The sequence below is a fragment of the Ramlibacter sp. JJN2-2R genome, from assembly GCF_057747835.1.
The window spans coordinates 2938706-2992707 of sequence record NZ_CM173226.1; the positions used below are offsets into that span (position 1 = coordinate 2938706).

Annotated in this window: 55 protein-coding genes and 1 pseudogene (2 of these 56 running past the window's edge); 17 read left to right on the forward strand and 39 right to left on the reverse strand. The window is 70.2% G+C overall.

Annotated features, from left to right (window positions below; translation table 11 throughout):
• The 7 genes from AC3ANR_RS14250 to AC3ANR_RS14280 form a co-directional block, all read right to left on the reverse strand.
• A protein-coding gene (locus AC3ANR_RS14250; RefSeq protein WP_488288759.1) for a malonate--CoA ligase crosses the window boundary here: on the reverse strand, window positions 1-370 show its start. 1163 nt of this gene lie to the left of the window's left edge; only the first 370 of its 1533 coding nucleotides appear in the window; its start codon is at window positions 368-370; the stop codon falls past the left edge of the window.
• The gene (locus AC3ANR_RS14255; protein WP_488288760.1) at window positions 367-1155 is read right to left on the reverse strand and encodes an enoyl-CoA hydratase/isomerase family protein; all 789 of its coding nucleotides are present in this window, start codon (window positions 1153-1155) and stop codon (window positions 367-369) included. The genes AC3ANR_RS14250 and AC3ANR_RS14255 overlap by 4 nt, the downstream gene beginning before the upstream one ends.
• A gap of 90 nt (window positions 1156-1245) precedes the next feature.
• The gene (locus AC3ANR_RS14260; protein WP_488288761.1) at window positions 1246-2235 is read right to left on the reverse strand and encodes a Bug family tripartite tricarboxylate transporter substrate binding protein; all 990 of its coding nucleotides are present in this window, start codon (window positions 2233-2235) and stop codon (window positions 1246-1248) included.
• Between the two features lie 26 nt (window positions 2236-2261).
• A complete protein-coding gene (locus tag AC3ANR_RS14265; protein WP_488288762.1) occupies window positions 2262-3626 on the reverse strand; it encodes a malonyl-CoA decarboxylase in 1365 nt (454 codons plus the stop codon).
• Window positions 3623-4291 carry a GntR family transcriptional regulator gene (locus AC3ANR_RS14270; RefSeq protein WP_488288763.1) on the reverse strand — a complete coding sequence of 223 codons (669 nt, stop codon included), beginning with the start codon at window positions 4289-4291 and terminating at the stop codon, window positions 3623-3625. Before AC3ANR_RS14270 ends, AC3ANR_RS14265 begins: the two co-directional genes overlap by 4 nt.
• 246 nt (window positions 4292-4537) lie before the next feature.
• Window positions 4538-5377: a prolipoprotein diacylglyceryl transferase gene (gene lgt / locus AC3ANR_RS14275; RefSeq protein ID WP_488288764.1), complete on the reverse strand. Its 840-nt coding sequence runs from the start codon at window positions 5375-5377 to the stop codon at window positions 4538-4540.
• Between the two features lie 21 nt (window positions 5378-5398).
• The gene (locus AC3ANR_RS14280) at window positions 5399-6316 is read right to left on the reverse strand and encodes a LysR family transcriptional regulator (RefSeq protein ID WP_488288765.1); all 918 of its coding nucleotides are present in this window, start codon (window positions 6314-6316) and stop codon (window positions 5399-5401) included.
• A gap of 168 nt (window positions 6317-6484) precedes the next feature.
• Between AC3ANR_RS14280 and ilvD the strand changes: the two genes are divergently transcribed.
• On the forward strand, window positions 6485-8179 hold the full coding sequence (gene ilvD / locus AC3ANR_RS14285) for a dihydroxy-acid dehydratase (RefSeq protein WP_488288766.1): 1695 nt from the start codon (window positions 6485-6487) through the stop codon (window positions 8177-8179).
• A gap of 85 nt (window positions 8180-8264) precedes the next feature.
• Here ilvD and AC3ANR_RS14290 read toward each other — a convergent pair whose 3' ends face one another.
• Window positions 8265-8510 carry a TIGR04438 family Trp-rich protein gene (locus AC3ANR_RS14290; RefSeq protein ID WP_488288767.1) on the reverse strand — a complete coding sequence of 82 codons (246 nt, stop codon included), beginning with the start codon at window positions 8508-8510 and terminating at the stop codon, window positions 8265-8267.
• A gap of 110 nt (window positions 8511-8620) precedes the next feature.
• Between AC3ANR_RS14290 and AC3ANR_RS14295 the strand changes: the two genes are divergently transcribed.
• On the forward strand, window positions 8621-8926 hold the full coding sequence (locus AC3ANR_RS14295; protein ID WP_488288768.1) for a c-type cytochrome: 306 nt from the start codon (window positions 8621-8623) through the stop codon (window positions 8924-8926).
• Window positions 8927-9155: 229 nt separating this feature from the next.
• On the opposite strand, the gene AC3ANR_RS14300 is transcribed toward AC3ANR_RS14295, so the two are convergent.
• A complete protein-coding gene (locus AC3ANR_RS14300) occupies window positions 9156-9668 on the reverse strand; it encodes an aspartate carbamoyltransferase (protein ID WP_488288769.1) in 513 nt (170 codons plus the stop codon).
• Entirely contained in the window at window positions 9668-11653 is a 1986-nt protein-coding gene (gene acs / locus AC3ANR_RS14305) for an acetate--CoA ligase (RefSeq protein WP_488288770.1), read from the reverse strand. The genes AC3ANR_RS14300 and acs overlap by 1 nt, the downstream gene beginning before the upstream one ends.
• Before the next feature lie 161 nt (window positions 11654-11814).
• Between acs and AC3ANR_RS14310 the strand changes: the two genes are divergently transcribed.
• From AC3ANR_RS14310 to AC3ANR_RS14325, 4 genes are all read left to right on the forward strand, one after another.
• The gene (locus tag AC3ANR_RS14310) at window positions 11815-12420 is read left to right on the forward strand and encodes a YqhA family protein (RefSeq protein WP_488288771.1); all 606 of its coding nucleotides are present in this window, start codon (window positions 11815-11817) and stop codon (window positions 12418-12420) included.
• 185 nt (window positions 12421-12605) lie between these two features.
• Complete coding sequence (locus AC3ANR_RS14315; protein WP_488288772.1) at window positions 12606-14267, forward strand: FAD-dependent oxidoreductase; 1662 nt, start codon at window positions 12606-12608, stop codon at window positions 14265-14267.
• 12 nt (window positions 14268-14279) lie between these two features.
• Complete coding sequence (locus tag AC3ANR_RS14320) at window positions 14280-14504, forward strand: DUF2783 domain-containing protein (protein WP_488288773.1); 225 nt, start codon at window positions 14280-14282, stop codon at window positions 14502-14504.
• A gap of 24 nt (window positions 14505-14528) precedes the next feature.
• A complete protein-coding gene (locus AC3ANR_RS14325) occupies window positions 14529-15068 on the forward strand; it encodes a VOC family protein (RefSeq protein WP_488288774.1) in 540 nt (179 codons plus the stop codon).
• Window positions 15069-15081: 13 nt separating this feature from the next.
• Here the strand turns inward: AC3ANR_RS14325 and AC3ANR_RS14330 are convergent, their stop codons facing one another.
• The 12 genes from AC3ANR_RS14330 to AC3ANR_RS14385 form a co-directional block, all read right to left on the reverse strand.
• Window positions 15082-16089 carry an aldo/keto reductase gene (locus AC3ANR_RS14330; RefSeq protein WP_488288775.1) on the reverse strand — a complete coding sequence of 336 codons (1008 nt, stop codon included), beginning with the start codon at window positions 16087-16089 and terminating at the stop codon, window positions 15082-15084.
• Window positions 16090-16098: 9 nt separating this feature from the next.
• A complete protein-coding gene (locus tag AC3ANR_RS14335) occupies window positions 16099-16572 on the reverse strand; it encodes a hypothetical protein (RefSeq protein WP_488288776.1) in 474 nt (157 codons plus the stop codon).
• Window positions 16569-16988 carry a hypothetical protein gene (locus AC3ANR_RS14340; protein WP_488288777.1) on the reverse strand — a complete coding sequence of 140 codons (420 nt, stop codon included), beginning with the start codon at window positions 16986-16988 and terminating at the stop codon, window positions 16569-16571. Before AC3ANR_RS14340 ends, AC3ANR_RS14335 begins: the two co-directional genes overlap by 4 nt.
• Window positions 16985-17353, reverse strand: coding sequence for a GIY-YIG nuclease family protein (locus tag AC3ANR_RS14345; protein ID WP_488288778.1), 369 nt, complete (start codon window positions 17351-17353; stop codon window positions 16985-16987). Before AC3ANR_RS14345 ends, AC3ANR_RS14340 begins: the two co-directional genes overlap by 4 nt.
• A gap of 287 nt (window positions 17354-17640) precedes the next feature.
• Window positions 17641-18597: a Gfo/Idh/MocA family oxidoreductase gene (locus tag AC3ANR_RS14350; protein ID WP_488288779.1), complete on the reverse strand. Its 957-nt coding sequence runs from the start codon at window positions 18595-18597 to the stop codon at window positions 17641-17643.
• Window positions 18598-18679: 82 nt separating this feature from the next.
• Window positions 18680-19537 (reverse strand): class III extradiol dioxygenase subunit beta, encoded by an 858-nt coding sequence (locus AC3ANR_RS14355; protein ID WP_488288780.1) that lies wholly within the window; start codon window positions 19535-19537, stop codon window positions 18680-18682.
• Complete coding sequence (gene ligA, locus AC3ANR_RS14360) at window positions 19537-19926, reverse strand: protocatechuate 4,5-dioxygenase subunit alpha (protein ID WP_488288781.1); 390 nt, start codon at window positions 19924-19926, stop codon at window positions 19537-19539. The genes AC3ANR_RS14355 and ligA overlap by 1 nt, the downstream gene beginning before the upstream one ends.
• A 10-nt stretch (window positions 19927-19936) precedes the next feature.
• Window positions 19937-20869: an amidohydrolase family protein gene (locus AC3ANR_RS14365; protein WP_488288782.1), complete on the reverse strand. Its 933-nt coding sequence runs from the start codon at window positions 20867-20869 to the stop codon at window positions 19937-19939.
• A gap of 4 nt (window positions 20870-20873) precedes the next feature.
• The gene (locus tag AC3ANR_RS14370) at window positions 20874-21860 is read right to left on the reverse strand and encodes a tripartite tricarboxylate transporter substrate binding protein (RefSeq protein WP_488288783.1); all 987 of its coding nucleotides are present in this window, start codon (window positions 21858-21860) and stop codon (window positions 20874-20876) included.
• Window positions 21861-21870: 10 nt separating this feature from the next.
• Entirely contained in the window at window positions 21871-22554 is a 684-nt protein-coding gene (gene ligK / locus AC3ANR_RS14375; protein ID WP_488288784.1) for a 4-carboxy-4-hydroxy-2-oxoadipate aldolase/oxaloacetate decarboxylase, read from the reverse strand.
• 33 nt (window positions 22555-22587) lie between these two features.
• Window positions 22588-23616, reverse strand: a complete 1029-nt coding sequence (locus AC3ANR_RS14380) for an amidohydrolase family protein (RefSeq protein WP_488288785.1) — start codon at window positions 23614-23616, stop codon at window positions 22588-22590.
• 22 nt (window positions 23617-23638) lie between these two features.
• Window positions 23639-24325 carry a substrate-binding domain-containing protein gene (locus AC3ANR_RS14385; protein ID WP_488288786.1) on the reverse strand — a complete coding sequence of 229 codons (687 nt, stop codon included), beginning with the start codon at window positions 24323-24325 and terminating at the stop codon, window positions 23639-23641.
• A 101-nt stretch (window positions 24326-24426) separates the two neighbouring features.
• Between AC3ANR_RS14385 and AC3ANR_RS14390 the strand changes: the two genes are divergently transcribed.
• Together AC3ANR_RS14390 and AC3ANR_RS14395 are read left to right on the forward strand one after the other, a co-directional pair.
• The gene (locus AC3ANR_RS14390; protein WP_488288787.1) at window positions 24427-25338 is read left to right on the forward strand and encodes a LysR substrate-binding domain-containing protein; all 912 of its coding nucleotides are present in this window, start codon (window positions 24427-24429) and stop codon (window positions 25336-25338) included.
• 90 nt (window positions 25339-25428) lie between these two features.
• Window positions 25429-25863, forward strand: a complete 435-nt coding sequence (locus tag AC3ANR_RS14395) for an OsmC family protein (RefSeq protein ID WP_488288788.1) — start codon at window positions 25429-25431, stop codon at window positions 25861-25863.
• A gap of 34 nt (window positions 25864-25897) precedes the next feature.
• Here the strand turns inward: AC3ANR_RS14395 and AC3ANR_RS14400 are convergent, their stop codons facing one another.
• The 9 genes from AC3ANR_RS14400 to AC3ANR_RS14440 form a co-directional block, all read right to left on the reverse strand.
• Window positions 25898-26854 (reverse strand): AEC family transporter, encoded by a 957-nt coding sequence (locus tag AC3ANR_RS14400; protein WP_488288789.1) that lies wholly within the window; start codon window positions 26852-26854, stop codon window positions 25898-25900.
• Between the two features lie 8 nt (window positions 26855-26862).
• Window positions 26863-27765 carry a DUF1932 domain-containing protein gene (locus AC3ANR_RS14405; protein ID WP_488288790.1) on the reverse strand — a complete coding sequence of 301 codons (903 nt, stop codon included), beginning with the start codon at window positions 27763-27765 and terminating at the stop codon, window positions 26863-26865.
• A gap of 12 nt (window positions 27766-27777) precedes the next feature.
• Window positions 27778-28755 carry a tripartite tricarboxylate transporter substrate binding protein gene (locus AC3ANR_RS14410; protein WP_488288791.1) on the reverse strand — a complete coding sequence of 326 codons (978 nt, stop codon included), beginning with the start codon at window positions 28753-28755 and terminating at the stop codon, window positions 27778-27780.
• A gap of 31 nt (window positions 28756-28786) precedes the next feature.
• Window positions 28787-29491, reverse strand: coding sequence for an ABC transporter ATP-binding protein (locus AC3ANR_RS14415; RefSeq protein ID WP_488288792.1), 705 nt, complete (start codon window positions 29489-29491; stop codon window positions 28787-28789).
• Window positions 29484-30263 carry an ABC transporter ATP-binding protein gene (locus AC3ANR_RS14420; protein ID WP_488288793.1) on the reverse strand — a complete coding sequence of 260 codons (780 nt, stop codon included), beginning with the start codon at window positions 30261-30263 and terminating at the stop codon, window positions 29484-29486. The genes AC3ANR_RS14415 and AC3ANR_RS14420 overlap by 8 nt, the downstream gene beginning before the upstream one ends.
• Window positions 30263-31246 (reverse strand): branched-chain amino acid ABC transporter permease, encoded by a 984-nt coding sequence (locus AC3ANR_RS14425; RefSeq protein ID WP_488288794.1) that lies wholly within the window; start codon window positions 31244-31246, stop codon window positions 30263-30265. The genes AC3ANR_RS14420 and AC3ANR_RS14425 overlap by 1 nt, the downstream gene beginning before the upstream one ends.
• Window positions 31243-32118, reverse strand: coding sequence for a branched-chain amino acid ABC transporter permease (locus AC3ANR_RS14430; protein WP_488288795.1), 876 nt, complete (start codon window positions 32116-32118; stop codon window positions 31243-31245). The genes AC3ANR_RS14425 and AC3ANR_RS14430 overlap by 4 nt, the downstream gene beginning before the upstream one ends.
• 145 nt (window positions 32119-32263) lie before the next feature.
• Window positions 32264-33436, reverse strand: a complete 1173-nt coding sequence (locus tag AC3ANR_RS14435) for an ABC transporter substrate-binding protein (RefSeq protein ID WP_488288796.1) — start codon at window positions 33434-33436, stop codon at window positions 32264-32266.
• A gap of 168 nt (window positions 33437-33604) precedes the next feature.
• Window positions 33605-34369 (reverse strand): GntR family transcriptional regulator, encoded by a 765-nt coding sequence (locus AC3ANR_RS14440; protein ID WP_488288797.1) that lies wholly within the window; start codon window positions 34367-34369, stop codon window positions 33605-33607.
• 154 nt (window positions 34370-34523) lie between these two features.
• On the opposite strand from AC3ANR_RS14440, the gene AC3ANR_RS14445 reads away from it, so the two are divergent.
• The 4 genes from AC3ANR_RS14445 (at window position 34524) to AC3ANR_RS14460 (ending at window position 38931) form a co-directional block, all read left to right on the forward strand.
• A complete protein-coding gene (locus AC3ANR_RS14445; RefSeq protein WP_488288798.1) occupies window positions 34524-35567 on the forward strand; it encodes an aromatic ring-hydroxylating dioxygenase subunit alpha in 1044 nt (347 codons plus the stop codon).
• Between the two features lie 209 nt (window positions 35568-35776).
• Entirely contained in the window at window positions 35777-36733 is a 957-nt protein-coding gene (locus AC3ANR_RS14450; protein WP_488288799.1) for a PDR/VanB family oxidoreductase, read from the forward strand.
• 66 nt (window positions 36734-36799) lie between these two features.
• On the forward strand, window positions 36800-37912 hold the full coding sequence (locus tag AC3ANR_RS14455) for a 5-methyltetrahydropteroyltriglutamate--homocysteine S-methyltransferase (RefSeq protein WP_488288800.1): 1113 nt from the start codon (window positions 36800-36802) through the stop codon (window positions 37910-37912).
• A gap of 35 nt (window positions 37913-37947) precedes the next feature.
• Window positions 37948-38931: a Vgb family protein gene (locus tag AC3ANR_RS14460; RefSeq protein ID WP_488288801.1), complete on the forward strand. Its 984-nt coding sequence runs from the start codon at window positions 37948-37950 to the stop codon at window positions 38929-38931.
• A 4-nt stretch (window positions 38932-38935) separates the two neighbouring features.
• Here AC3ANR_RS14460 and AC3ANR_RS14465 read toward each other — a convergent pair whose 3' ends face one another.
• From AC3ANR_RS14465 to AC3ANR_RS14475, 3 genes are read right to left on the reverse strand one after another with little or no spacing between them, the layout of a single operon-like run.
• Window positions 38936-39922, reverse strand: a complete 987-nt coding sequence (locus tag AC3ANR_RS14465) for a Bug family tripartite tricarboxylate transporter substrate binding protein (RefSeq protein WP_488288802.1) — start codon at window positions 39920-39922, stop codon at window positions 38936-38938.
• A gap of 47 nt (window positions 39923-39969) precedes the next feature.
• Window positions 39970-41172, reverse strand: a complete 1203-nt coding sequence (locus AC3ANR_RS14470) for a CaiB/BaiF CoA transferase family protein (RefSeq protein ID WP_488288803.1) — start codon at window positions 41170-41172, stop codon at window positions 39970-39972.
• Complete coding sequence (locus tag AC3ANR_RS14475; protein ID WP_488288804.1) at window positions 41169-42119, reverse strand: hydroxymethylglutaryl-CoA lyase; 951 nt, start codon at window positions 42117-42119, stop codon at window positions 41169-41171. The genes AC3ANR_RS14470 and AC3ANR_RS14475 overlap by 4 nt, the downstream gene beginning before the upstream one ends.
• Before the next feature lie 83 nt (window positions 42120-42202).
• Between AC3ANR_RS14475 and AC3ANR_RS14480 the strand changes: the two genes are divergently transcribed.
• The 3 genes and pseudogenes from AC3ANR_RS14480 to AC3ANR_RS14490 all read left to right on the forward strand — a co-directional run bounded on the left by AC3ANR_RS14480 (window position 42203) and on the right by AC3ANR_RS14490 (window position 45508).
• Window positions 42203-43108: a LysR family transcriptional regulator gene (locus tag AC3ANR_RS14480; RefSeq protein ID WP_488288805.1), complete on the forward strand. Its 906-nt coding sequence runs from the start codon at window positions 42203-42205 to the stop codon at window positions 43106-43108.
• Window positions 43105-45098 (forward strand): annotated as a pseudogene (locus AC3ANR_RS14485) (aconitase family protein). The gene AC3ANR_RS14480 and the pseudogene AC3ANR_RS14485 overlap by 4 nt, the downstream one beginning before the upstream one ends.
• Before the next feature lie 116 nt (window positions 45099-45214).
• The gene (locus tag AC3ANR_RS14490; protein WP_488288806.1) at window positions 45215-45508 is read left to right on the forward strand and encodes a GYD domain-containing protein; all 294 of its coding nucleotides are present in this window, start codon (window positions 45215-45217) and stop codon (window positions 45506-45508) included.
• Between the two features lie 10 nt (window positions 45509-45518).
• On the opposite strand, the gene AC3ANR_RS14495 is transcribed toward AC3ANR_RS14490, so the two are convergent.
• The 5 genes from AC3ANR_RS14495 to AC3ANR_RS14515 form a co-directional block, all read right to left on the reverse strand.
• Window positions 45519-47060, reverse strand: a complete 1542-nt coding sequence (locus AC3ANR_RS14495; RefSeq protein ID WP_488288807.1) for a SpoVR family protein — start codon at window positions 47058-47060, stop codon at window positions 45519-45521.
• Window positions 47057-48370, reverse strand: coding sequence for a YeaH/YhbH family protein (locus AC3ANR_RS14500; RefSeq protein WP_488288808.1), 1314 nt, complete (start codon window positions 48368-48370; stop codon window positions 47057-47059). Before AC3ANR_RS14500 ends, AC3ANR_RS14495 begins: the two co-directional genes overlap by 4 nt.
• Before the next feature lie 29 nt (window positions 48371-48399).
• Entirely contained in the window at window positions 48400-50322 is a 1923-nt protein-coding gene (locus AC3ANR_RS14505) for a PrkA family serine protein kinase (protein WP_488288809.1), read from the reverse strand.
• A 271-nt stretch (window positions 50323-50593) separates the two neighbouring features.
• A complete protein-coding gene (locus AC3ANR_RS14510; RefSeq protein ID WP_488288810.1) occupies window positions 50594-52123 on the reverse strand; it encodes a sensor histidine kinase in 1530 nt (509 codons plus the stop codon).
• Between the two features lie 98 nt (window positions 52124-52221).
• A complete protein-coding gene (locus AC3ANR_RS14515; protein ID WP_488288811.1) occupies window positions 52222-53085 on the reverse strand; it encodes an amidohydrolase family protein in 864 nt (287 codons plus the stop codon).
• Between the two features lie 90 nt (window positions 53086-53175).
• On the opposite strand from AC3ANR_RS14515, the gene AC3ANR_RS14520 reads away from it, so the two are divergent.
• A complete protein-coding gene (locus tag AC3ANR_RS14520) occupies window positions 53176-53949 on the forward strand; it encodes a crotonase/enoyl-CoA hydratase family protein (RefSeq protein ID WP_488288812.1) in 774 nt (257 codons plus the stop codon).
• 19 nt (window positions 53950-53968) lie between these two features.
• On the forward strand, window positions 53969-54002 hold the start of the coding sequence (locus tag AC3ANR_RS14525) for a feruloyl-CoA synthase (RefSeq protein WP_488288813.1). 1850 nt of this gene lie beyond the right edge of the window; only the first 34 of its 1884 coding nucleotides appear in the window; it begins with the start codon at window positions 53969-53971; its stop codon lies beyond the right edge, outside the window.

The window sequence follows — 54002 nt, forward strand, 5'->3', positions numbered from 1 at the left end:
GGAAGGCGATCTTGCTCACCCAGCCGAAGTTCTTCGGGCTGCACACCACCACGGCCGGCTCGGCGTTGCCGATGAAGTACTCGATCTCCGCGCTCTGGTAGGCGGTGTTGAGCGGCAGGAACACGTAGCCGGCGCGCAGCGTCGCCAGGTACAGCAGCATGGCCTCGACCGACTTCTCGACCTGCACCGCGATGCGCGAGCCCTCGGGCAGCTGCAGCGACACGAGCAGGTTGGCGATCATGGCCGTGGCGCGCTCGATGTCGCGCCAGCTGTAGGCCAGTTCGTCGTCGGTCTCGACGGCGATGGCGTCGAGGTCCTGGGGGAACGCCGCGCGCAGGGCGGCAAAGAGGTTGTGGTTCGGTTGCTTCATCGGAAGTCGGGCTTGCGCTTGGCCAGGAAGGCCGCGATGCCCTCGCGGTGTTCGCGGCCGGGAGCATAGCGGTAGGCGCCGGCCAGCTGCGCGAGGGCGGCGGCGCGGCGGTCGGGATCGTGCTGCTCGCGCAGGGCGCGCAGCGTGCGCTTGTTGGCGCGCGCGGCCTGCGGCGCGAGCGACGCGATGCGCGCGGCGAGCGACTGCACCCGGGCGTCGAAGTCGCCGCCGTCGGCCAGGTGCTGCACGAACCCGCGCGCCTTCATCTCGGCGGCGTCGAGCACCGCGGCCTCCAGCAGCAGCTGGCGCGCCGTGGCTTCGCCGAGCACCGCGGCCACCACCTGCGCCTCGCGCGGGGCCATGGGAAAGCCCAGCCGGGCGATCGGCGCGCCGAACGTCGCCTCGGGCGACGCGACGCGGATGTCGCAGCAGCTGGCGATCTCGACCCCGGCGCCCATGCAGGCGCCGCGGATGGCGGCCAGCACCGGCACGTCGCAGTCGAGGATGGCCCGCAGGCCGCCCCAGACATCGTCCTCGTGGAAGTCGCGCAGCGAGGCTTCCTCGAACCGGAAGCCTTCGTATTCGGAGATGTCGCCGCCGGCGCAGAAGGCGTCGCCCTCGCCCTGCAGCACGATGCACCGGCAGCCGGCGTCCGCCTGCAGATGCACGAAGACGGCGCGCAGCTCGCGCCACATCGCGCGCGACATGGCGTTGAGCTTGCCGGGATGGGACAGGACGACGCGGGCGATGCCGCCGTCGAATGCGAACCGGACCTGCCCTGCCATCTCAGCCGCCACAGGGCTGCCCCGGGGCGGCCGCAGCCCCCACGACCGGCAGCGCAGCACAGGCGGCGGCAGGCGTGGGGGCCATGGTCCTCAGTCCAGCTTGGCGCCGGACGCCTTCACGACGTTGGCCCAGCGCTTGATCTCGCCGGAGACGAAGGCGCCGTACTGCTGCTGCGCGAGGTTGGGCACTTCGGCGCCCTGCTGCGCCCAGATGGCCTTGAGCTCGTCGGTCTGCAGCGCCTTGCGCACCTCGTCGATGATGCGCGTCTGCACGTCGGCGGGGGTGCCCTTGGGCGCCCACAGGCCGTACCAGGTGCTCACCGTGTAGTCGGGCAGGCCGACCTCGGCGGCGGCGGGCACGTCCGGGAAGGCGGCATTGCGCTTGGCGCCGGAGACCATCAGCGCCTTGATGCGGCCGCCCTTGATGTGCGCGGCGGAGGAGCCGAGGCCGTCGAACATCATGTCCACGTTGCCCGAGATCAGGTCCTGCAGCGCGGGGCCCGCGCCGCGGTACGGGATGTGGGTGATGAAGGTGCGCGTCTGCAGCTTGAACAGTTCGCCGGCCAGGTGGTGCGAGGTGCCGCTGCCGGCCGAGCCGTAGTTGAACTTGCCCGGGCTGCGGCGCAGCAGGTCGATGAAGCTCTTGATGTCGGGGGACGTCACGCGCCGGGGGTTGACCACCACCACCTGGGGCACCGAGGCGACCATCATCAGCGGGACGAAGTCCTTCTCGAGGTCGTAGTCCAGCTTCGGGTACATCGACGGCGCGATGGTGTGGTGCACCGCGCCCATGAAGAGGTTGTAGCCGTCCGGGGCCGCGCGCGAGGCCAGGCTGGCGCCCACCGTGCCGCCGGCGCCGCCGCGGTTGTCGATGATCAGCTGCTTGCCGGTCTGCTTGGCGAACTGGGCCGCCAGCGGCCGGGCGAAGGCGTCCGTGCCACCGCCGGCGGGGAACGGCACGATCATCATCACCGGCTTGGCCGGCCAGTGGGGAGCCGTCTGTGCGAACGCCATCGGGCTGATCGCGACGGCAGCGGCGGCGCGCAGGATGTCGCGCCGTTGGAACCAGGATGTCTGCATGCTTGTCTCCTTGTGCTTGGCAGGACTCAACCGTACAGGTCTTCGATCGCACCTGAAATCGGGATTTGCCCCTCCGACAGCATCCGGCGATGCTTGTCGAGCCTCTTGATGTCGTACAGGTAATTCACCATCAGCCCATAGGACTGCTTGAGTCCCTTGGGCGACGGATCCGCGCCCCAGTTCAGGCGCTCCACGCGCGCGCCGTTGCCCAGGTGGAAGCGCGCCACCGGATCCAGCGGCTTGCCGCCATCGAGCTCGCGCCCGAGGTAGCGCGCCGCCCACGCCAGCAGCTGGGCGCGGCGCGGGGACTTGGGGCCGAGCGTGAGCGGCTGCTCCAGCTCCGCCAGCAGGTCGGCCGGCGCGTTCTTCTGCATCCAGGCCCGCAGGCCCGGGATCGGCGACAGCGTGGCGAAGGTCTTCAGGCGCGGGAATTCGGCCTTGAGCGTCTCCACCACGTGCTTGATGAGCGAGTCGCCGAAACTCACGCCGCGCAGGCCCGCCTGCGTGTTGCTGATGGAATAGAAGATCGCGGTGGTGGCCCGCGCCAGGTCGGCGGGCTCGGCGGTCTCGTCCAGCAGCGGTTCGATGCTGGCGCTGATCTCGGTGGTGAGCGCCACCTCGACGAAGATGAGGGGCTCGCCCTCCAGGCGCGCGTGGAAGAACGCGTAGCAGCGCCGGTCGCTGTCCAGGCGGTTCTTGGCGTCGGCCCAGCTGCGGATCTCGTGCACCGCCTCGTACTTGATCAGCTTCTCCACCAGCGACGCCGGCGAGTCCCAGCTGATCGGGCGCAGCTCGAGGAAGGCGACGTCGAACCAGGTCGAGAACAGGTGCTCCAGCTCGGCATCCAGCGGCAGCAGCCGGCGGTCGGTCTTGAGCTGCGGCAGCAGTTCGGCGCGCAGGTCGACCAGGAAGCGCATGCCCTGCGGGTAGCCGGCGAACCGCTGCAGCAGGCGGGTGCGCGGCGACTGGATCGCGCGGCGCAGGCGCATCTCGGCGGCCGCCTCCTCGGGCGTGCCGAGGGCGGCCTCGTACTGCACGCGCGCGGCCTTGACCAGCGAGGAATCGGGCGCGAACTGCTCGCTCATGAGCAGCCAGCAGTCGCGCCGCTCCTCGACCGAGGCCTTCTCGTACCACTGCGCGAACTCGCAGGCGCGGCGCGCGGCCTCCACCTCGCTGATGCGCGGATCGACGATCGCCTGCAGCTCGACCAGGGTGCGCCGCAGCACGCGCGGCGACAGTGCCTCCTGGTTGCGCCGCAGCGTGGCCTTGAGCCGCTCGCGCGTCGTGCGCGGCGCCGCCGATTCGACGGCGGCGGCCGCCGCCACCGCCTTCGGCTCGAGCCCGGGTCGCAGGATCGACACCCCGCGCGTGATCCACTTGCCTGCGCTCATGAAGCGGTCCTCGTTCGTTGGTTGCGCGCCAGGTCGCGCAAGGCGCCGCGCTGCCGCGTGAGGTGAGTGCGCATCGCCGCCTCGGCGCCCTCGGCGTCGCGGGCGCGCAGCGCGGCGAACACGGCCATGTGCTCCGACAGGCTCTGCTCGAGGCGGCCCGGCGCGTGCAGCTGCTGCAGGCGCGCCAGCTTGACGATCTTGCGCAGGTCGGTGATCACCTGGGCCAGCCAGCGGTTGCCCGCCAGCGCGATGATGGATTCGTGGATGGCGAAGTTGGTCGCGTAGTAGTCGTTGATCCGCTTGCCCCTGGCGCACCGCTGCAGCCGCTCGTGCAGCGCCTCGAGCTCCGCCAGGTCGGCATCGGTCGCCCGGCAGGCCGCCTCGTAGGCGCAGCGGCCCTCCAGCAGCGCGATCACGGGGAAGATCTCGTCCAGGTCCTTCTCGGTCACCTCGGCGACGAAGCAGCCGCGGCGCGGCTCGTGGCGCACCAGGCCCTCCGCGGTCAGCACCTTGAGCGCCTCGCGCAGCGGCGTGCGCGAGATGCTCATGGCCTCGGCCAGCCGCACCTCGTCCAGGAAAGTGCCCGGCGGCAGCTCGCCGTCGAAGATGCGCTCGCGCAGGCGATCGGCGGCTTCTTCGTGCAGCGAGCTGTGGACGAGGCGCATGGTGGCGGGGCCCTGTAATTACGCATAATTATGGCGTGGGCCAGCGGTGCCGGGGCAGGTTCTCGTGGAAAACACCGAGAGGTCGGGGACGGTTGCGTTGGTTTCGCGCCGCATCTCGCCGCGAGGCCGCCTCCGTGACCGGATCGTCGGCGCACGGAGCAAGGTCGGCGAACGTGTCGCCGCCGCCGCCGGCCCGCGGGCTGCGTCAGCTCAGGGCGCGCCCGCCGGCTGACGCGTCACGCCGGCTCAGGGCGCGGTGCGCGTGGCGGGCACGCGGGGCGCGCGCTTGCCGGCCCAGATCCACAACGCGACGCCGGCCAGCATCATCGGCACGCACAGCCACTGGCCCATGCTCAGGCCGGTCTGCTGCTGCAGCCACAGGAGGTGCGCGTCCGGCTCGCGGAAGAACTCCGCCACGAAGCGGAAGAAGCCGTAGCCGGCCAGGAACACCGCCGACACCTGCGCCTCGCGGCGCTCGCGCCGCGCGTACGTCCACAGCAGGATGAACAGCAGCACGCCCTCCATCAGGAACTGGTAGGCCTGCGACGGGTGGCGCGGCAGCGGGCCGGCCTGGGGGAACACCATCGCCCAGGGCAGCGACGGATCGGCCGGACGGCCCCACAGCTCGCCGTTGATGAAGTTGCCCACGCGGCCGGCGGCCAGGCCGAGCGGCACGCAGGGCGCGATGAAATCCATCACCTGCCAGAACGGCTTGCCGCGCGAGCGGGCGTACCACCACTGCGAGACGATCACGCCCAGCATCCCGCCGTGGAAGCTCATGCCGCCCTTCCAGACGGCAAAGATCTCCAGCGGGTTGGCGGCGTAGTAGGCCGGCTTGTAGAACAGGCAATAGCCCAGCCGTCCGCCCAGGATCACGCCGACGACGCCCAGGAACAGCATGTCGTCGATGTCGCGGCGGCTCCAGGCGCCCGGCCGCTGGATCGACGCGAAGGGCTCGTGCTTGAGCCGCCGGGTGGCCAGCAGCATGAACAGCGCGAACGCGGCCAGGTACGTGAGGCCGTACCAGTGCACGGCGAGCGGTCCGATCTGGAACGCGATCGGGTCGATCTTCGGGAACTGCAGCATGGCCGCGATTGTGCCCGCCCGTCAGCCGGCGGCGGCGCCCTGCCCGCGCGCGAACTCGACAAAGCGCGCCAGCGGCCCGCCGGCCGCGGCCCGCCACACCAGGCTGGTCTCGCACTGCGGCACGTGCGTGCGCCCACCCGGCGGGGCCCGGTAGACCACGCCCTGGCGCTGGAACTCGCGCACGCTCTGCGGCACCCAGGCGATGCCCAGGCCCGCGGACACCAGGTTGACGATGGTCTGCATCTGGATCGCCTCCTGCGCCACCTGCGGTTCGCGGCCCGCCGCGTGGTACAGGCCGAACACCGCGTCGTGCAGCGACGGCAGGATGCGGCGCGGGAACATCACCAGCGGCTCGGCCATCAGCCGCGGCAGCGCCAGCGTGCGCGCGGTGGCCAGCGGATGCTGCTCGGGCAGGGCCAGCACCAGCGGCTCGCGCCCGACGCGCAGGTGCTCCATGCTGGTCGGCGCGAAACCGGGCGAGTGCAGCAGGAAGCCGGCGTCCAGGTCGCCGCGCTCCAGCGCCGGCAACTGCACGTCGGCCGTGGCCTCCAGCAGGTCGAGCTGCACGCCCGGGTGGCGGGCGCGGAAGGCGCGCACCCAGCGCGGCAGGAAGCTGTAGCCCACGGTGGACACGAAGGCCAGGCGCAGCCGGCCGGCCTCGCCCGCGGCCGCGGCGCGCGCGGCGGCCGGCAGCGCCTGCGCGCGCGCCAGCAGTTCGCGCGCCTGCGGCAGCAGCGCGGCGCCCGCGTCGGTCAGCTGCACGCTGCGCTTGGTGCGGTCGAACAGGCGCACACCCAGCAGCTGCTCGAGCTGCGCGATCGCCTGCGTCAGCGGCGGCTGCGTCATGTGCAGGCGGACGGCGGCGCGGCCGAAATGCAGCGTTTCGGCCACCGCCACGAACTGGCGCCACAGGCGCAGCTCGACGAGGGGTTTGCTCATATCTGGCGCATATTAATGGGCGCTGGAAAACGGATTGGATCGAATCAGTCGGGCGACTTAGACTGGCTGCCCCCACAACCAGCAGCCCGTTCGGGCTGAGCTCGTCGAAAGCGCGCCGTCCCGGCGCGGCCCTTCGACCGGGCTCAGGGCGAACGGATCGAGACGCCCATGGCCGAACAGAAGATCCACCTCCACCTGCGCAGCAGCAACATCACCGAGGGCAAGGCCCGCGCCCCCAACCGGTCCATGTACTACGGCATGGGCTACAAGGAGACCGACTTCGGCAAGCCGATGGTCGGCATCGCCAACGGCCACAGCACCATCACGCCGTGCAACAGCGGCCTGCAGAAGCTGGCCGACGCGGCGGTGCGCGGCGTCGAGGAAGCCGGCGGCAATCCGCAGATCTTCGGCGTGCCCACCATCAGCGACGGCATGGCGATGGGCACCGAAGGCATGAAGTACTCGCTGGTGAGCCGCGAGGTCATCGCCGACTGCATCGAGACCTGCGTGCAGGGCCAGTGGATGGACGGCGTGGTGGTGGTGGGCGGCTGCGACAAGAACATGCCCGGCGGCATGATGGGCATGCTGCGCGCCAACGTGCCGGCTATCTATGTGTACGGCGGCACCATCCTGCCGGGCAAGTGGAAGGGCCAGGACCTGAACATCGTCAGCGTGTTCGAGGCCGTGGGCCAGAACGCCGCCGGCAAGATGAGCGACCAGGAGCTCAAGGACATCGAGCAGCACGCCATCCCCGGCACGGGCTCCTGCGGCGGCATGTACACCGCCAACACCATGAGCTCGGCGTTCGAGGCGATGGGCATGTCCCTGCCCTACTCGTCCACCATGGCCAACCCGCACGACGAGAAGATGAACTCGGCCAGGGAGTCGGCCAAGGTGCTGATGGAGGCCATCCGCAAGGACTTGAAGCCGCGCGACATCGTGACCAAAAAGTCGCTCGAGAACGCCGTCGCCGTGATCATGGCCACCGGCGGCTCGACCAACGCCGTGCTGCACTTCCTGGCGATCGCGCATGCCGCCGGGGTCGAGTGGACCATCGACGACTTCGAGCGCATCCGCAGGAAGACGCCGGTGCTGTGCGACCTGAAGCCCTCCGGCAAGTACCTCGCCGTGGACCTGCACGAGGCGGGCGGCATCCCGCAGGTGATGAAGGTCCTGCTGAACGCCGGCCTGCTGCACGGCGACTGCATCACGATCACCGGCAAGACGATCGCCGAGACGCTGGCCGACATCCCGGACGAGCCGCGCAAGGACCAGGACGTGATCCGCCCGATCAGCGACCCGATGTACAAGGAAGGCCACCTGGCGATCCTGAAGGGCAACCTGTCGCCCGAGGGGGCGGTGGCCAAGATCACGGGCCTGAAGAACCCGGTGATCACCGGCCCGGCGCGCGTGTTCGACGACGAGCAGTCGGCGCTCAAGGCCATCCTGGACGGCAAGATCGTGGCCGGCGACGTGATGGTGCTGCGCTACCTGGGCCCCAAGGGCGGGCCCGGCATGCCCGAGATGCTGGCGCCCACCGGCGCCCTGATCGGCGCCGGCCTGGGCGAGAGCGTGGGCCTGATCACCGACGGGCGCTTTTCCGGCGGCACCTGGGGCATGGTCGTGGGCCACGTGGCGCCGGAAGCGGCGGCCGGCGGCACCATCGCTTTCGTGAACGAGGGCGACTCCATCACGATCGACGCCCACCAGCTGAAGCTGGAGCTGAACGTGCAGGCGGCGGAGATCGAGAAGCGCCGGGCCGCCTGGACGGCGCCCAAGCCGCGCTACACGCGCGGCGTGCAGGCGAAGTTCGCGTTCAATGCGGCCAGCGCCAGCAAGGGCGCCGTGCTGGACGACTTCTAGGAGGGATGGGCGCTCCGCGGCGCCGCACCGGCCATCCCCGCGCCTGCGGGAACGCGCTTAAGCGCCGAGGGGGCGGCGCAGTGGCTCAGCGCTTCCGGGCCTTGGGGCCCAGGCCGAGCTGCTCGCGGCTCTTGTCGATGCGGGCCTTGCGGCGCGCGTTCTCGCGCTCCACGGCCTTCTTCTTGGTGTAGCCGGACCAGTCGGCCCAGCTCCACCAGGCCACGGCGAGCGCGAAGGGCGACAGCACGACCCACCACGACCACTCGGCCACGACGCCGAACTCGAGGTACTTCAGGGCCAGGAACAGGATCCCCACGCCGAGGAACAACATGCCGATTTCTCCGCTGCCCGACGAGGGCTTGACGGGCGTGACAAATGACCGTCAACCGCCCTCACTACAATGACGTTGAGGAATGTAACCCAACCACAGAGGATTCCACGATGAAACGTGTCCTGCTCATCCTGGCGACCGCCGCTGCCGTGGCCGGTCCCGCTCTCGCCGACCAGGCACTGGCCACGGCCAAGAACTGCATGGCCTGCCACGCCGTCGACAAGAAGCTGGTCGGTCCCGCCTACAAGGAAGTGGCGGCCAAGTACGCCGGCCAGAAGGACGCCGTCGACAAGCTCGCCGCCAAGATCCAGAAGGGCGGCGCGGGCGTCTGGGGTCCGGTGCCCATGCCGGCGAACACGCAGGTCAGCGATGCCGAAGCCAAGAAGCTCGCCGCCTGGGTGCTGAGCCTCAAGTGAGCTGAGCACAACCAGCCAGAAAGAAGGCCCGCAACTGCGGGCCTTTTTCATGGTGGTCGCCGCTCGGCCCCGTCGGGCCTCCGGATGGCATGGGCAGGCCGATGCCGCCTTCTGCCTGCGCCCTTCGCCGGCTGTCGTCCCGGCGAAGCCGGGATCCAGTCCCCCTACCCTGTCTTGCGACCTGTCGGCCCACGCGGCGGGCCCCAACAGGTTGCCGGCACCAGCGCCGCTACCTGGCGTGGCTCTGGTGGTGCATGCCGTGCCCTTGGGCGGCATCGGGCCCGTGGTCCGACACCTGGGCATCGAACCAGCGGTGCAGCGCGGCCACCAGCTTCGGGTCGGCGGACCGGTAGGCCAGTTCGCCGCCGCCGGGCACGTCGCGGTAGCGCACGGTCACCGCGCCCGGCGCCGCGGCGCGCAACTCGGCCAGGCCGGGCATGTCCTCGCCGTGCAGGTGCGCGGGCCCCGAGAAGTCGCGCCGCTCGAACTGCCCGCGGATCTCCATCAGGTGGGCGCGCACCAGCTTCACCTGCTCCGTGTCGCCCTGGCGCCGCACCACCACGCGCTGCGTGCCGCCGTGCGCGGTCCTGGTGAAGACGTGCCGGGTGGCCTGCAGGCTGAACGGCATCACGTCCGGGCCGCGCCGGGCCACCTCGGCCTGGCGCGCCGCGTCGGCGGCGAAGCTGGACGTCAGGGCCAGCGCGAGCAGCGAGGCCAGCGCGGCGCGGACGCAGACTCGCATCACAGCCTCTCGGCCAGCTGCTCCAGGATCGCCGGGTTCTCCAGCGTGCTGGTGTCCTGGGTGATCGCCTCGCCCTTGGCGATGCTGCGCAGCAGGCGGCGCATGATCTTGCCGCTGCGCGTCTTGGGCAGGTTCTCGCCGAAGCGGATGTCCTTGGGCTTGGCGATCGGGCCGATCTCCTTGGCCACCCAGTTGCGCAGCTCGTTGGCGATCTGCCTGGCCTCGTCGCCGGTGGGGCGCGGGCGCTTGAGCACGACGAAGGCGCAGACGGCCTCGCCGGTCAAATCGTCGGGCCGGCCGACCACGGCGGCTTCGGCCACCAGGTCGGTCTTGGCCACCAGCGCCGATTCGATCTCCATCGTGCCCAGGCGGTGGCCCGAGACGTTCAGCACGTCGTCGATGCGGCCGGTGATGCGGAAGTAGCCGGTCTTGGCGTCGCGCACCGCGCCGTCGCCGGCCAGGTACAGCCTGCCGCCCATCTCCTCCGGGAAGTAGCTCTTCTTGAACCGCTCCGGGTCGCCCCAGATGGTGCGGATCATCGACGGCCACGGACGCTTGACCACCAGCATGCCGCCCGAGCCGTTCGGGATGTCCTTGCCCGTCTCGTCGACGATGGCGGCCATGATGCCGGGCAGCGGCAGCGTGCACGAGCCCGGCACCAGCGGCGTGGCGCCCGGCAGCGGCGTGATCATGTGGCCGCCGGTCTCGGTCTGCCAGAACGTGTCCACGATCGGGCAGCGCTCGCCGCCCACGTTCCGGTGGTACCACATCCAGGCCTCGGGGTTGATCGGCTCGCCCACGCTGCCCAGGATGCGCAGCGACGACAGGTCCCAGTTCTTCGGGTGCACCTTCGCGTCGGTCTCGGACGCCTTGATCAGCGAGCGGATGGCCGTCGGCGCGGTGTAGAAGATGGTGACCTTGTGCTTCTCGATCATCTGCCAGAAGCGGCCCGCGTTCGGGTACGTGGGGATGCCCTCGAAGATGACCTGGGTGGCGCCGGCGGCCAGCGGGCCGTAGGCGACGTAGGTGTGGCCGGTGATCCAGCCGATGTCGGCCGTGCACCAGAAGACGTCCTCGGTGCGCAGGTCGAACGTCCAGTCCATCGTGAGCTTGGCCCACAGCAGGTAGCCGCCGGTGGCGTGCTGCACGCCCTTGGGCTTGCCGGTGGAGCCGGAGGTGTACAGGATGAACAGCGGATGCTCGGCGTTGACCGGCACCGGCGCGCACTGGTCGGACTGGCCCTGCAGCACGTCGTCGAAGGTCCTGTCGCGCCCGGCCACCATGTTGCACGCCGTGGGCGTGCGCATGTAGACCAGCACGCTCCTGAGCGTCGTGCAGCCGCCCATGTCGATCGCCTCGTCGACGATGGCCTTGAGCGGCAGCTCCTTGCCGCCGCGCATCTGGTAGTTGGCCGTGATCACGGCCACCGCGCCGGCGTCGATGATGCGCTCGTTGAGCGCCTTGGCCGAGAAGCCGCCGAACACCACGCTGTGCGTGGCGCCGATGCGCGCGCAGGCCTGCATGGCGACCACGCCGTCGATCGTCATCGGCATGTAGATGATCACGCGGTCGCCCTTGGCGATGCCCTGCGCCTTCAGCGCGTTGGCGAAGCGGCTCACGCGCGCCAGCAGCTCCTTGTAGGTGACCCGGGTCACCGCGCCGTCGTCGGCCTCGAAGACGATGGCCGTCTTGTTCTCCACCGGCGTGCCCACGTGCCGGTCCAGGCAGTTGGCCGACGCATTGAGCTCGCCGTCGTCGAACCAGCGGTAGAACGGCGCCTTCGATTCGTCCAGCGTCTTCGTGAACGGCCTGGTCCACTGCACGTTCTCGCGCGCCAGCCGGGCCCAGAAGCCCTCGAAGTCCCGCTCGGCCTCCTGGCACAGCGCCTCGTACGCGGCCATGCCCGCGATGCGGGCGCCGCGCACCGCCGACTCGGGCGGAGGGAAGACGCGGTTTTCAACCAGGACGGACTCGATGGCGCTCATGGTGTGTCTCCGGATGGGGGAATCGCGGCGTACTGTCGACGGACGCACTTACAAACCACTGACTTTCCCGCAGCTGACATTGTCCCTCCCGCGGCCAAGGGCTGCCGCACCGCCAAACCTACAATGCCTCGGCTCATCCATCCTCGCCCTGCCCAAGCCCCATGCAAGACCCGAACCCCACGCCGAGCGGCCGGTTGCCGCTGCGCCCCCTGCCCGGCCTGATCTTCGCCAGCCGCTGGCTGCAGCTGCCGCTGTACCTCGGGCTGATCGCGGCGCAGGCGGTCTACGTGGTGCACTTCGTGATCGAGCTGTGGCACCTGATCGAGGCCGCCGCCGGCAGCCAGGCGGCACTGCAGCAGCTGGTCACGAGCATCGGCTACAAGGCCACCACCCCGCCCTCGACGCTGAACGAGACGGTGATCATGCTGGTGGTGCTGGCGCTGATCGACGTGGTGATGATCTCCAACCTGCTGATCATGGTGATCGTGGGCGGCTACGAGACCTTCGTGAGCCGCATGAACCTCGAGGGCCACCCCGACCAGCCCGAGTGGCTGAGCCACGTGAACGCGTCGGTGCTCAAGGTCAAGCTGGCCACCGCCATCATCGGCATCAGCTCGATCCACCTGCTCAAGACGTTCATCAACGCCGACAACTACTCCGACCGCGTGCTGGTCGCCCAGACGGCGATCCACATCGCCTTCCTGCTCTCGGCGATGGCGATCGCCTTCACCGACCGGCTGATGACGCGCGCCGGCGAGCCGCACTGACGCGCGGCGGCTCCCGGCCGCCCACTTCCCCTGCAGCCCCGCGGACCGGCCCCGCCGGCCCGCGCACGCGCGTTTCCTGATCCAGATCAAGTGCGTGGCGAATTACGTTTAGTGAAACGCATTTCGCATCGGTAAATTCTCCTGCACGCCGGCGACCCGCGCCGGACGACCCGAGGAGACACCCGATGGGGACCTACGCCTATCCGCGCTTTGCCGCCGCGAGCACGGCCGACCTGCGCGGCGAGCCGCCGCAGCGGCGCCCGCTCGTCGTGGTGGGCGCCGGCCCCGTGGGCCTGGCCGCGGCCATCGACGCGCGGCTGCAGGGGCTGCCGGTGCTGGTGTTCGACGAGGACGACACCGTCTCGGTCGGCTCGCGCGCCGTGTGCTACGCCAAGCGCGCGCTGGAGATCCTGGACCGGCTGGGCGTGGGCGACGCGGTCTGCGACCGCGGCGTCGGCTGGAACGTGGGGCGCACGTTCTTTCGCGACGAGGAGGTCTACCGGTTCGACCTGGTGCCCGAGCCGGGCCACAAGCGCCCGGGCATGATCAACCTGCAGCAGTACCACCTGGAGGAGATGCTGGTGGCCCGCGCGCGCGAGCTCGGTGTGGACCTGCGCTGGAAGTGCAAGGTGGTGTCGGTGCAGGCCGAGGCCGACCACGTGCGGCTGCAGGTCGAGGCGCCGGACGGCGTGTTCGCGATCGAGGCCGACTGGCTGGTGGCCGCCGACGGCGCACGCAGCCCGATCCGGCGCATGCTGGGGCTGGAGGTCGACGGCCGCATCTTCATGGACCGCTTCCTCATCGCCGACGTGGTGATGCAGGCGGATTACCCGGCCGAGCGCTGGCTCTGGTTCGACCCGCCCTTCCATCCCAACCAGACCGTGCTGCTGCACAAGCAGAGCGACAACGTCTGGCGCATCGACTTCCAGCTCGGCTGGGACGCCGACCCGGAGGAGGAGAAGAAGCCGCAGAAGGTGATCCCGCGCATCCGCGCCATGCTGGGCGACGCGCGCCCGTTCGAGCTGGAGTGGGTGAGCGTCTACACCTTCCAGTGCCGGCGCATGAAGGACTTCCGCGCCGGCCGCGTGCTGTTCGTGGGCGACGCCGCGCACCAGGTCTCCCCGTTCGGCGCGCGCGGTGCGAACTCGGGCTTCCAGGACACCGACGACCTGCTGTGGAAGCTGCGCCTCGTGATCGAGGGCCGCGCGCCCGCCACGCTGCTGGACACCTACAGCGAGGACCGCACGTTCGCCGCCGACGAGAACCTGCTGAACTCGACCCGCTCGACCGACTTCATCACGCCCAAGAGCCGCGCGAGCCGCACCTTCCGCAACGCGGTGCTGCACCTGGCGCGCGAGCACGCGTTCGCCCGCAAGCTGGTGAACTCGGGCCGGCTCTCGGTGCCCAGCTACCTGGTGCACTCGCGCCTGAACACGCCCGACGGCGAGGCGTTCGCCGGCGACATGGTGCCCGGCGCGCCGATGGCCGACGCGCCGGTCGAGGTGGACGGCCGTCCGGCCTGGCTGCTCGACCAGGTGGGCAACGCCTTCGTGCTGCTGCTGTTCCTGGGCGACGCGGGCAAGGTGACGCCGCAGTGGCGCGACCGGCTCGATGCGCTGGCCTCGGGCGCGATCCCCGTGCGCACCGTGGTGGTCACGCCCGCGGGCGGCGAGCTGCGCGGCCTGCGCGTGCTGGCCGACAGCCAGGGGCTGGTGGCGGCGCGCTACGACGCCACGCCGGGCACGGCCTACCTGCTGCGCCCGGACCAGCACGTCGTCGCCCGCTGGCGCACGTTCGAACCCGCCAGGGTCGCCGCCGCCCTGGCGCGCGCCACCGGCAACGCCTGAAGGAGCCCCGCCATGCCGCTGCAACTGGCCCCGAACTTCGCCGAACCCGGCAAGCGCTATTTCCGTGACTTCAGCCCCGGCGACGACTTCTACCAGGCGCTCATCGACGCCCACCGGGACCTGGGCGACGAGCAGAGCGAGCAGCTCAATGCCCGCCTGGTGCTGCTGCTGTCCAACCACATCGGCGACATCGCCGTGATCCGGGAAGCGCTGGCACTCGCCCGGCGCGACCTCTGAAACCCCAAGAGAGGAGATCCATCCATGTCCATCCGCAAGATCCACCACGTGGCCTACCGCTGCCGCGACGCCAAGGAAACCGTCGAGTGGTACGGCAAGCACCTCGGCATGAAGTTCGTGCTGGCCATCGCCGAGGACCAGGTGCCCTCGACGCACGAGCCCGACCCCTACATGCACGTGTTCCTGGACGCCGGCAGCGGCAACGTGCTGGCCTTCTTCGAGATCCCGAACTCCCCGCCGATGGGCCGCGACCCGAACACGCCGCCGTGGGTGCAGCACATCGCGTTCGAGGTGCCCAGCGTCGAGGAGATGATGGCGGCCAAGGAGCGGCTCGAGGCGGCCGGCATCCCCGTGGTCGGCCCCACCGAGCACACGCTGTTCCGCTCGATCTACTTCTACGACCCCAACGGCCACCGCGTCGAGCTGGCGGCCAACACCGCCACGCCCGAGATGCTCGAGCGCATGGACGCGGTGAAGTGGGAGATGCTGGAGGAGTGGAGCCGCACGCGCCGCGCGCCCAAGCACGCGGCGTGGATGCACGAGAAGGAACTGGCGGGCGCCTGACACGCCCTCCGGACTATTCCGGGAATTCCTCGGTGTCGACTTCGGCGCGCGCCTGCGCGCCGTAGCGGTTGCCGCTGACCGTCTGCTGGTTGACGTGGGCCTCCAGCCGCTGCACCAGGCCCGCATCGAGCCGCACGTCCGCCGCCGCGAGGTCCTCGCGCAGGTGCCCGACGCTGGTCGTGCCGGGGATCGGGATGATGTCGCCGCGCTTGTGCAGCAGCCACGCGAGCGCCAGCTGCGCCGGCGTGCAGCCGGCTTCCTGCGCCAGCGCCTTGTAGCCGGGCAGCAGTTGCAGGTTGCGCGCGTAATGCTCCGGCGCGAACCGGGGCATGGTGCGGCGGATGTCCTTGGCGTCCAGCGCGGCCGCGTCCGGCAGCGCGTCGCACAGGAAGCCGCGCGCCACCGGGCTGAAGGCCACGAACGCGATGCCCAGGTCGCGGCAGGTGTCCAGCACCGCGATCTCGGGATTGCGCGTCCACAGCGAGTACTCGGTCTGCACGGCGGCGATCGGGTGCACGGCATGCGCGCGGCGGATCGTCGCCGCCGACACCTCCGACAGGCCCAGCGTGCGGACCTTGCCCTGCTCCACCAGCCGGCTCATCGCGCCGACGCTGTCCTCGATCGGCACCTTCTTGTCCCAGCGGTGCAGGTAGTACAGGTCGATGACGTCGGTCTGCAGCCGGCGCAGGCTGTCCTCGCAGTTCCTGCGGATCGCCTCGGGCCGCCCGTCGATCACGCGCCGCACCGCGCCGTCGTCGCCGGTGACGCCCGCCATGCCGCCCTTGCTGGCCAGCGTGATGCCGCCGCGGTGCGGCTTGAGCACGCGCCCCACCAGCGTCTCGTTGGCGCCGAAGCCGTACAGCGCCGCGGTGTCGAACAGCGTCACGCCGGCGTCCAGCGCCGCGAGCAGCACGCGCTCGCCCTGCTCGGCCGAAGGCGGCGTGCCGTAGGCATGGCTGAGGTTCATGCAGCCCAGGCCGATGCCCGAGACGGTGAAGGGACCAATCGTTCGGTGTTGCATGCGGCGAGCTTAGCCGCCCTCGAAGCTCGACCGCGGCGCGCGCACCCGCTGGTCCGCCAGGGCGGCCCAGGCCGGCGAGCCGTACGCCGCGACCAGGTCGCGGCCCGCCGCCTCCCACGCCGGGTCGCCCGGGTCCAGCGCCAGTTCGCGGATGAAGTCCTGCTGCACCAGCACGACCTGGCGCCTGTACGGCAGCAGGAAGCCCGTGCGCGAGCGCGCATGCGCCTCGCGCGCTGCCTGCGCGTCGGCGAACCACTCGTTGAGCAGCGCGCTGGTCCGCGGCGAATGCCAGAAGGTGCCCAGGTCCTCGCCCCTGAGGGCCTCGCCCGACAGCACGCGGCGGGCGTGCTCCCAATGTGCGAATCCCACCTCACGCGCGGCCTCGTGCAGCAGATCCCGCAGCTTGCCCTGCGCGCCTGCCTTGCGCAGCGCGTTGAGCCGCACCCGCGCGCGGACCTTCAGTTCCTCGACGGCGGCGCTCATCGCACGCGCAGCGCCTCGCTGCCCGACAGCCGTCCGAGCACGGCCGCGGCGGCCGGCAGGTCGCGCTCCGCGCCCAGCGCCCCGTCGCAGATGCCGGCGGCCGTCTCGCGCGCTTCGGCGAGCAGACGGCGTCCGCCGGGCAGCAACCCGATGCGCAGCCCGTCCTCGCCGCGCCGGCGTGCAACGAGCCCGGTCTTCTCCAGCGGCGGCAGGCCGCGCAACGCCGCGGACGGCACCAGCCCGAGGCAGGCGGCCAGTTGCTCGAGGCGCACCCCCGCGGGCGCTGCGTCGAGCAGCGACAGCAAGGCGAACTCGTCCCATCCAACGCCGTGGAAGAAGCCGAGCTCCTCATCCAGCTTGCGCTGCAAGGCAGCGTTGGCGCGGTGCAGGTCCAGGCAGCAGCGCAACGCATTCATGGCGCGTCTCCCTTCTGCGCCAGTTCGTCGCGCCACAGCGCCAGCAGATCGGCGAGTTCGGCGTCGGGGTCGAACGCCGGGTCGCTTCGCTCCTTCACCATCGCGAGCACGTCGACGCGCAGCGCCGTGTCGCCGAGGCGGTTCCAGGCGTCCTGCAGCGCGCGGTCGCGGTGCCCGCGCTGCTGCAGCTCGAAGCGCAGCCGGTTGAGGGCGCCCGGCACGTTGCGGCTGGCCGCGACCTTCACATCGCCGGTGGCCAGGTTGTGGATCGCGTAGACGCCCATGGGCGCAAAGGCATCGCGCGCCTCGCGCGCGAGGTCGCGCCGGCGGGCGCGGTCGGAGGGGGATGCGGCGGGAAATGCCATGACAGGTCCTTGTTCGCTGGTGGCCCGTTCCCGCGCAGGGGGCCGACGAAACAGGGAAGGCTGTCCGGTCGTGAAAGCGTGTGACGAGGGTGAGAGCCTCTTGTGCGGGAAGGCGCCCCTCAGCGCCTCGGCCGCGATTCTACAGACGTTGTCATCCCGGCGTAGCCCGGGATCCAGGCGCGGCCCGCAGGGCCGCTGCTCTCCTGGATTGCGGATCGAGCCCGCAAGGACAGGACACACCCCGTCATTCCGGCGCAAGCCGGAATCCAGGGGGAGCGGCCGCGGGATCAGCCCAGCTGCTTCTCCAGCCGGTCCAGCACCTCGTAGCAAGGCAGCACCTTGGCCACGCTGGCATTCGGCTCGCGGCCCTCGCGGATGGCCGCGACGAACTCGCGGTCCTGCAGTTCGATGCCGTTCATCGAGACGTCGACCTTCGAGACGTCGATCTTCTCGTCCTTGCCGTTGAACAGGTCGTCGTAGCGGGCGATGTAGGTCGCCGTGTCGCCGATGTAGCGGAAGAACGTGCCCAGCGGACCGTCGTTGTTGAACGACAGCGACAGCGTGCAGATGGCGCCGTTCTCGGCCTGCAGCTGGATGCTCATGTCCATGGCGATGCCCAGCGTGGGGTGGATCGGGCCCTGGATCGCGTTGGCCTTCACCACGCGGCTGCCGGTCTGGTACTGGAACAGGTCCACCGTGTGGGCGGCGTGGTGCCACAGCAGGTGGTCGGTCCAGCTGCGCGGCTGGCCGAGGGCGTTCATGTTGGTGCGGCGGAAGAAGTAGGTCTGCACGTCCATCTGCTGGATGTGGAACTCGCCCGCCTCGATCTTCTTGTGCACGTACTGGTGGCTGGGATTGAAGCGCCGCGTGTGGCCGCACATCGCGACCAGGCCGGTCTTCTTCTGCAGGTCCACCACCGCCCGGCCGTCGGCCAGGTTGTCGCACAGCGGGATCTCCACCTGCACGTGCTTGCCGGCGCGCAGGCACGCGAGCGCCTGCCCGGCGTGCATCTGCGTGGGCGTGCACAGGATGACGGCGTCGACGTCGGGGCGCGCCAGGCTCTCGGCCAGGTCGGTGGCCACGTGGCCGATGCCGTACCTGGCCGCGACCTCCTTGGTCTTGTCCAGCTCGCGGCCGACCACCGAGGTGACCTGCACGCCGTCGATCAGCTTCAGGGCGTCCAGGTGCTTCTGGCCGAAGGCGCCGGCACCGGCGAGCGCGACGCGCAGGGGCTTGGTCGTCATGCCAGCCTCCGACGAGCCGCCTCTAGGAGGCTGGGGCCCCCCAGGGGGGCAGCGACGACACGAAGTGCGGAGCGTGGGGGGGTCATGTGGCGTTCTCCAGGATCAGGTGCCCCACCGCCGTGTTCGAGGCGGGCACATGGTAGAAGCGGTGCTTCACGGTGGGCTTGGGGCCGCCGGCGACGTCGGCCATCGCGCCGCGCGCGATCAGCCACATCACCAGCTCGATCCCCTCGCTGCCGGCCTCGCGCACGTACTCGATGTGCGGCACGGCGGCCAGGCCCTCGGGATCGTCGATCAGGCGGTCCAGGAACTTGTTGTCCCATTCCTTGTTGATCAGGCCGGCGCGCGGACCCTGCAGCTGGTGGCTCATGCCGCCGGTGCCCCAGATCTGCACGTTCAGGTCCTCGTCGAACGACTCGACCGCCTTGCGGATCGCCTGGCCCAGGCGGAAGCAGCGCATGCCGCTGGGCACCGGGTACTGCACCACGTTGACGGCGAAGGGAATCACCTTGAACGGCCACTGCCTGGCGTCGCCGCACATCAGCGACAGCGGCACCGTGAGGCCATGGTCGACGTCCATCTTGTTGACGATGGTGAGGTCGAAGTCCTGCTGGATCACCGACTGCGCGATGTGAGCGGCCAGCTCCGGGGCGCCTTCGACGTCCGGCACCGGGCGCGGGCCCCAGCCCTCGTCGGCGACCTTGTAGTGGTCGGCGGTGCCGATCGCGAAGGTGGGGATCATCTCCAGGCTGAACGCCGTGGCGTGGTCGTTGAAGACCAGGAACACGACGTCCGGCTTGTTGTCCTTCATCCACTGGCGCGAATACTCGTAGCCGGCAAAGACCTTCTGCCAGTACGGCTCCTGTGTCTTGCCCAGGTCCATCGCGGCGCCGATGGCCGGCACGTGCGAGGTGTAGACGGATGCGGTGATCTTGGCCATTACTTCTTCTCGTGCGTGTAGCGGTTGCCCTCGACCGGCCGGCCGCCGCCGATCATCATGTCGCGGTACTGCTCCTCGGTCAGGCCGGTCATCGAGCCGGCCATCTGCTGGAAGCTCTTGCCGTCGGTGGCGCCGATCTTGGCCAGGAAGTAGATGTTGCCGCCCAGCTGGATGCAGCGGTTCAGGTCGCGCGCCAGCACGGCCTGCTTCTGCTCCGGCGTCATCGGCCACTCGTCCAGGTAGGCGCGCTCGTCGGCCTTGAAGCGCTCGCGGTTGGCGGCCTTCATCAGCGACATGCAGAACTGGTTGAGCCAGTAGCCCTTGCGGCTCTGCTCGGCGTCGAAGATGGTCGTGCCGGGGACGTCGGTGTAGGGTTTGTCGAGGGGCATGGAGCCCTCCTCAGGTCAGTTCGGGCCAGTACAGGCGCGTGGGGTTGTCCACCAGCAGCTTGCGCTGCAGCTCGGGCGTGGTGGCGATGTGCGGGATGAAGTCCACCAGCAGGCCGTCGTCGGGCATGTGGCCCTTCAGGTTCGGGTGCGGCCAGTCGGTGCCCCACAGCACGCGGTCGGGGAAGGCCTCGACCACCTTGCGCGCGAACGGCACGACGTCGCGATACGCATTCTGCTCGCCGTGCAGCGCCGGCGGGCCGGACAGCGACAGCCGCTCGGGACAGCTCACCTTGCTCCACACGTTGGCGTGCTCGCGCATGAACTTCAGGAACAGGCCGAACTCCGGTCCCTCGACCGGCTTGGACACGTCGGGCCGGCCCATGTGGTCCACCACCACCGTCGTCGGCAGGGCGGTGAAGAAGTCCCACAGCTCGGGCAGGTCCACCGCCTCGAAGTAGATCACCACGTGCCAGCCCAGCGGGGCGATGCGGCCGGCGATCTCCATCAGCTCGTCCTTGGGCGTGAAGTCCACCAGCCGCTTGACGAAGTTGAAGCGCACGCCGCGCACGCCGGCCGCGTGCATGTCGCGCAGCTCCTCGTCGGTGACGCCGCGCCGCACGGTGGCCACGCCGCGCGCCCGGCCGTCCGAGTGCCGCAATGCATCGACCAGCGCGCGATTGTCCGCGCCGTGGCAGGTGGCCTGCACGATCACGTTGCGCTCGAAGCCCAGGTGGTCGCGCAGCGCGAACAGCTGCTCCTTGCCCGCGTCGCACGGCGTGTACTTGCGCTCGGGGGCGTAGGGAAACTGCGCGCCCGGGCCGAACACGTGGCAGTGCGCGTCGACGCTGCCGGGCGGGACCTGGAAGCGCGGTTTGCTCGGTCCGGCGTACCAGTCCAGCCAGCCCGGCGTCTTCTCGAACCCGCCGCTCGTGGGTTTGCTCATGGGATCAATCCGGTTTGATGTTGGCCTCGCGCACCAGCTTCTCGTAGCGCTGGCGCTCCGAATGCAGCAGCGAGGCCATCATCTCGCGGCTGCCCGGGATCACTTCGCCGCCGACGGCGGTCATGCGCTCGCGCACCTGCGGCGAGGCCAGCGCCTTCTGCACCTCGGCGTGCAGCTTGTCCAGCACCGCCACCGGCGTCTTCGCGGGCGCCACCAGCGCGTACCAGACGGAGGCCTCGAAGCCCTTGAAGCCGGACTCGGCGATCGTCGGCACGTCGGGGAAGATCGAGGAGCGCTGCGGCGACAGCACGGCCAGCACCTTGAGCTTGCCGCTGGCGACCTGCGGCTTGACCTCCAGCGCGTTCATCGCCAGCAGCGGCACCTGGCCGCCGATCACGTCGGTGATGGCCTGCGCGCCGCCGCGGTACGGCACGTGCTGCAGCGAGATGCCCGCGGCGCGCTCGAACAGCTCGGCCGCCATGTGCGGGGTGGAGCCGTTGCCGGGCGATGCGTAGGCGAGGGACTCGGGCTTGGCCTTGGCCGCGGCGACCAGTTCCTGGATGGTGTTGAAGGGCGCCTTGGGGTTGGCGGCGATCACCACCGGCACGCGGCCGACCAGCGCGACCGGCACCAGGTCCTTCTCGGCGTCGAAGGGCTGCGGCTTGTACAGCGCCATGTTGGCCGCCAGCGCGTTCGCGGCCATCAGCAGCGTGTGGCCGTCGGGCTTGGCGTCGATGACGGACTTGACGGCGATGTTGGTGCCGGCGCCGGGCTTGTTCTCGATCACGAACGGCTGGCCCATCGAGGACGACAGTGCCTGGCCGAGCGTGCGCGCGACCGCGTCGACCGCGCCGCCGGCCGAATAGCCGACGACGATGGTGACGGGCCGCTCCGGGAAGCCGGCCTGCGCCAGCGCGCCGAGCGGCGCGGCGGCCGCGCCGGCCAGGACCGCCAGCGTCCGGCGGCGGGTGAAGGGGGTGTGGTTCTTCATGTCCGGGCCTTCAGTCGATGTAGCGCAGGCCGGCCTTGGCCAGCGGCTCGCGCATCTTGTACATGTCGAGCCCGAGCACGCCGGATGCGAGCTTGGCGCGCTTGTCGCCTTCGTTCGCTTCGCGCGCCGCCGCCGCCTCGAGCGTCTTTTGCGCCATGGCGGCGGGCACGCAGACGACGCCGTCGTCGTCGGCCACGATCACGTCGCCCGGATGCACCAGCGCGCCCGCGCACACCACCGGGATGTTCACCGAGCCGAGCGTGGCCTTGATCGTGCCCTTGGCGCTGATCGCCTTGCTCCAGACCGGAAAGCCCATCTCGGTGAGCGTCTTCACGTCGCGGCAGCCGGCGTCGATGACCAGCGCGCGCGCGCCGCGCGCCTTGAACGAGGTCGCCAGCAGGTCGCCGAAGAAGCCGTCGGTGTTCTCGGAGGTGCAGGCGGCCACGACGATGTCGCCGGGCTGGATCTGCTCGGCCACCACGTGCAGCATCCAGTTGTCGCCCGGATGCACGAGCACGGTGACGGCGGTGCCGGACACCTGTGCGCCGGCATAGATCGGCCGCATGGAGGGCTTCATCAGGCCCACGCGGCCCATCGCCTCGTGCACCGTGGCCGATCCGTACTGGGCCAGCCCGTCGGCGACGGCCTTGTCGGCGCGCTGGATGTTGCGGTAGACGACGCCTAGTTCATACATCTGTGGTCTCCTTGGTCTTGTCCGGAGCAATGCTCAATGCCCGCGCGACTTCAGCAGCTTGTCCAGCCGCGGAAAAACACGGCGCGTGTTGCCTTCGAAGATCGCCTGCTTCTCCTCGGCGCTCAGGATCTTGCTGGCGTCGATGTAGCGCTTGGTGTCGTCGTAGTAGTGGCCCGTGGTCGGGTCGATGCCGCGCACCGCGCCGATCATCTCGCTGGCGAACAGCACGTTCTTCACCGGGATCACGGTGTTGAGCAGGTCGATGCCCGGCTGGTGGTACACGCAGGTGTCGAAGAAGATGTTGTTCAGCACGTGCTCGGTGAGCAGCGGCTTCTTCATCTCCTGCGCCAGGCCGCGGAAGCGCCCCCAGTGGTACGGCACGGCGCCGCCGCCGTGCGGGATCAGGAACCGCAGCGTCGGGAAGTCCTTGAACAGGTCGCCCTGCACGCACTGCATGAAGGCGGTGGTGTCGGCGTTCAGGTAGTGCGCGCCGGTGGTGTGGAAGCACGGGTTGCAACTCGTGCTCACATGGATCATCGCCGGGATGTCGTACTCGACCATCTTCTCGTAGATCGGGTACCACCACTTGTCCGTCAGCGGCGGCTCCTTCCAGTGGCCGCCCGAAGGGTCGGGGTTCAGGTTGATGCCCACGCAGCCGTACTGCTCGACGCACTTGACCAGCTCGGGGATGCACGTGCGCGGGTCCACGCCCGGCGACTGCGGCAGCATCGCCACCGGCACGAAGTGCTTGGGGAACAGCTGCGCCACGCGAAAGCACAGCTCGTTGCAGATGGCGGCCCAGGTGCTGGACACCTCGAAGTCGCCGATGTGGTGGGCCATGAAGCTGGCGCGCGGCGAGAACAGCGTCAGGTCGTTGCCGCGCTCCTTCATCAGGCGCAGCTGGTTGTTGACGATGGATTCGCGGATGTCGTCGTCGGCGATCTTCAGCTCGGACACCCGGGGCATCTGCGCCGGGTCCTGGATGCCGGCGATCTGCCGGTTGCGCCACGCTTCCAGCGCCTTGGGCGCCGTGGTGTAGTGGCCGTGGCAATCGATGATCATGGGGTGTCGTCTCCTCGGGGTGTCAGGCCGGCTCCATGCCGTGCTGCCGCTTGGCCGCCGCCGTCGCGGGCGACGACAGGAAGGCGAGCAGGTCGCGCGCGGCCTCGGGCTGCGTGCTGGTGGCGCACAAGGCGCCGGCGAAGATGGTGGTGATGCCGATCGGCTCGGGCAGCGCGCCGAGCACCTCGATGCCTGGCAGGTCCTTCAGCTCGCTGAACTGCTGGAAGCCGAGCGCGACCTCGCCGCTGGCCACGAGCGAGCCCACGGGCACGCCCGGTGGCGCCTGCACGGTGCGCTGGCGCACCTGTTCGGCGATGCCCCAGCGCTCGAACAGCGCGAGCAGCGCGGTGCCGCTGGGGCCGGTCGAATAGCCGATCGTGGGGGCCGCGAGCACGGCGTCGCGCACCGCGGCCTCGGAGCCGATGCCGGGCCGCGGCGCGCCCGCGCGAACGGCCACCGCGACGCCCGAGCGCACGATGTCCACGCGCGGGCCGCGGGCGTGGCCCGAGGCGAGCAGCTTGTCGATGGCATCGGCGGCGAGCAGCACGACGTCGAAGGTCTCGCCGGCCTGCACGCGCCGGGCGGCATCGACGCCGCCCACCGATTCGATGCGCACCGGGCAGCTGGTCTGCCTTTCGTAGGCGGTCGCGAGTTCGCCCAACACCACTCGGGTGGCCATGGACGAGATTCCGCGCAGGGTCGTGGGCATGACGGCATTCTGGAGGTCCGGTTCCGGCCCGCAAAGCCGCTGCCCCCGCTATCAGCTAGAACAAGCGCGTATACCTGACCGGGCGCCACTACACTTTGGGCATGGACCTGCGCCAGCTGGAGTATTTCGTTCGCGTCGCCGAACTGGGCAGCTTCACCCGGGCCGCGATCGAGCTGGACGTGGCGCAACCCGCGCTCAGCCGCCAGGTGCGGCTGCTCGAAGTCGAGCTGCGGCAGACGCTGCTGGTGCGCAATGGGCGCGGGGCCGTGCCCACCGAAGCCGGCAAGACGCTCCTCGACCATGGGCGCGGCATCCTGCACCAGGTCCAGCGCGCGCGCGAGGACCTGGGCCGCCTGCGCGGCGGCCTCTCGGGCCGGGTGGCCGTCGGCCTGCCCAGCAGCGTGGCCCGCGTGCTGACGGTGCCGCTCACGCGCGCGTTCCGCGAGGCCATGCCGGACGCGCGGCTGTCGATCAGCGAAGGGCTGTCCAGCGGACTGGAGGCCGGCCTGGCGAGCGGGCGGCTGGACATCGCCGTGCTGTACAACGCCCAGCCCTCGCGCGAACTGGACGCGACCCCGCTGCTCGACGAGGACCTCCTGCTCGTGCGCGCGCGGCCGCCCGGGCTGCCCGAGGATCCGCCGCCCGGCCCGATCGCCCTGCAGGACGTGGCCGCGCTGCCGCTGGTCATCCCCACCCGCCCGAACGCGATCCGGATGCACGTGGAGTCGGCGATGGCGGCCGTGGGCTGCAAGCCGGACGTGGCGCTGGAGATCGACGGCGTCACGGCCATCCTGGACCTGGTGCGCGACGGCGCGGGCTGCGCCATCCTGTCGCGCAACGCCCTGCTGAACTCGCCGCGGCCGTCGGCCTTCACCGCCCAGCCGATCGGCACGCCGCCGCTGCGCATCCGGCTGTCGCTGGCCACCAGCCTGCAGCGGCCGGCAACCCCGGTGCAGGAAGCGACGCTGGACCTGATCCGCAAGACGGCGCCGAAGGTGGTGCCGCACGCGTGACGGCGTGAGCCAGCGCGACGGTTGACCCCGGTCAACGGCGCCCTGCCCCGGTGCAGGCAGCATGCAGGTGTTTCCCCAAGGACTTCCCGCATGCATCCTTTCCCGCACCGCTATCGCACCCAGGCCCAGGGCGGCGCCGACGGCGTGGTCCGCCTCGACTCGCCCGGCCTGCCGCCGCTGGACACCACCGCCCCGCCCGAATTCGACGGGCCGCCCGGCTACTGGTCGCCCGAGACGCTGCTGCTGGCGGCCGTGGCCGACTGCTACCTGCTGTCGTTCCGCTCGGTGGCGCGCGCCTCGCGCCTGGACTGGACCGACCTGCAGGTCGATGTCGAGGGCGTGCTCGACCGCGTCGACGGCGTCAGCCGCTTCACCGAGTTGCGCATCGCGGCCACGCTGCGCACGCCGGGCGACCAGCAGCACGGCATCGCGCGCCACGCGCTCGAGAAGTCCAAGAAGGTCTGCCTGGTCACCAATTCGCTCACCGCGCGGTGCGAGGTGGAGGCGACGCTCGTGGTCGGCTGATCACGCCGCCGGCGGCCCGCCGCGGGCCTCGCGTTCACGCGCGCTGGGCCAGCCAGATCACGCCGGTGAGGGTGAAGAACGAGACGATGGTGGCGCCGAGCTGGGCCGCGGCCGCCATCCCGTCCTGCCCGTGCTTCTGCGCCAGGATGGGATAGATCCCCAGCATCGGCACCGCGGCCATCACGACCACCGCGACCTGCAGCTCGTGCTGCATCGGCGGCAGCAGCCACACCATCGCCAGCACGGCCAGCGGATGCAGCAGCAGCTTGCCCACGGCGATCGCGGCGACGTCGCGCGCCATCCCGCGCAGGTGGATGCCGACCAGGGAGCCGCCGATCACCAGCAGCGACACGGCGCCGGTGGACACGGCCAGCAGGTTCACCGCCTTGGCCACCGGCTCGGGCAGGCGCCAGCCGAGCAGGGAGAAGGCGAACCCCGCCGCGATGCCGTGGATCATCGGGTTGCGCACCGCGCCCCGCAGCGACTGCCGCAGCGCGGCGCGAAGCCGCTCGCCACGCGAGCCGGAGCGGCCGGCCTCGCCGAGGTCGCTGTCGGCGATGGCCAACGCCAGCGGCAGCAACAGGAAGTTCTCGACCACCATCGCCAGCGCGAGCCCGATGCCGGCCACCGAGGCGCCGAACAGCTGCATGACGAGCGGAAAGCCGATGAAGCCGCTGTTCGGGCACGACATGCCCATGCCGACGATGGCGGCGGCCGACACCGGCTTGCCGGCCGCCCGCGCCCAGGCGACGCCGGCGGCCATCGCCAGCAGCGAGCCCAGCGCATAGGCGCCCACGAAGACGGGGTTCAGGACCTCGGCCACGCTGCGCTGCGACAGCGCGTTGAACAGCAGCGCCGGCAGCGCGATGTGGATCACGTACTTGCCGAACACGCGCATCTCGGCGCGGGCGAACAGGCCCGCGCGCGTGGCGAGCCAGCCCACGGCCATCACCAGGTAGATCGGGACGGTGATGGCCAGGACGGAGGGCACGCGCGCGGTCAGCCCTTGCGCGCGGCGTCGACCAGGCGGTCGGCGTAGGCCTGCCAGGGAGCATCCTTGGCGATGCCCTCGAACACGCCGGCGGCGGCCAGGTCCGCCACCCACTGCTGCTTCTCGGCAATCGCCGCGGCCATGAACGGCTCGAAGCCCGCCTCGCGCACCGTGTTGGCCGACTCGCGCATCTCCTCGGCGCGGCGCTTGCCGTGCTGCACGACGCGGCTGAAGAAATAGGCGCCCTGCTGCGGCCAGTCGATGGACGGGAAGGTCTCGGCCAGCGTGGGCAGCACGTGGTCCTCGACGCCGTATCGGCGCGCGGTGGCGTAGCTCTCGATGACCAGCGCCTCCAGGCCCTTGATCATCACGCTGCGGCACATCTTGATGGCGCTGGCGACGCCCAGCTTGGGCGACACCGCCCTGGCGTCCAGGCCCCACGCTGCCAGCACCGCGGCGAGCGCCTGGGCCTGCTCGCCGCCCAGCAGCATCGGCACGCGAATGCCGTACGGGGGCACCGAGGTCATCACCCCGGCTTCCACGTAGTGCGCCCCGCGCGCGTCGACCAGCGCCGCCGCCTGCTGCTTGGTGCCGGGCGAAGCCGAGTTGAGGTCCAGGAAGATGGTGCCGGCGCGCAGGTAAGGCGCCGCCTCGCGCGCGACGGCCAGGGTGTTGGACGCGGTCACCGCCGAGATGACCAGGTCGCTCGCCTCGCACAGCGCCTGCATGGACGGCTGGGCCTGCACGCCGGCCTCGCGCGCGTGGGCGGTTTCGCGGTCGCGGCTGGCCGCCTGGGCGAACTTCAGGTCCCAGGCGCTCGCCTGGCGCACGCCGGGCCGGTCCTTCAGGCCGCGGCTGAAGATCTTGCCGACTTCGCCGTAGCCCACCACGCCGATGCGTTCGATCTGCATTGGGTTGCTCTCCTATTGCCGGGGAATGCGGGCGCGCTCGATCACCTCCGACCAGCGGCGCACGTCGCCCGCCAGGTGCTCGCGCAGCTGCGCGGGGGTGCTGCCCTGCGCGACCAGGTTCAGGTCGGCCAGCTTCTGGCGCACCTCGGGCCGCGCCAGCGCCGCGTTCACCTCGCGGTTCAGGCGCTCGATCACCGCGGGCGGCGTCTTCGCCGGGACCGCGAGCCCGTTCCACGAGCTGGCCTGGAACGTGGCGAGGGAGCCGCCGGCCTCGCGCGCCGCCGGCACCTGCGGCAGCTGCGGCGCACGCTTGTCGCCCAGCACGGCCAGCGGCCGCAGGGCCTTGGCGCCGATCTGGCCCATGAGCGGGCCCAGGATGTCGAGGCCGACATCGATCTCGCCCGCGCGCAGCGCCGTGATCACCGGCGGCGTGCCGTTGAACGGCACCACCTGGGCGTCGATGCCGGCGGCGGTCTTGAACAGTTCGGCCGCCAGGTTCTGGGTGGTGCCCACCTGCGGCGTGCCGATGTTCAGCTTGCCCGGATTGGCGCGTGCCCACGCCAGCAGCTCCTGCAGCGTGCGGAAGCGCCCGCCCTCGGCGGCCACCAGCACCAGGTCGAAGCTCGCCAGCTGGGACACGGGCGCGAAGTCGCGCAGGGTGTCGAAGGGCAGCGACTTGAACAGCGCCGCGCTCACCGCCGTGCCGCTGGACACCAGCAGCAGCGTGTGGCCGTCCGGCTCGGCGCGCGCGACCAGCTCGCCCGCGACCACGCCGCCGGCGCCCGGCTTGTTGTCGATCACGACGGCCTGGCCGAGCCCCGCGGCCATGGCCTGGCCGACCGTGCGCGCGGTGATGTCCGCGGCGCCGCCCGGCGCGTTGGGCACCACGATGCGCACCGGCTTGGCCGGAAAGCGCTCCTGGCCGTGCGCGAGCGCCGGCAGGGCCGCGACGGCGGCGAAGCGGTGGAGGAACTGGCGGCGAGGGTTCATTGGCGAAGGCGGCGGTTGGGACCGCGAGAGCTTAGCGCGCCACGCCGAGCAGGCGGTCGAGCAGCGCCGCGTCGTCGCGCAGTTCGCGCGCCGTGCCGCTGTGCACGATCGTGCCGCGATCGAGCACCACGGCGTTGTCGGAGATGGCGAGGATGGCCTGCGGGTGCTGCTCGACGATGATGGCCGAGAGCCCCTCCTCGCGCGTGATGCGGCGGATGGCGCGCAGCAGTTCCTCGACGATGATGGGGGCCAGGCCCTCCAGCGGCTCGTCCAGCAGCAGCAGGCGCGGGTTGAGCACCAGCGCGCGGCCGACGGCGAGCATCTGCTGCTCGCCGCCCGACAGCTGGGTGCCCAGGTTGCCCTTGCGCTCGGCCAGCCGCGGGAACATCTTGTAGACGCCGTCGGGCGTCCACTTGCCGGGCCGCGCCACCGCCGTGAGGTTCTCGTGCACGGTGAGCGACTTGAAGATGTTGCGCTCCTGCGGCACCCAGCCGATGCCGGCGGCGGCGCGCTGGTGCGGCGCCAGCTTGTGCAGCGCCAGGCCGGCCAGCGTCATGCTGCCGCCGTGCTGGCGCGTCGCGCCGGCCAGGGTGTTGATCAGCGTGGTCTTGCCGGTGCCGTTGCGCCCGAGCAGGGCCAGCGTGGCGCCCTCCTCCAGCGCGAACGACACGTCCTGCAGCACCACCGCTTCGCCGTAGCCGGCGGACAGCCGTTCCACGCGCAGGAGTTCAGCCATGGGCGGCCTCCTCGTGCGCGGCGTCCTCGCCGTGGCCCAGGTAGACCTCCTTCACCCGCGGGTCGGCCGCGATCTCGTCGGGCGTGCCCTCGGTGAGCACGGTGCCGTTGACCAGCACCGTCATGCGGCGCGCGAAGCTGAAGACCAGGTCCATGTCGTGTTCGATGAGCAGCACCGAGACGTCCTCGGGCAGCGCGGCGACGGTCTGCAGGATCTCCTCGCGCTCGCCGGCCGGCACGCCGGCCACCGGTTCGTCCAGCAGCAGCACGCGCGGCTCGCAGGCGAGCGCGATCGCGATCTCCAGCAACCGCCGCTTGCCGTAGGCCAGGTGTTCGGTGCGCACGTCCATCACCTCGGTGAGGCGGAACTGCGCCAGCAGCTCCTCGCAGCGCCCGGCCACCGCGCGGTCGCGCCCCAGCGCCTGCCAGAAGCGGCCGCCCAGCCCGCGCTGCTGCGAGACCACCAGCGCCAGCGTCTGCAGCGGCGTCATGGAGGCAAAGAGCTGGTTGATCTGGAACGTGCGCACCATGCCGCGGCGCACGCGCAGGTGCGGCGCGAGCCGGGTGATGTCCTGGCCGTCGAGCGTGATGCGCCCCTCGGTGGGATCGAGCACGCCGGTGAGCAGGTTGATCAGCGTCGTCTTGCCGGCGCCGTTGGGGCCGATCAGGGCGTGGCGCGCGCCGCGCTCCAGGCGCAGGGTGACGTCGTTGGTGGCGGTGATGCCGCCGAAGCGCTTGACCAGGCCTTCGCAGGCCAGCACGGTGTCGGCCATCAGGCGGCCCTCCGGCGCGCGAACCAGGTCCAGGGCTTGAGCAGCCGGTCGCGGCCGACCAGCACCAGCACCACCAGGAACAGGCCCAGCCAGAACGTCCAGTACTGCGGCGTGATGGCCGAGAGGAAGTCCTGCATCAGCTTGAAGACGATGGCGCCGAGCACGCCGCCATAGAGCCAGCCCGTGCCGCCGACCACCAGGATCAGCAGCACGTCGGCCGAGCGGTCGAACGCGAACACGTCCAGCGACGCGAAGCCGGTGGTCTGCGCCAGCAAGGCGCCGGCGGCGCCGGCCAGCGCCGCGGCCACGGTGTAGGCCACCGACAGGCGCGAGCCCACCGGGATGCCGATGGCCATCGCGCGCAGGCGGTTGTCGCGGATCGCCTGCAGCGTGGCGCCGAACGGCGAGTTCACCAGGCGGCGCGCCAGCAGGAACAGCACCAGCAGGACGGCCAGCGAGTAGCAGGCGGCCGTGCGGCCGGCCAGGTCGAACTCGAACCTGCCGAGCAGCGGACCGATCACCACGCCCTGCAGGCCGTCGGCACCGCCGGTCAGCCAGTCGAGCTTGTTGGCCAGTTCCAGCAGGATCAGCGCCGCGCCCAGCGTGACCATCAGCCGCGTGAGGTCGCTGCCACGCTGGATGGTGAGGCTGAACGCCGCGCCCAGCACGGTGGCGCCGGCGACGGCCGCCGCCAGGCCGAGCAGCGGGTCGGGCATGACGTGCTTGGCGAACAGCGCGGCGGCGTACGCGCCGAAGCCGAAGAAGGCCGCGTGGCCGAGCGAAACGATGCCGGTGAACCCGAGGATCAGGTCCAGCGACAGCGCGAACAGCGCGGTGATGGCGATCTCGTTGACGATGGCCGCGTGCTGCGGCAGCACGAAGGGCGCGGCGAAGGCCACCAGCCACAGCACCGGCTCCCAGGGGCGCCAGCGGGCGGCGGCGAGCAGCGAGCGCTGCGCGCGGTCGGCGGAGATCGCGCTCATGCCTTGCCTCCCTGGCGCACGAACAGGCCCTGCGGGCGCCAGATCAGGATGAGGATCATCAGCGCATAGACGATGAAGGCGCCCATCTTGGGGATGTAGTACTTGCCGGCCACGTCGGCGATGCCCAGCAGCAGCGCCGCCAGCAGCGGCCCGGTGATGGACGAGGTGCCGCCCACGGCCACCACGATCAGGAAATAGATCATGTACTTGAGCGGAAAGCCCGGATCCAGGCCCAGCACCTCGGCGCCGAGCGCGCCGCCCAGCCCCGCGAGGCCGCAGCCGAACGCGAAGGTGGACAGGAACACGATGTTGACGTTGATGCCCAGGCCGGCGGCCACGCGCTGGTCGTCCACCGAGGCGCGCAGCCGGCTGCCGAAGCGGGTGCGCGAGAGCACGAACTGCAGCACCACGGTGAGCGCGGCGCACACGGCGATGATGAACAGCCGGTAGTGGCCCATGCCCAGCGTCCATGCGCCGCTGCCGATCTCGGTGCGGCCGCGCAGCCAGTCGGGCAGCTGGATGATCTGCTGGGTGGAGCCGACGAAGTAGTCGACGGCGGCCACCGCCATGAAGGTCAGGCCGATCGAGAACAGCACCTGGTCCAGGTGCGGCTTGCGGTACAGCGGCCGGTACAGCGTGCGCTCGAGCGCGGCGCCCAGCAGCGCCGAGCCGAGGAAGGCCAGCGGCAGGCAGGCCAGGAACGGCACGCCGGCGCGCTGCATCAGCAGCACCGTGATGTAGCCGCCCGCCATGGCGAACGCGCCGTGCGCGAGGTTGATGAAGTTCATCAGCCCCATGGTCACCGCCAGCCCGAGGGCCAGGATGAACAGCAGCATGCCGTAGGCGATGCCGTCGAAGAGGATGGTCAGCATGGGGCGGTACCCGTGTCGGTCAGCAAGGGGCAGTCCCCGTCGTCAGCATGGGGCGGTGATCGTGCCATTGCGGGCTGGACCCGCAATCCAGTCCGGCATGGGCAGCGGGCCTGGATGCCGGGTCGAGCCCGGCATGACAGTCACTTCACTTGCTCTTGCCCGGATCCTTCACGTCCTTGATGACGTCGAACTCCACGTTCCAGAGCTGGCCGTCCTTCTTCTCCACCTTGCGCAGGTAAACGTTCTGGACGATGTCGCGGGTCTGCGCGTCGATGAACACCGGGCCGCGCGGGCTCTCGAAGATCTGGCCCTTCATGGCGCCGACGAGCGCCTCGCCGCCGCCCTTGCCGCCGGTCTTCTTCAGCGCCTCGTAGATGATGCGCATGCCGTCGTAGCCGCCCACGGCCATGAAGTTCGGGCGCAGGTTCTTGTTGGCCTTCTGGAACGCCTCGACGAACTTCTTGTTGGCCGGCGACGGGTGCGCGGCCGAGTAGTGGTGCGAGCTGACCACGCCGACGGCGGTGTCGCCCATGTCGTTGAGCTGGTCGTCGTCGGTCACGTCGCCGGTGGCGATCAGCCGGATGCCGGCCTTGTCCATGCCGCGCTCGGCGAACTGCTTCATCACCGCGGCGCCCGCGCCAGAGGGCACGAAGACGAACATCGCGTCGGGCTTCAGGTCGCGCACCTTCTGCAGGAACGGCGCGAAGTCCGGGTTGCGCAGCGGCACGCGCAGCGACTCGGAGACCTTGCCGCCGTTGAACTGGAACCGCTCCTTGAAGTACTTCTCGGCGTCCAGGCCCGGGCCGTAGTCGGTGACCAGCGTCACCACGGTCTTGATGTTGTTCTTGGGCGCCCAGTCGGCCAGCGCCACCGACACCTGCGGCAGCGTGAAGCTGCTGCGCACGATGAAGGGCGAGGCCTGGGTGATGCTGGAGGTGGCGGCGGCCATCACGACCAGCGGCGTCTTGGACTGCGTGGCGATCGGCGCGGTGGCCAGCGCCGAGGGCGTGATGCCCATGCCGGCCAGCACGTCGACCTTCTCGTTGACCACCAGTTCCTGGGCCAGGCGGCGCGTGACGTCGGGCACGCTGGTGTCGTCCTTGACGATCAGTTCCACCTTGCGGCCGGCCACGGTGTCGCCGTTCTGCGCCATCCACAGCTTCGCCGCCGCCTCGATCTGGCGGCCGGTGGTGGCCTGCTGGCCGGTCATGGGGAGGATCAGGCCGATCTTGAACGGCGCTGCCTGCGCGAACGCGAGTCCGCCGGCCGACAGCAGCGCGGCGCACGCCGCGGCCTGGATCAAGGTTCTCTTGTGCATCGAAGTCTCCTCAGGATGAATGGGTCACGGTCGCACGCGCAGGCCCGGCCCGCTCGCGGCGCCGGCTGCCGGGATTTTGGTGTCCGCGCCCGCGCAGGCCAAGCCGGGCCCCGGTCTATCAGCTATCCAGTTTGGGCATAGCCGCCCGGCCGCTATCGCGGCGCGTTGCTAGCCGCGCTTGCGGATCAGTCGCACGCCGGGCATGCGGTCGAGGTGCGGGGTGCGTACCGCCTCGCGCAGGTTGCGCTGCGCCAGGCGCGAGTGCTCGCGCATGATGGCCTCGGCGCGGCCGCCCTCGCGCTGCTCGATCGCCTCGAGCACCTGACGGTGCTGGTCCTGCGCCACGATGAGCATGTCGCGCGCACGGGCCGAGTTGGCCTGCACGACGACGAAGCCCGACGGCGAGGCGAACGGCAGGCTCACCACGCGCTCGAGTTCGCGCGAGAGCACCGCGCTGCCCGCCATCTCGGCCAGCAGCGCATGGAAGCGCTCGTTCAGGCGCACGTAGCGCAGGAAGGCTTCGTCGTCCAGCGTGGGGCCGGCCAGCACCTCGTCGATGCCGGCCAGGCACTCGCGCGCCTCGCCCAGCACCACCGGGGCGACGCCGCGTTCGGCGGCCAGCCGCGCCAGCAGCCCTTCGAGCGTGCCGCGCAGCTCGATCGCATCGGCGACGTCGCGCTCGCTGAACGTGCGCACCGCATAGCCGCCGCCGGGCAGCGTCTCGAGCAGGCCCTCCTGCTCCAGCCGCATCAGCGCGGCGCGGATCGGCGTGCGCGAGACGCCCAGCTTGTCGACGAGCGCGAGCTCGGCGATGCGCGTGCCGCCCGGCAGGTCGCCGGCCAGGATCATCTCGCGCAGGCGCAGCTGCGCCTTGACGGCCTGGGAGCCGCCGCCGTCGGATTCGGCGAGAGGGAGGGAAGGAGCGTCCACCATGTATACAGCCGTCAGTCTAGCAATGGCCGAGTCGGCGCGTTTCTAGGGGTTTACCCGCGCCTTCTCGCCCACATCGACGCAGACCGTTGCCCCGCTTTGTATACATCGCGTATTCTTTGCGTCCTCCTTCGTTCCCGCCAATCCCCTGCCCGCCATGTTCCCGAAAAACGCCTGGTACGTCGCCTGCACCCCCGACGAGATCAACGACAAGCCCCTGGGCCGCACCATCTGCAACGAGAAGATCGCCTTCTACCGGGCCGAGGAAGGCCGCGTGGCCGCCGTCGAGGACTTCTGCCCGCACCGCGGCGCCGCCCTGTCGCTCGGCCGCGTCTGCGAAGGCAAGCTGGTGTGCGGCTACCACGGGCTGGTGATGGGCTGCGACGGCAAGACCGTCTCGATGCCCGGCCAGCGCGTGCAGGGCTTTCCCCGGATCCGCGCTTTTCCGGTGGTCGAGAAATACGGCTTCGTGTGGGTGTGGCCGGGCGACCCGGCCCAGGCCGACCCGGCCGCGATCCACCACCTGGAATGGGCCGAGAGCCCGGACTGGGCCTACGGCGGCGGGCTGTACCACATCCGGTGCGACTACCGCCTCATGGTCGACAACCTGATGGACCTGACGCACGAGACCTACGTGCACACCACCAGCATCGGCCAGAAGGAGATCGACGAGTCGCCCGTCACGACCAAGACGGTGGGCGATCGCGTGGTGACGAGCCGCTTCATGAACAACGTGATGCCGCCCCCGTTCTGGCGCGCCAACCTGCGCGGCAACCACCTGGCCGACGACGTGCCGGTGGACCGCTGGCAGGTGTGCCACTTCATCCCGCCCAGCCACGTGATGATCGAGGTGGGCGTCGCGCACGCCGGCAAGGGCGGCTACGACGCCGACCCCAAGGACAAGGTCTCCAGCATCGTGGTGGACTTCCTCACGCCCGAGACCGACACGACCATGTGGTACTTCTGGGGCATGGCGCGCAACTTCAACCCCCGCGATACCAACCTGACGGCGCAGATCCGCGACGGCCAGGCCAAGGTGTTCGCCGAGGACACGGCCGTGCTCGAGCAGCAGCAGCGCAACCTGTCGGCCTGGCCCGACCGCAAGCTGCTGATGCTCAACATCGACGCGGGCGGCGTGCAGGCACGCCGCATCATCGACCGGCTGGTGGCGCAGGAGCAACCGACGAAGCTGGCGGCGTGATGGCCCGGCTGGCGCCTGACATCCAGCGGGTGGCGTGATTCTCCAGTTGGCGGACCGATATCCCCCTCTGTCATGGCGGGCTCGACCCGCCATCCAGTCCCGCCGCTTCGACCGAGCGCCGCCGCTGGATGCCGGGTCAAGCCCGGCATGACAAGCCCGGGCACATCAAGACAAGCCCCCGCCATGACAACCGTTCGCAAGAGACACCCATGACGACACTGACCGTGAAGGTCCTGCGCAAGGCGCAGGAGGCCCAGGACATCGCCAGCTTCGAGCTGGCCCGCGCCGATGGCGGCCACCTGCCCGCGTTCTCGGCCGGCTCGCACATCGACGTGCAGGTGCCCGGCGGCCCGGTGCGGCAGTACTCGCTGTGCAACGCCGAGGGCGAGCAGCACCGCTACCGCATCGCGGTGCTGCGCGACCCCGCCACCCGCGGCGGCTCGGCCGGCATGCACGACGCCGTGCACGAAGGCGACCAGCTCACCATCAGCGAGCCGCGCAACCACTTTCCGCTCGTGCACGCGCAGCGCACCGTGCTGCTGGCCGGCGGCATCGGCGTCACGCCGCTGCTGTCGATGGCGCAGCGCCTGGCCGCGGTCGGCGCGGATTTCACGCTGCACTACTGCACCCGCTCGCCCGCGCGCACCGCGTTCCGGCAGGAGATCGCGCAGTCCTCCTTCGCGCGGCACGTGCAGTTCCATTTCGACGACGGCGACGCGGCGCAGAAGCTGCAATTGCGCGAGGCGCTCGGCGCCCCCGACCCCGGCACGCACGTGTACGTGTGCGGCCCGACCGGCTTCATCGACTTCGTGGTCGAGGGCGCGCGCGCCGCGGGGTTCGCGAGCGACCAGGTGCACCTCGAGTACTTCGGCGCCGCGCCGCAGGACACCGGGGGCGACCGCGCCTTCGAGGTGAAGGTGGCCAGCAGCGGCGAGATCGTGCCCGTGGCCGCGGGCCAGACGGTCGTGCAGGCCCTGGCCGCGCGCGGCATCGAGATCCTCACCTCCTGCGAGCAGGGCGTGTGCGGCACGTGCATCACGCGCGTGCTCGAGGGCGAGTGCGACCACCGCGACCTGTACTTCACCGACGAGGAGAAGGCGCGCAACGACCAGTTCACGCCCTGCTGCTCGCGCGCCAGGAGCCCGCTGCTCGTGCTCGACCTCTGACGCGCCGGGCTCGCCGCGGCCGCCGACATTCCTTACCATCCGAGACTTCCCCCCGGAGCCCTGACCATGATGAAACTTCCCGCCCGCTACGACCACGTCGGCAGCTTCCTGCGTCCCAAGTTCCTGCTCGATGCCCGCGAGCGCAAGGCGCGGGGCGAGATCACCCCGGCGCAGCTGCGCGAGGTGGAGGACCAGGCGATCGCCGAGATCGTGAAGTTCCAGGAGGACGTGGGCCTCAAGAGCATCACCGACGGCGAGTTCCGCCGCACCTATTTCCACATCGACTTCCTCGAGCAGCTCGGCGGCGTCAAGACCGACATCCCGGTCACGATCAGGAAGCCCGACGGCACCGAGGAGCTGGCGCCGCCGGTCATCCGCGTGGTCGACAAGGTCCGGCACGCCAAGGACATCCAGAAGGCCGACTTCGAGTACCTGAAGTCGCAGCTGGCCCCCGGCAGCACGCCGAAGGTGACCATCCCCTCGCCCACCATGCTGCACTTCCGCGGCGGCCGCGCGGGGATCAGCAAGCAGGCCTATCCCGAGCTCGACCCGGCGTTCTACGACGACGTGGCCAAGGCCTATGGCGACGAGCTGCGCTCGCTGTACGCGGCCGGCTGCCGCTACGTGCAGATGGACGACACCAACCTGGCCTACCTGTGCGACGAGAAGATGCGCGAGGCGGCCCGCCAGCGCGGCGACGACCCGAACGAGCTGCCGCACCGCTACGCCAAGTTCATCAACAAGGTCGTGGCGCAGAAGCCCCAGGGCATGCTGCTGGCCATGCACCTGTGCCGCGGCAACTTCAAGAGCACCTTCGCCGCCCAGGGCAACTACGAGCCGGTGGCCGAGGCGCTGCTCAAGGAGATGGACATCGACGCGTACTTCATGGAGTACGACGACGACCGCTCGGGCGACTTCCGCCCGCTGCGCTACCTGCCCAAGGGCAAGACGGTCGTGCTGGGCCTGGTGACCACCAAGTTCGGCCAGCTCGAGAGCAAGGACGTGCTCAAGCGCCGCATCGACGAGGCGGCCAAGTACGCGCCCCTGGATCAGCTGGCGCTGTCGCCCCAGTGCGGCTTCTCCAGCACCGTGCACGGCAACAACATCGCCGTCGAGGACCAGCGCAACAAATTGCGCCTGGTGGTCGAGACGGCGCGCGAGGTCTGGGGCGAGAATTGACGCACCGCTGAACTTCCGCCGCCCAGGAGGTGCGCATGTCCCAGCCGACCCGCCGTGACCTGCTCCAGGCAGGTGCCCTCCTCCCCCTGGCCGCCGCGCTGCCGGCGCGCGGCGCGGCCCCGGTGCAAAGCTGGCAGCTCGGCACCCGGCAGCCCACCGGCATCCACGACGTGGCGCCGGCGCCCGACGGCGGCGTGTGGTTCACCGCGCAGGGCAGCGGCCACCTCGGCTGGTTCAACCCCGCCAACGGCCGCACCGACCTGGTCCCGCTGGGCCCCGGTTCGGCGCCGCACGGCGTGGTGCAGGGGCCGGACAAGGCGGCGTGGATCACCGACGGCGGCCAGAACGCGATCGTGCGCGTGGCCTGGCCCGGCCGCGGCGTGCGCACCTATCCCCTGCCGTCGGGCGCCTTCGCCAACCTCAACACCTGCGCCTTCGACGGCGCGGGCGACCTGTGGTTCACCGGCCAGAGCGGCTATGTCGGCAAGCTGGCCGTGAAGACCGGCAAGGTCACGCTGGCCAAGGCGCCGCGCGGCCGCGGCCCGTACGGCATCTGTGCCACGCCGTCGGGGGATGTCTGGTGGTGCTCGCTCGCCGGCTCGTTCATCGCGCAGGTCGATCGCAAGAGCGGCGAGTCGCGCATCGTCGAGCCGCCGACGCCCGACCAGGGCGCGCGCCGCGTGTGGAGCGACAGCCAGGGACGCATCTGGGTGAGCGAGTGGAACTCGGGCCAGCTCTCCATGCACGACCCGAAGTCGCAGGCCTGGCGGACCTGGAAGCTGCCCGGCGCCGCGCCGCACGCCTACGCGGTCTACGTCGACGAGCGCGACATCGTCTGGGTGAGCGACTGGGGCAGCAACGCCGTGCTGTCGTTCGACCCGAAGACGCAGAAGTTCCAGCCCTACGTGCTGGAACGCCCGAACGCCAACGTGCGCCAGCTGCTCGGGCGCAAGGGCGAGGTGTGGGTGCCGGAGAGCGGCACCGAACACATCACCGTGATCCGCACCGCGGCGGCGTAGCCGTTCACTGCGGCTCCAGGCCCACCTTCTTCACCAGCGCCGCGTACTTGGCCAGCTCGCTGCGGAACGCGGCCTGCGCCTGCTCGGGCGTGCTGATGTGGATGGTGTTGCCCTGCTTGGCCATGGCCTCCTTGACCGCCGGGTCGGCGAAGGCGGCCACGAGCGCGTCGTGCACCTTCTTCACGCTGGCGGCGCTCATGCCCTTGGGCCCGATCACGGCGAACCAGGCCTCGACGGCGAAGCTGGACAGGCCCTGCTCCGCCATGGTCGGGATGTCGGGTGCCGCCGGCGTGCGCTGGGACGTCAGCAGGCCGATGGGCCGCAGCGTGCCGGCCTTGATCTGGCCCTGCACGCTGGGCAGCGCCGCCACGGCGAAGTCGATCTGGCCGCCGATCAGGTCCGTGACCATGGGGCCGACGCCCTTGTAGGGGATGTGCCTGGCGGTCGCGCCCGCGGCCTCCAGATACAGCTCGGTGGCCAGGTGCAGGATGGTGCCGTTGCCGCCAGAGCCGAAGTTGTACGCGCCCGGCCTGGCCTTGAGCTGCGCGACGAAGTCCTTGTTGCTGCTCGCGGGCACCTTGGCCGGGTTGGCCACCAGCACCATCGGCGTGGCGCCGACGACCGCGATCGGCGTGAAGTCGCCGGGCATGTCGAACGGCAGCGACTTGAGCACGCTCGGGAAGATCACCACGTTGTTCGACACCACCGACAGCGTGTTGCCGTCCGGCGCCGAGCGCGCGAGCGCCTGCAGGCCCACGACGCCGCCAGCGCCGGGCTGGTTGTCGACCACCACCGAGGCGTTCAGTGCCTTGGACAGCGCGGGCTGCGCGGCGCGCGTGATGGCGTCGACGCCCGAGCCGGTGGCGTTGGGCAGGATGAACTTCACGGTGCCGGACTGCGCGCTGGCGGCGAATGGCCACAGGGCGGCTGCCGCCCCGGCGCCGGCGGCGCCCAGCACGGCGCGGCGCGAGAAGTCTTGGCGAGAGGTCATGCTTGTTTCCTTGGATGAATGTGCTTGGGGGGGAATGCGGCGGCGGCTCAGGCCACCACGTTGCGCTGCCGGAGCGCGGCGATGTCATTGTCGGCGTAACCGAGTTCGCGCAGCAGCTCGCCCGTGTGCTCGCCCATGTGCGGCGGGTGCATGCGCACGCCCAGGCGCTCGCCGTCCATGGTGATCGGGAACAGCGTGGTCTTGGCGGTCTGCCCGGCCTTCGGGCCGTCGGTCAGGCGCACGTCGGCCAGGCCGCCGGTGGCCAGCAGGTGCGGGTCGTCCAGCAGTTCCTCGGGCTTGCGGATCGGCGCGAACGGCAGGCCGTGCGCTTCGAAGATCCGCGCCAGTTCGTCGGCCGTGCGCAGCGCCAGCCGCTCGCGCAGCACCGGCATCAGCCGCGGGCGCTGGCGCACGCGGTCGTTGTTGGTCGCATGGGCCGGATCGGCCAGCAGGTCCTCGAAGCCCAGCGCCTGGCAGAAGGTCCGCCACTGCGCGTCGCTCACCGCCGCCAGGAAGATCTGCTCGCCGTCCTTGACGGTGAACACGTCGTAGACGGCCCAGGCCGAAATGCGGTCGGGCATGGGGGCGGCGGGCTGGCCCGTGATGGCGTACTGCAGCATGTGCTGGCCCACGAGGAACACGTTGTTCTCGTACAGCGCGCTCTGCACCTCCATGCCGCGCCCCGTGATGCCGCGCTGCACCAGCGCGCCCAGCGCGCCCAGCGCGCCGAACAGGCCGCCCATGATGTCGTTGACGCTGGTGCCCGCGCGCAGCGGGTCGCCGGGGCGGCCGGTCATGTAGGCCAGGCCACCCATCATCTGCACCACCTCGTCCAGCGCCGTGCGGTGCTCGTACGGTCCGGGCAGGAAGCCCTTGAGGCTGACGTAGATCACGCGCGGGTTCGTCTTCGACAGGCTGGCGTAGTCGAGGCCGTACTTGGCCATGGTGCCGGGCTTGAAGTTCTCGGCCACCACGTCGGCGCTGGCGCACAGCTGCCGGGCCACCTGGACGCCCTCGGGACTGCGCAGGTCCAGCGCGATGCTCTTCTTGTTGCGGTTGAACATCGGGAAGAAGCCGGCGCCCGCCCCGAGCAGGTGGCGCGTGCGGTCGCCCTCGATCGGCTCGACCTTGATCACCTCGGCGCCCATGTCGGCCAGCACCATGCCGCAGGTCGGGCCCATCACCATGTGGGTGAACTCCACCACCCGCAGTCCCTTCAGCGGCAGCGGCGCCTGGTGGTCGCGGCTCATGCCGGCACCTCCTCGCGGTGCATGGTGCGCGGCAGGCCCGCGCGCCAGAGCGAGCCGTGCAGTGCCTCGCCCTCGAGCCAGCGCCCGAGCTTGGCACGCAGCGCCAGCAGCGCCTCGAAGTCCTGCCCGCTCTCGATGCCCATGCTGGCCAGCAGGTACACCAGGTCCTCGGTGGCCACGTTGCCGCTGGCGCCGGGCGCGTGCGGGCAGCCGCCGATGCCGCCGAGGCAGGCGTCCAGGCGCGTGATCCCCATCTGCAGCGCGGCGTAGCAGTTGGCCAGCCCCAGGCCGCGCGTGTCATGGAAGTGCGCGGTGTGGAAGCGGTCGCCGGCGACCTTCAGCACCTGCTCGAACAGGCGGCTGACCATCAGCGGGTCCGCATAGCCGACGGTGTCGGCGATGCTGATGCTGTCCACGCCCGCATCGAGCGACGCCTTGACCAGCCGCACGACCTCGGACGCCTTCACCTCGCCCTGGATGGTGCAACCCAGCGCCGTGCTGATGCCCACTTCCAGCTTGATGCGCGAGCCGGCCGCCTCGCGTGCCGCCTGGATGCGGCCGATCTCGGCCACCACCTCGTCGGGCGTCTTGCGCAGGTTCGCCAGGCTGTGCGCGTGGCTCGCCGACAGCGGCACCAGCAGGGCGTCGGCCTCCTCGGCGATGGCGCGCTCGGCGCCCTTGAGGTTGGGCACCAGCACCGAGGCGACCAGGCCCGGCAGCGTCTTGGCGAACGCCAGCACCTCCGCCGTGTCGGCCAGCTGCGGCATCAGGCGCGCCGGCACGAACGAGCCGACCTCGAGCTCGCGCTGGCCGGCGGCGTAGGCGTCGCGGATCCACTCCAGCTTGGTGGCGGTGGGGACGGTGCGGGCGATGATCTGCAGCCCGTCGCGAAGGCCCACCTCGCGAACGACGACGCGTCGGGGCAGGCTGGGAGCGGTGAAAGTCATGGCAGCAAGTTTAGAATTTCCAAACGGACAACACTTCTCAATCTGAGAAGCCTCCCGTTCCAATCCGGAATCTCTGAACGCCCGTGCGCGACCTCGATCTCACCACGCTGCGACTGTTCGCGCTGGTCTGCGAACTGGGCAACATCGCGCGCGCCGGCGAGCGGGCCAACATCGTGGGCTCGGCCATCAGCAAGCGGCTGGCGCAGCTGGAGGACCAGCTGGGCACCCCGCTGCTCGCGCGCAAGCGCCATGGCGTGGTGCCCACCGCCGCCGGGCAGACGCTGCTGGAGCACGCCCGCGCCATGCTGGACAGCGCCGCGCGCATCGAGAGCGACATGCAGGGCTTCGCCGGCGGCGCGCGCGGGCAGGTGCGCATCCTCGCCTCCGTGTCCGCCATGACCGAGTCGCTGGCCGACGACGTCGCCGCCTTCCTGCACCAGCCCGCGCACCGCAACATCCAGGTCGACATGGAGGAGCGCGTGAGCCCGGAGATCGTGCGCGGCCTGCGCGAAGGGCACGCCTCGCTTGGCGTCTGCTGGGACGCGGCCGAGCTCGGCTCGCTGCAGGCGCACCCGTACCGCAGCGACCACCTGTGCCTGGTCGTGCCCGCCCGGCATGCGCTGGCGTCGCGCAAGTCGGTGCGCTTCGAGGACACGCTGGACTTCGAACACGTCAGCCTGCCGGTCAACAGCGCGGTGCAGGTCATGCTCAAGCGCCACGCCGCCTCCCTCGGCCGCACGCTGCGCCAGCGGGTGATCGTCACCAACTTCGAGGCCGCCCTGCGCGTCGTGCGCGCGGGGCTGGCGATCAGCGTGGTGCCGCGCGAGGTGGCGCAGCTGCAGGCGGCGGCGTACGGCGTGAAGCTGGTCACGCTGGCCGAGCCCTGGGCCGAGCGCCGCTTCATCGTCTGCTACCGCGACCTGCACCAGCTCTCTCCCGCCGCCCGGCTGCTCGTCGAGTACCTGGCGGCGCAAGCCCCCGCCGCATGACCGAACCCACCACCCTCGACCTCGGGGCCTCGCCCCGGCTGCTGTTCCTCGCCCAGGACCCGCATGCCATCCGCCGCCAGCTCGGCGGGGAACAGCTGTCGCGCGAGGCCGCCGGAGCGTTGCGCCACGACGTGTCCACCGACGAGATCACGCCGGTGGCCATCATGCGCACTACGACAGCCAGCTCGCGCGCTTCCCGTACACCGGGCTGCAGTGCGGCGGCGAGCGGCCGGTGGCCGTCGGCGCGGTCGCGGCCGGCCGGTTCGCCGTCACGGTGGCGGGGCGCCGGTACGGCAAGGGCTCGTCGCGCGAACACAGCCCGGCGGCCGAGCGATTGGCCGGCATCCGGCTGGTGGTGGCCGAGAGCTTCGAGCGCCTGTACCGCCAGAACGCCGACAACATCGGCCTGTTCACCTCGACCGACCCCGCCCTGCCCGACCGCATCGCGCGCGGCGAGCCGGTGGCCATCGACGACCTGCTGCGCGACCGCGAGCCCCTGGCGGCGGCCATCCTGCGCAGCGGCGGGCTGCTGCGCTTCGGCCAGCGCCACCTGCGCGACCTGCGTCCCGCCGCCGTGGAGTCCGCGGATGCCGCCGCGGCGCGACCGATGACGCTGTACGAGAAGATCGTGCGGCGCCACCTGCTCGCCACGCCGGTGACGCCCGCCGAGCCCGCCGTCGGCCAGGGCTGCTTCCTGCGCGCCGACTGGCGCTTCATCCACGAGTACTACACCGGCATGGCCGCGCACATGCTGGACGAGACGCTCGGCCGCGAGCACGCCCTGCACGAGCCGCGCAGCATCGTCGTCTTCGAGGACCACACCTCGTACATGGACGAGAGCCCGGCGCACCTCGCCGCGGGCCTGGTGCCCAACATGCGGCGCATGTGCGAGGCGCAGCGCGAGTTCGCCGCCCGGCACCGCCTGCGCTGCCACCGCACGCTCACTGACGCCGAGGCGGCCGCCGACGACGGCAGCAACGTGGCGGGCATCTCGCACGCCATGATGGCCGAGCGCTACGCGCTGCCGGGCCAGGTGGTGGTGGGCACCGATTCGCACACGCCGCACAGCGGCGCGCTCGGCTGCCTGGCCTTCGGGGTCGGCACGACCGACATGGCCAACGCCTTCGCCACCGGCGCCGTGCGCATGACCATGGCGCCGGTGCTGCGCGTGCAGCTCGACGGCGCGCTGCGGTCCGGCGTGACCGCCAAGGACGTGGTGCTGCACCTGCTGGCCCTGCCGGCGATCCGCGACGGCGGCGCGGTCGGCCAGGTGTTCGAGTTCGGCGGCGCCGTGGTGTCCGCCCTGTCGACCGACGAGCGCGCGACGCTCACCAACATGACGGCCGAACTGGGCGGCCTGACCGGCCTCGTCGAGCCCGACGCCGAGACCGTGCGCTTCCTGCGCGAGCGGCGCGGCGTCGAGGTCGCGCTGGAGCCCTGGATGCGCAGCGACGAGGGCGCGGCCTACGCCGGCGTGCTGCGCGTGGACTGCGGCCTGCTGTCGCCGATGGTGGCCGCGCCCGGCGATCCCGGCAACGGCCTGGCCGTCGAGGCGCTGGCCGCGCCGGTGCGCGTGGACATCGCCTACGGCGGCTCGTGCACGGCGGGCAAGCGCGAGGACTTCGACCACTACCACGCCGTGCTGGCCTGGGGCCTGGCCCACGGGCTGCGGGTGCCCGACCACGTGCAGCTGTACCTGCAGTACGGCACCACCGCCGTGCGCGACTACTGCACCGCGCGCGGCTACGACCGGGTGTTCGCCGAGGCCGGCGCGCGCATCCTGCAGCCCTCGTGCGGCGCCTGCGCCAACTGCGGGCCGGGTTCGTCCACCGGCGCGGGGCAGGTGACGGTGAGCGCGATCAACCGCAACTTCCCCGGCCGCTCGGGGCCCGGCCAGGTGTGGCTGGCCAGCCCGCCGACCGTGATGGCCAGCGCGCTGGCCGGTGAGCTGTGCTCGTTTGCCGCCCTGCGGCAGCGCCACGGCGCCTGAGCGGCGCGGCCGGGCGCCGGCTGGGCCAGAGCAACCGCGGGCCGCTTGCGCACACGCAACTCGCCCGCCGCCTCGCGACCTAGCTTGGAAGCTCCCTCAACTCCCGGGAGACTCCCATGGTGAGATACATCGGACTGGCCAGCTTCACCGACCAGGGCCTGCGCAGCGTGAAGGACACCGTCAAGCGCGCGGACGCGGCGCGCGAGCTGGCGGGGCGCTTCGGCGTGAAGATGCAGGACATCCACTGGACGCTGGGCGCCTACGACCTGGTCATCGTGTGCGAGGCCCAGGACGAGGCCTCGATGGTGGCCTACACGCTGGCGATCAGCTCGGCGGGCAACGTGCGGTTCCAGTCGCTGCGCGCGCTGGACCGCGAGGAGATGGGCAAGGTCATCCAGAAGATGCCCTGACCCGCGCCGCTCAGTGGTGGTTCTGCGGGGGAGTGACTTCCCAGTGCTGCAGGACGCGCTCGTGGCTGTCCACGCTCTCCAGCCGCACGCGGAACCCCCACAGGCGCGCCACGTGCTTGACCACCTCCTCGGCATTGTTGTCGAGCGGGCGGTCGTGGTGGCGCATGTGGCGCAGCGTCAGTGAGCGGTCGCCGCGCAGGTTGACGTTCCAGACCTGGATGTTCGGCTCGCGCCAGTTCAGGTCGTACTGCTTGGACAGGGCCTCGCGCACGCGGCGGTAGCCCAGGTCGTCGTGGATGGCGGCGACCTCCAGCTCGCGCTGGCTGGCGTCGTCGACGATGTTGAAGAAGCGGAAGTCGCGCATCAACTTGGGCGACAGGTACTGGCCGATGAAGCTCTCGTCCTTGAAGTGGCGCATCGCGTAGTCGATCGTCTTGAGCCAGTCGCCGTTGCCGGCGATGTCGGGGAACCACTCCCGGTCCTCGTCGGTCGGCTCCATGCTGATGCGCTTCAAGTCGCTGAACATCGCAAAGCCCAGCGCATACGGGTTGATGCCCGAGTAGCGCGGATCGGTCACCGGCGGCTGGAACACCACGTTGGTGTGCGAGGACAGGCACTCGATCATGAAGCCGTCGGCCAGCTGCCCCTCGTCGTACATGGTGTTGAGCAGCGTGTAATGCCAGAACGTGGCCCATCCCTCGTTCATCACCTGGGTCTGGCGCTGCGGGTAGAAGTACTGCGCGACCTTGCGCACGATGCGCACCACCTCGCGCTGCCAGGGCTCCAGCAGCGGCGCGTTCTTCTCGATGAAGTACAGGATGTTCTCCTGCGGCTCCTCGGGAAAGCGCCGGCGCTCCTGCTTGGACTGCTTGCCGGGCTGGCGCGGCAGCGTGCGCCACAGGTCGTTGATCTGCTGCTGCAGGTAGGCCTCGCGCTCCTTGCGGCGCTGCTCCTCCTCGACCATGCTGATCTTCTGCGGCCGGCGGTAGCGGTCGACCCCGTAGTTCATCAGGGCATGGCAGGCGTCGAGCACCTCCTCGACCGCCTCCAGGCCGTGGCGTTCCTCGCACTCGGCGATGTAGGCCTTGGCATAGACCAGGTAGTCGACGATGGACGAGGCGTCCGTCCACATCCGGAACAGGTAGTTGCCCTTGAAGAAGGAGTTGTGGCCGAAACACGCATGCGCCATCACCAGCGCCTGCATCGGCAGCGTGTTCTCCTCCATCAGGTAGGCGATGCACGGGTCGGAATTGATGACGATCTCGTAGGCCAGGCCCATGTGGCCGCGGCGGTAGTTCTTCTCGCTGGAGATGAACTGCTTGCCGAACGACCAGTGCCGGTAGTTCACCGGCATGCCGACCGAGGCGTAGGCATCGAGCATCTGCTCGGCCGAGATGACCTCCAGCTGCACCGGGTAGGTGTCGAGCTTGAAGCGCTCGGCCATCTTGCGGATGGCGGCGAAGTACTCCTCGATCAGCTCGAAGGTCCAGTCGGAGGCGCTGGGCAGCCGGTTGGCGCCGCGCACCGGCGGCTCGTGGACGAGGGCGCTCATGATGCGGTGGCTCCCATCGGCGACTTCTTGAACAGGTCCCGGAACACCGGGAAGATCTGCGCCGGCGTCACGATCTTCTGCATCGCGAAGTTGGCGTTGCCGTCACGCACGCGCGTGTATTCCTCCCACAGGTTCTGGTCCTCGTCGGCCACCTGCACGTAGGCGAAGTAGCGGCACAACGGCAGCAGCTTGGCGTCCAGCAGGTCGCGGCACTTGGACGAATCCTGCTGCCAGTTGTCGCCGTCCGAGGCCTGGGCGCCGTAGATGTTCCACTCGCTGCCCATGTAGCGCTCGCGGATGATCTCGTGCATCAGGATCAGCGCGCTGGACACCACCGTGCCGCCCGACTCCGTGGCGTGGAAGAACTCGTCCTCCGGCACCTCGGCCGCCTGCGTGTGGTGGCGGATGAAGATGACGTCGGTCTGCTTGTAGTGGCGCGTGAGGAACAGGTACAGCAGGATGAAGAAGCGCTTGGCCAGGTCCTTGCGCGCCTCGTCCATCGAGCCCGAGACGTCCATCAGGCAGAACATCACCGCCTTGCTGGTGGGCAGCGGCTCGCGGATGCGGTGGCGAAAGCGCAGGTCGAACGGGTCCAGGAACGGCACGCGCTTGAGGCGCTGGCGCAATTCCTCGATCTCGGCCTTCAGCGCGGCGATCTCCGCCGGCGGCGTGTCGGCCCGCGCCTCGATCACCTGCAGGTGCTCCTCGGCCAGGCGCAGCTGGCGGCGGGCGTCGCCGCCCATCGCGATGCGACGGGCCAGGCCCACGCGCATCGAGCGCACGACGTGCAGGCTGGTCGGGTTGCCTTCCGAGACGAAGCCGGCGCGGCGGGACTTCCACTCCGGCGCGTCGGCCAGCAGCTGCGTGCGGATCAGCCGCGGCAGCGCCAGGTCGTCGAAGAAGTAGTTCATGAACTCCTCCCGCGTGATGCGGAAGGTGAAGTCGTCCTCGCTGGTGCCGTCGGGCGACGCGCCGCTGCCCCCGCCCCCGGCGCCGCCGCCGCGCGGGCGCGGGATGCGGTCGCCGCGCACGTACTCCTGGTTGCCCGGGTGCACCATCTCGCGCGAGCCGCCCGGCCCGTGGTTGAACACCGGCTCCGACACGTCGCGCTTGGGCAGGCTGATGTCGGCCCCGTCCTCGATGTTGTGGATGCTGCGGTCACCCACGGCCTTGCGCACCGCATCGCGGATCTGCTCGCGGTAGCGGCGCAGGAACCGCTCGCGGTTGCCGATCGACTTGTTCTTGCCGGACAGCCGGCGGTCGATCACCTGGTGGAGCGCCGAGCGCTCCGTCGTGTTGCTGGAGGCCACGGACAGGGGTTCCTGTTTGTCGGGTCAGGTCATGAGCTCTTGCGAACGCGCAGGTACCACTCGCAGAGCAGGCGCACCTGGCGGTGCGTGTAGCCCTTCTCGACCATCCGGTTGACGAAGTCCTCGTGCTTCTTCTGCTCGTCGGCGCTGGCCTTGGCATTGAAGCTGATCACGGGCAGGAGGTCCTCGGTGTTGGAGAACATCTTCTTCTCGATGACCGTGCGCAGCTTCTCGTAGCTGGTCCACACCGGGTTCTTGCCGGCGTTGTTGGCGCGCGCGCGCAGCACGAAGTTGACGATCTCGTTGCGGAAGTCCTTCGGGTTGGACAGGCCGGCGGGCTTCTCGATCTTCTCCAGTTCGGCATTGAGCGCCGCGCGGTCGAAGATCTCGCCGGTGTCGGTGTCGCGGTATTCCTGGTCCTGGATCCAGAAGTCGGCGTAGGTGACGTAGCGGTCGAAGATGTTCTGGCCGTACTCGGAGTACGACTCCAGGTACGCCGTCTGGATCTCCTTGCCGATGAACTCGGCATAGCGGGCCGACAGGTGCTCCTTGATGTACGACAGGTACTTCTGCTCGACCTCGGGCGGGAACTGCTCGCGCTCGATCTGCTGCTCCAGCACGTACATCAGGTGCACCGGGTTGGCGGCGATCTCGTTGCTGTCGAAGTTGAAGACCTTGGACAGGATCTTGAACGCGAAGCGCGTGGAGATGCCGGTCATGCCCTCGTCGACGCCGGCGTAGTCGCGGTACTCCTGGTAGCTCTTGGCCTTGGGGTCGGTGTCCTTCAGGCTCTCGCCGTCGTAGATCTGCATCTTGGAGAAGATGCTGGAGTTCTCCGGCTCCTTCAGGCGCGTGAGCACCGAGAACTGGGCCATCATCTTCAGCGTGCCCGGGGCGCAGACGGCGTCCTTGAGCGACGAGTTGCGAACCAGCTTGTCGTAGATCTTGATTTCCTCGGTGACGCGCAGGCAGTACGGCACCTTGACGATGTAGATGCGGTCGAGGAAGGCCTCGTTGTTCTTGTTGTTCTTGAACGCCTTCCACTCGCTCTCGTTGGAGTGCGCCATCACGATGCCGTCGAACGGGATCGCGCCGAAGCCCTCGGTGCCCTTGAAGTTGCCTTCCTGGGTGGCGGTCAGCAGCGGGTGCAGCACCTTGATAGGCGCCTTGAACATCTCGACGAATTCGAGCAGGCCCTGGTTGGCCAGGCACAGGCCGCCGGAGTAGCTGTAGGCGTCCGGGTCGTCCTGCGCGTAGCTTTCCAGCTTGCGGATGTCGATCTTGCCCACCAGCGAGGAGATGTCCTGGTTGTTCTCGTCGCCCGGCTCGGTCTTGGCGATGCCCACCTGCTTGAGGATGGAGGGGTAGCGCTTGACGACCTTGAACTTGCGGATGTCGCCGCCGAATTCCTCCAGCCGCTTGACGGCCCACGGCGACATGATGCGCTGGGTGTAGCGGCGCGGGATGCCGAACTGCTGCTCGAGCAGCGGGCCGTCCTCGTCGTTGCTGAACAGGCCCAGCGGCGACTCGTTCACCGGCGAGCCCTTGATCGCGTAGAAGGGCACCTGCTCCATCAGCTGCTTCAGGCGCTCGGCGATCGAGGACTTGCCGCCGCCCACGGGGCCGAGCAGGTAGAGGATCTGCTTTTTCTCCTCCAGGCCCTGCGCCGCGTGGCGAAAGTGCGAGACGACCTGCTCGATCGGCTCTTCCATCCCGTAGAAATCCTTGAAGGCGGGATAGATGCGGATCATCTTGTTGCCGAAGATGCGCGACAGGCGCGGGTCGTGCCGCGTGTCGATCATCTCCGGTTCACCGATGGCCGCCAGCATGCGCTCGGCCGCGGTGGCGTACACCAGCGGGTCCTTGCGACACGACTCGAGGTACTCCTCGAGCGACATCTCCTCCTCGCGCGTCTGCTCGTAACGTGCCAGGAAATTGCGAACCACATCCATGAGAACTCCTTGGGCTACGGTCGGTCCCGGTGGCTGCCGCTGCACGCCGGTGATGTTCAATCACTTTAGCGCAGGGCCCTTGCTGAGGCACCCTGCTCCTGTAGGCGAACGTCGGACTTCAATGTAGGTGAACCATAGAGAAAAATGAAGCGCAAAAGTTGCTCGGTGAATGCCCTGTCATCGAGTGCGTGCACGCGCGCAACACGCCGCGCGCGGCACGTAAATCTGCTTGCGTGGTGCCGCGGTTTGCGGCACAAAGAAGTGTTCGAGATCAGCTCGCCGCGGGCGGATGCCGCAGCGTGAAATGGAAGCTCGCGCCCTGGTCCGGCGCGGCCTGCGCCCAGATGCGGCCGCCGTGCCGCTCGACGATCTTGTGCACGATCGCAAGCCCGATGCCGGTGCCCTCGAACTGCGCCGCCGGGTGCATGCGCTGGAAGGCCTTGAACAGCTTGCCGGCGTGCGCCATGTCGAAGCCCGCACCGTTGTCGCGCACGAACCAGCACACCTGGCCCGCCACGGTCTCGCAGCCCACCTCGATGCGCGCCATCGCGGTGCGCGAGGTGAACTTCCACGCGTTGCCGACCAGGTTCTCGACCAGCTCCGCGAGCAGGCGCGGGTCGCCACGCACCGGCAGCGTGCGCGCGATCACGACATCGACGTGGCGATCGGGCTCGCGGTCCTGGCAGCCGGCCAGCGCGCGCCGCGCCAGCTCGGCCAGGTCCACGGGCTCGTCGCGCAGCGGCGTTCGCGACAGGTGGGCCAGCGCCAGCAGCCCGTCGGAGATCTCGCCCATGTGCAGCACCGCATGGCGGATGCGCCCCAGGTAGTGGCGGTCCCGGTCGTCCAGCCGGTCCTGCAGCCGCTCGAGCAGCACGCGGCTGAAGCCGTCGATGGTGCTGAGCGGCGCGCGCAGGTCGTGCGCGATGGAATACGCGAAGGCCTGCAGCTCGCGGTTGGCGGCCTCCAGCTGCTGCGTGCGGCTGCGCACGCGCTCCTCCAGTTCGGCGTTCAGCCGGAACACCTCGCGCTCGGCGGTGACCTTCTCGGTCACGTCGCGCACGTAGACCGCCAGGCCCTGCATGGAGGGGTAGGCCTTCACGCGCACCCAGATGCCGAACGGCTCGTAGTACTCGTCGAACTGCACCGCCTGCTGGTGCGTCACGGCCCACCGGTACTGCGCCTCGATGGCGGTGCCGGCCAGGTCGGGGAACAGCTCCCACAGCGAACTGCCGAGCGCCGTACCGCGGTCCAGCCGCAGCATGCGCTCGGCTTCGGCGTTCAGGTAGTTCACGCGCCACTGCGTGTCCATGGTGAAGAACGCGTCCGTCAGCGTCTCCAGCGTGGTCGCCAGCCGGTCGGCCAGGCGCCGCGTGTTCTCGACCGCCGCCCGGGCCTCGGTGATGTCCTGGCAGGCGCCGTGGATGCGCAGCACGGCGCCGTCGGCGCCGCGTTGCGCCTGGCCGATCGTGCGCACGTGGATCGGCCGCCCCGTCGCCGTGGTGGCCGCCGCCTCGATGTCGAACGGCATGCCGTCGTTCAGGCAGGCCCGGAAGCACGCCCGCACCAGCTCGCGCGAGGGTGGCGCATAGAAGGCCAGCGCCTCCTCGAGCGTGGGCCGGTGGTCGGGCGGCAGGTCCAGCATCGCGTGGACCTCGGGCGACCACACCAGCTGGCCGCCGGTGTCGCACGACCAGGCCGCCAGCCGCCCCATGCGGGCGGCGATCTCGAGCATGGAGGTCGCGGCCGCCAGCTGCTCGTCGGCTGCGGGCGGGACAGGAAGGGGAGGAAGGGCTGGCGGCAAACCGGACATTGGACGGACACGCTGCACGCCCGCGTGCACCGGCGCGGCAGGGGCCGACAGCGTACCGCGGCCAGCTCAGCCGCAGTTAGGAAAATCGCCTAAGCCAGCCCGAGCAGGCGCACCGCATTGCCCTTGAGGATGCCGGGCATCACCTCGGGCTTGAAGCCGGCCTCCTCGAAGTCCTTCATCCAGCGCTCGGGCGTGATCAGCGGGTAGTCGCTGCCGAACAGCACGCGGTCCTTCAGCAGCGTGTTGGCGTACTGCACGAGCTGCTTCGGAAAGTACTTCGGGCTCCAGCCGGACAGGTCGATCCAGACGTTGGGCTTGTGGGTGGCCACCGACAGCGCCTCGTCCTGCCACGGGAAGCTCGGGTGCGCCATCACGATCTGCATGTCCGGGAAGTCGATGGCCACGTCGTCCAGGTGCATCGGGTTGCTGTACTCCAGGCGCAGCCCGCCGCCGCAGCGCATGCCCGAGCCGATGCCGCTGTGGCCGGTGTGGAAGATGGCCGGCAGCTTGTGGGCGGCGATCACCTCGTAGATCGGCCAGGCCATCCGGTCGTAGGGGTGGTAGCCCTGCACCGTCGGGTGGAACTTGAAGCCCCTGACGCCTTCTTCCTTGATGAGGCGCTCGGCCTCGCGCGCGCCCATCTTGCCCTTGTGCGGATCGATGCTGGCGAAGGCCATCATCATGTCGGCGTTCTCGCGCGCGGCCTGCGCGATCTCCTCGTTCGGGATCCGCCGGCGGCCGAGCTGGGACTCGCTGTCGACCGTGAACATCACCAGGCCGATCCTGCGCTCGCGGTAGTACGCGATCGTCTCGGCAATGGTCGGGCGGCGCGCGTTCCTGAAGTACTTGTCGGCGGCGCGGTCGTACTCTTCCCCGTAGTTGTCGAACGGGTTCCAGCAGCTCACCTCGGCATGCGTGTGGATGTCGATCGCGATCAGGTTGGCGTGGTCCATGGCGTGTCTCCGGCTAGGGTTAGCCCTAGTGCGACGGGCTTGTTTTGATTATTGTTTATAACAAATAATCCCCCGACACCGCAAACCGCCATGAGCATTCCAGACCTGCAGATCGAGCACCGCGGCGACATCGCCATCGTGCGCCTCAACCGTCCGGCAAAGCGCAACGCGCTCAACGACGCCCTCATCCTCGCCATCCGCGACACCTTCCAGAACCTGCCGGCCTCGGTGCGCGCCGCCGTCATCGACGGCGACGGCGACCACTTCTGCGCCGGCCTGGACCTGTCCGAGATCAAGGAGCGCGACGCCGGCCAGGGCATGCACCACTCGCGCATGTGGCACGCCGCGCTGGAGCAGGTGCAGTACGGGCCGGTGCCGGTGGTGGCGGCCCTGCACGGCGCGGTGGTCGGCGGCGGCCTGGAGCTCGCATCGTCGTGCCACATCCGCGTGGCCGACGAGAGCACCTTCTACGCGCTGCCCGAGGGCTCGCGCGGCATCTTCGTCGGCGGCGGCGGCTCGGTGCGCATCCCGCGCCTGATCGGCGTGGCGCGCATGACCGACATGATGATGACCGGCCGCGTCTACAACGCGCAGGACGGCGAGCGCGCCGGCTTCGCCCAGTACCTGGTGCCCCAGGGCCAGGCGCTGGCCAAGGCGATCGAGATCGCCGAGCGCGTCGCGCGCAACGCGCCGCTGACCAACTACGCCCTGATGCACGCGCTGCCGCGCATCGCCGAGCAGCCCGCCGACCAGGGATTCCTCACTGAAGCCCTCATGTCCGCCATCGTGCAGAGCGCCCCCGAGGCCAAGGAGCGCGTGCGCGCCTTCCTCGAAGGCCGGGCGGACAAGGTCGCCAAGAACTGAACACGCCCGGCAGCAAGAGATGGACGAGACAACCGCCACCGCGGCCCCCCGCT

Excerpts from the sequence above, each read along its gene's own strand:
- AC3ANR_RS14465 (WP_488288802.1), bottom strand. The coding sequence starts at position 39,922 with ATGACCTCTCGCCAAGACTTCTCGCGCCGCGCCGTGCTGGGCGCCGCC.
- AC3ANR_RS14260 (WP_488288761.1), bottom strand. The coding sequence starts at position 2,235 with ATGCAGACATCCTGGTTCCAACGGCGCGACATCCTGCGCGCCGCCGCT.
- AC3ANR_RS14450 (WP_488288799.1), top strand. The coding sequence starts at position 35,777 with ATGACGACACTGACCGTGAAGGTCCTGCGCAAGGCGCAGGAGGCCCAG.
- AC3ANR_RS14445 (WP_488288798.1), top strand. The coding sequence starts at position 34,524 with ATGTTCCCGAAAAACGCCTGGTACGTCGCCTGCACCCCCGACGAGATC.
- AC3ANR_RS14335 (WP_488288776.1), bottom strand. The coding sequence starts at position 16,572 with ATGAGCGCCGCCGTCGAGGAACTGAAGGTCCGCGCGCGGGTGCGGCTC.
- AC3ANR_RS14470 (WP_488288803.1), bottom strand. The coding sequence starts at position 41,172 with ATGAGCCGCGACCACCAGGCGCCGCTGCCGCTGAAGGGACTGCGGGTG.
- AC3ANR_RS14390 (WP_488288787.1), top strand. The coding sequence starts at position 24,427 with ATGGACCTGCGCCAGCTGGAGTATTTCGTTCGCGTCGCCGAACTGGGC.
- AC3ANR_RS14440 (WP_488288797.1), bottom strand. The coding sequence starts at position 34,369 with ATGGTGGACGCTCCTTCCCTCCCTCTCGCCGAATCCGACGGCGGCGGC.
- ilvD (WP_488288766.1), top strand. The coding sequence starts at position 6,485 with ATGGCCGAACAGAAGATCCACCTCCACCTGCGCAGCAGCAACATCACC.
- AC3ANR_RS14455 (WP_488288800.1), top strand. The coding sequence starts at position 36,800 with ATGATGAAACTTCCCGCCCGCTACGACCACGTCGGCAGCTTCCTGCGT.
- AC3ANR_RS14405 (WP_488288790.1), bottom strand. The coding sequence starts at position 27,765 with ATGCAGATCGAACGCATCGGCGTGGTGGGCTACGGCGAAGTCGGCAAG.
- AC3ANR_RS14300 (WP_488288769.1), bottom strand. The coding sequence starts at position 9,668 with ATGCGAGTCTGCGTCCGCGCCGCGCTGGCCTCGCTGCTCGCGCTGGCC.
- AC3ANR_RS14380 (WP_488288785.1), bottom strand. The coding sequence starts at position 23,616 with ATGATCATCGATTGCCACGGCCACTACACCACGGCGCCCAAGGCGCTG.
- AC3ANR_RS14365 (WP_488288782.1), bottom strand. The coding sequence starts at position 20,869 with ATGAGCAAACCCACGAGCGGCGGGTTCGAGAAGACGCCGGGCTGGCTG.
- AC3ANR_RS14310 (WP_488288771.1), top strand. The coding sequence starts at position 11,815 with ATGCAAGACCCGAACCCCACGCCGAGCGGCCGGTTGCCGCTGCGCCCC.
- AC3ANR_RS14420 (WP_488288793.1), bottom strand. The coding sequence starts at position 30,263 with ATGGCCGACACCGTGCTGGCCTGCGAAGGCCTGGTCAAGCGCTTCGGC.
- ligK (WP_488288784.1), bottom strand. The coding sequence starts at position 22,554 with ATGTATGAACTAGGCGTCGTCTACCGCAACATCCAGCGCGCCGACAAG.
- AC3ANR_RS14425 (WP_488288794.1), bottom strand. The coding sequence starts at position 31,246 with ATGAGCGCGATCTCCGCCGACCGCGCGCAGCGCTCGCTGCTCGCCGCC.
- AC3ANR_RS14415 (WP_488288792.1), bottom strand. The coding sequence starts at position 29,491 with ATGGCTGAACTCCTGCGCGTGGAACGGCTGTCCGCCGGCTACGGCGAA.
- AC3ANR_RS14435 (WP_488288796.1), bottom strand. The coding sequence starts at position 33,436 with ATGCACAAGAGAACCTTGATCCAGGCCGCGGCGTGCGCCGCGCTGCTG.
- AC3ANR_RS14355 (WP_488288780.1), bottom strand. The coding sequence starts at position 19,537 with ATGGCCAAGATCACCGCATCCGTCTACACCTCGCACGTGCCGGCCATC.
- AC3ANR_RS14410 (WP_488288791.1), bottom strand. The coding sequence starts at position 28,755 with ATGAACCCTCGCCGCCAGTTCCTCCACCGCTTCGCCGCCGTCGCGGCC.
- AC3ANR_RS14460 (WP_488288801.1), top strand. The coding sequence starts at position 37,948 with ATGTCCCAGCCGACCCGCCGTGACCTGCTCCAGGCAGGTGCCCTCCTC.
- AC3ANR_RS14505 (WP_488288809.1), bottom strand. The coding sequence starts at position 50,322 with ATGGATGTGGTTCGCAATTTCCTGGCACGTTACGAGCAGACGCGCGAG.
- AC3ANR_RS14395 (WP_488288788.1), top strand. The coding sequence starts at position 25,429 with ATGCATCCTTTCCCGCACCGCTATCGCACCCAGGCCCAGGGCGGCGCC.
- AC3ANR_RS14270 (WP_488288763.1), bottom strand. The coding sequence starts at position 4,291 with ATGCGCCTCGTCCACAGCTCGCTGCACGAAGAAGCCGCCGATCGCCTG.
- AC3ANR_RS14265 (WP_488288762.1), bottom strand. The coding sequence starts at position 3,626 with ATGAGCGCAGGCAAGTGGATCACGCGCGGGGTGTCGATCCTGCGACCC.
- AC3ANR_RS14495 (WP_488288807.1), bottom strand. The coding sequence starts at position 47,060 with ATGAGCGCCCTCGTCCACGAGCCGCCGGTGCGCGGCGCCAACCGGCTG.
- AC3ANR_RS14350 (WP_488288779.1), bottom strand. The coding sequence starts at position 18,597 with ATGACGACCAAGCCCCTGCGCGTCGCGCTCGCCGGTGCCGGCGCCTTC.
- AC3ANR_RS14340 (WP_488288777.1), bottom strand. The coding sequence starts at position 16,988 with ATGAATGCGTTGCGCTGCTGCCTGGACCTGCACCGCGCCAACGCTGCC.
- AC3ANR_RS14290 (WP_488288767.1), bottom strand. The coding sequence starts at position 8,510 with ATGTTGTTCCTCGGCGTGGGGATCCTGTTCCTGGCCCTGAAGTACCTC.
- AC3ANR_RS14295 (WP_488288768.1), top strand. The coding sequence starts at position 8,621 with ATGAAACGTGTCCTGCTCATCCTGGCGACCGCCGCTGCCGTGGCCGGT.
- acs (WP_488288770.1), bottom strand. The coding sequence starts at position 11,653 with ATGAGCGCCATCGAGTCCGTCCTGGTTGAAAACCGCGTCTTCCCTCCG.
- AC3ANR_RS14345 (WP_488288778.1), bottom strand. The coding sequence starts at position 17,353 with ATGGCATTTCCCGCCGCATCCCCCTCCGACCGCGCCCGCCGGCGCGAC.
- AC3ANR_RS14475 (WP_488288804.1), bottom strand. The coding sequence starts at position 42,119 with ATGACTTTCACCGCTCCCAGCCTGCCCCGACGCGTCGTCGTTCGCGAG.
- AC3ANR_RS14520 (WP_488288812.1), top strand. The coding sequence starts at position 53,176 with ATGAGCATTCCAGACCTGCAGATCGAGCACCGCGGCGACATCGCCATC.
- AC3ANR_RS14280 (WP_488288765.1), bottom strand. The coding sequence starts at position 6,316 with ATGAGCAAACCCCTCGTCGAGCTGCGCCTGTGGCGCCAGTTCGTGGCG.
- AC3ANR_RS14330 (WP_488288775.1), bottom strand. The coding sequence starts at position 16,089 with ATGCAACACCGAACGATTGGTCCCTTCACCGTCTCGGGCATCGGCCTG.
- AC3ANR_RS14370 (WP_488288783.1), bottom strand. The coding sequence starts at position 21,860 with ATGAAGAACCACACCCCCTTCACCCGCCGCCGGACGCTGGCGGTCCTG.
- AC3ANR_RS14255 (WP_488288760.1), bottom strand. The coding sequence starts at position 1,155 with ATGGCAGGGCAGGTCCGGTTCGCATTCGACGGCGGCATCGCCCGCGTC.
- ligA (WP_488288781.1), bottom strand. The coding sequence starts at position 19,926 with ATGCCCCTCGACAAACCCTACACCGACGTCCCCGGCACGACCATCTTC.
- AC3ANR_RS14515 (WP_488288811.1), bottom strand. The coding sequence starts at position 53,085 with ATGGACCACGCCAACCTGATCGCGATCGACATCCACACGCATGCCGAG.
- AC3ANR_RS14430 (WP_488288795.1), bottom strand. The coding sequence starts at position 32,118 with ATGCTGACCATCCTCTTCGACGGCATCGCCTACGGCATGCTGCTGTTC.
- AC3ANR_RS14490 (WP_488288806.1), top strand. The coding sequence starts at position 45,215 with ATGGTGAGATACATCGGACTGGCCAGCTTCACCGACCAGGGCCTGCGC.
- AC3ANR_RS14325 (WP_488288774.1), top strand. The coding sequence starts at position 14,529 with ATGTCCATCCGCAAGATCCACCACGTGGCCTACCGCTGCCGCGACGCC.
- lgt (WP_488288764.1), bottom strand. The coding sequence starts at position 5,377 with ATGCTGCAGTTCCCGAAGATCGACCCGATCGCGTTCCAGATCGGACCG.
- AC3ANR_RS14320 (WP_488288773.1), top strand. The coding sequence starts at position 14,280 with ATGCCGCTGCAACTGGCCCCGAACTTCGCCGAACCCGGCAAGCGCTAT.
- AC3ANR_RS14385 (WP_488288786.1), bottom strand. The coding sequence starts at position 24,325 with ATGCCCACGACCCTGCGCGGAATCTCGTCCATGGCCACCCGAGTGGTG.
- AC3ANR_RS14315 (WP_488288772.1), top strand. The coding sequence starts at position 12,606 with ATGGGGACCTACGCCTATCCGCGCTTTGCCGCCGCGAGCACGGCCGAC.